This is a genomic window from Marinobacter salarius (genome assembly GCF_032922745.1).
Lineage (GTDB): Bacteria > Pseudomonadota > Gammaproteobacteria > Pseudomonadales > Oleiphilaceae > Marinobacter.
Map to the genome: position 1 here is coordinate 4,475,236 of NZ_CP136693.1, position 57,671 is coordinate 4,532,906.

The window sequence follows — 57,671 nt, forward strand, 5'->3', positions numbered from 1 at the left end:
CCTCGATGCCATCGACCGCAAAGGCAGCTTTGCCGGCGCCGCCAACGAACTCTTCCGCGTCCCTTCGGCAATCAGCTACACCGTCCAGAAGCTCGAAGAAGACCTCAACGTCGCCATCTTCGACCGCACCGGCCACCGAGCAGCCCTTACCCCAGCCGGGCGCTATCTGCTGGAAGAGGGCCGCACCCTGCTGGAAGCTGCTGAAAACCTGGCCCACACCACCCGCCAGGTGGCCCAGGGCTGGGAAACCCGACTGCGAATCGGATTCAACTCCCTGCTACCGGCCGAGTGCCTGTTTCCCACCGTAAAAGAGTTTTACGAACTCGGCGTGCCGGTGGAAGTGCAATTGGTAGAAGAAGTCTTCGCCGGCTCCTGGGATGCGCTGCAAAGCCGACGAATTGATCTGGTTGTGGGCGCCGATCAGGTGAGTAAACCTGCAGGCTCTTTCACCACAAAACCGTTGGGAAACATGACGTTCGTCTACGCAGTAGCACCGGACCACCCTCTGACAAGGGCCTCTCAGCCATTAAAGGAGGAGGATATTGCTCGCTTCCCCGCTGCAGTAGCTGCAGATACTTCCCGCTCCTTGCCCCCTGGCCACGCCGGCATATTCCGCCGTCAGCGAACCGTGACCGTTGCCAATATCGACCAGAAGATCGCCGTGCAAAAAACCGGCCTTGCGGTCGGATGGCTTCCGGAAGCACGCATACGCGACCAGCTAGCAGATGGCAGCCTGAAAGCACTCAGGGTTCATGAGCCCAGACAGGCCATCCAGCTTCATCTGGCCCGCCACGCCGAGGATCAGGGCAAGGCACTGATGTGGTTCTGGGAAAAGCTCGGAGACTCACCAGACATTGCCGCCTGGCTACAACCCTGAATGACCGCCAAAAATAGTCCTGACTTCACAACACAGGCCTCCCGGGCAAAACAGCCAACAGAATAGCGGCACAGTCGTTTATACTGCCCCCACGCAAGAACCTGTGAACGGAGCTCAAACCATGCGGCAGCTGTCGGAGCTGGATGCCTCATTCCTGTACCTGGAGTCCGAAACCGCCCCCATGCACATTGGCGGCATCTATCTTTTTGATGCCCGGGAGCGCGACACCCCCCTGGCCTTCAGCACCTTTGTCGCTTATCTGCGAAGCCGGCTTCATGTGGTCCCCCTCTTCCGCCAGCGCCTGAAGGAAATACCCCTGCGGCTGGGGCGTCCCTATTGGATTGACGATCCAGACTTCAGTATCGAGCGGCACCTGGCTTATGTGAACCTCGGCAACCACGGCAAAGTCGATAGCCTGATGGGACTGGCCTCGCGAATTCTCGAAGAACCGCTCAAACGGGATCGCCCACTGTGGCACATCACTTTTGTCGACGGATTCCAACTAGACGACGATGCAGACAGCAAAAGTTTCGCGCTCATCGTAAAACTGCATCATGCCGCCATTGATGCGTTCAGTGGCGAGGAAATCATTGGCAAACTTCTGGAATACTCACCAAAAGCGAGAGCGATAGAAACACCGCGCCCCTGGTACCCGCAGCCGGAACCGTCGGAAGAAAGGGTTATTCTCCAGACCGGCGCAAACCTGCTGCGCAAACCCTTGCAAGTGACGTCCCTCGCCATAAGTGCCGCCGAAGCCACTGCTCGCGGGCTCATACAAAAACAGATGCGAAAGCTGCCGCTGCCGTTCCCCCTGTTTTCCGCGCCTCACAGTCCGTTTAACCGCCAGATTACCGCCAACCGCAAGATCGTTTCGGCCAGCCTGGATCTGTCCCGGCTCAAGGCCATCAAGGCGGCACTCGGTGATGTAACCCTGAACGACGTCGTCCTCGGCCTGTGCGCTGAAACACTAAGCCGCTACTTGGCCAGAAGTGACGCCACAACGGAACGCTCGCTGGTAGCGATGACACCGATTTCCGTGCGCTCAAGCAGCCTTCGTAAGGCCACCGGCAACCAGATGTCCGCCATGTTACTGGATCTGGCCACCACCGAGCCCAATCCGGCCGAACGCATTCGGCGGATACACTGGAATGCGGTGGAATCCGAGCCCTACCGTGAAGCCATTGCAGCAGACAGGCTGACAGAACTCCTACCCTCCACCATGCTGGCACTCTCCGCGAGACTGTATTCCGAACTGCAGATTGCGCAACGGTATCAGCCGGTATTCAACCTTCCGATCACCAATGTACCCGGGCCGCAAGTGCCGCTGTACTTACAAGGTTCACGGTTGGTGAGGCAGTTCAACTCCGCCCCCCTGTTCGACAGTATGGGATTGGTGATTGTCGCAGTGAGCTATCAGGGCAGTCTGACGATCAATTTCACCCTGTGCCCCGACGTAGTGGCTGACGGCGACTCACTGCCGGAACTGCTTGAAAGCAGCCTGAAATCGATCGAGTCGGCGGCCGAGACTCTGCCGCCGTATGAAGAAGACGCGCGCGAGCACCCTGACAGTCATCCTACTCTGACTGACGAGGCACTGAACATCATGGAAGGTGTTCTACGGAGAACGTTCAGGCGATTTCGCAACTGAACGGCAGTGACGAGCGGCAGACAGAGTCGCCGCCCATCAGGATTGCATATTACTCGAAGGCCCAACGCAGGAACGCCCGCCTTTCTTCCTCATTGGCCTGACCCCAAAGCGACTTGAGCTCACCCAGAGTACTCACGGAGTCGGCGCTCGCGCCTCCGACACTTTCTTCTTCGCCACCAGAGCCGACGGGGGCCCTTGCAGCAGTTCGGGTGCCGGCAGGCTGGCCATCCCAGGCGCTGGCGGTGGCTACAACATTACCGGACCCATCAACCACATCAGCAGTGAAATTGTTGGCGAACGCCTCGGCATCGCTCTTGTTGGCGGGAGGCTCGAAACTGAAACGGTAGGTATCACCCGCTTGCGCATTGATCATCACGGCCTGGGGCGCTGTTTCAACGACGTGCACTTTGGATTCGCCATTACGCACCACGCCACTCTTGGCCCAGATCGTCTTATAGGTAAACACAACCTGATTTTCGCCCGGTAAAAGCTCGTAATTCAGGGCCAGGTCATCCATTAGAAAATTACCGAGTTTGCGCCCATTCACCTGCTGCACCCGAATTTCGCCCGGGGATTCAAGAACGGCGGCCTGCGAGGAATCCACAGCGTCACCCTCCCAGGTTTGGACGTTGCTCATGGTAGAGCTGCATCCCGCGAGCAAAGCCATGGCAACAAGGCCCATTGCACCGAATTGTACTTTCTTGAAAAAGACTAAAACGTGATAGATACTCATGCTATATCCTTGTGCTGTTCGCCAGCGTCCACTGGCGGATAATCACTTGTGGTTGAAAGGCATTTTGAAGAGTGGCCGAGCCAAGGGCAAGACATGCAGCCTGTTTACAGTAACCCGATGACACTCCGGTTACGAGGAAGGCATCAAGTCTACCCAAAAAATGTAAAAAAATGTTGAATTCGACAGGAATTGATTTAATTTTAAACAGTCAGAGAATTGAAATAGCGCCCACCCGGTGTCACAAATGCACCGAAGGGCTCAGGAGACAACATGGATACCCAACGTCGGTCCGGAGAAAACGGCCCCGCACCGTTCCGAAGCAGTCGGTTCTTCTGCGTCGGGAGCAAGTGGTATTTCACTACCCGGGAGGGCTTCGACAGCGGTCCCTTTGCCTCCCGACAACGCGCAGAAACCGGCCTCAGACGTTTCCTGCATGTTGTGCGACTTCTTCCGGAAGAGCAACAGGTCCACTGATCTGGACGGTCCTCCAGTCTCAGAACGATGTTCAGACAATGATCGGCATCAACCACCGGTCGATGGCGAGCAGGCACAGTAATGCCATGAACCCCGCCACGACATCGTCCACCATGATACCCAGCCCGCCCGGCAAATACTCATCCAACCAACTGATGGGCCAGGGCTTGAGCACGTCGAAAAGCCGGAACAATGTGAAGGCCATCAGAACGCCGTAAATGTTGTCCGGGAAAAGCCCCAGCGCAATCCACATGCCCACAAATTCGTCCCAGACGATGCCCCCATGGTCATGAACCTTGAGATCTTCTGCCGTCTTGCCACACAGCCAGATCCCAACCACGAAGGCCAGCAGGACAATCGCCCAGTAAGCGACGGGCGGCAACCAGGCAAAACAGAACCAGAGGGGAATCGCCGCGAGACTGCCCCAGGTACCAGGCGCCCTGGCAGCGGTACCACTGCCAAATCCAAACGCCAACAGGTGGACCGGATTACGAAGAAACCCTGGCGGCAGTAGTGCTTCAGTGAATTCCGGTTCCTGGAGGTTATTGTCGCTGCTCATGAATCAGTTCCTGAAATGATCGTATCCTCCCGCTGAGAGGTTCTCGATATGATCCCCCCAGTCAATGGTCACACCCTCCCCGGCAACGACTTCGCCAATAACGGTCAACTCACGCCGGACATCCTCGGGGAGGATAGCCCAAACCTGTGGAGGCAGCGTAACGCATAACTCGTAATCGTCTCCGGCATTCAATGCCAGGCCAGCAGCAGACTGGCCCACAAGGCGCTTCAGGTGTTGCGACAGTGGCAGCCGACTCGCATCGATACTGGCCGCAACTCCAGAGGCCTCAAGGATATGCCCCAGGTCTGCCACCAGGCCGTCAGATACATCCACGGCTGCAGTGGCGTACCCCCGAAGAGCCCTGCCAAGCACCAGCCTGGGCTCTGGAAAGTGGTATCTTCGCAGGACCGCCTGCACGTCCGGCCCGGGATCATCATTCTCAAGGTGATCCAATGCCGCTCCTGCCTCTCCCAGCATTCCGGAAACACAAATGTAATCCCCCACCTGGGCTCCAGACCTCAGGATGCCCCCACCTTTCGGTACCGTACCGTGAACCTGCATGCTCAGGGTCAATGGGCCACGCGTGGTGTCGCCGCCAGCCAGCGACAGCCCAAAGCGTCTCGCCGCACTTGCCAGTCCGTGCGCATAGGCGCTCAGCCAGTCTGGATCAGCATCGGGAAGGGTCAACGCGAGGGTAAAACACACCGGATCGGCCCCCATGGCGGCGAGATCACTCGCAGCCACGGCAAGGCTTCGCCAGCCCAGCTTTTCAGGATCGTAGTGGTGGGGAAAATGCACGCCCTCGACCAGGGCGTCCACCGAAAAGACCAGGTCCAGGCCTGGCTCAACACGCTGAATGGCGCAGTCGTCACCGGGGCCCAGCAGAACCGAGGAGGCATTTCCGACCTCGGCGATGGGAAAGAAATAACGGCGGATCAGCTCGAATTCACCCATCGCTCAGCGGGGACGGGTCTCGGCCAGTCTCAGGCGTTGACTGAGCTTGTCCAGAAGGCTGTTGACGAACTTATGGCCTTCGGTACCACCAAACCTCTTGGCCATCTCGATGCCTTCGTTGATCACTACTTTGTATGGAACGTCCAGTCGATGTTTGAGCTCGTATGCACCCAGGCGCACGATCGCCAGTTCGATGGCATCCACCTCATGGATCGGGCGATCGAGGAATGGCTCCAACAGACGGTCTAACTCAGCCTGCTCCCGGTGAACCCCCCGGAGGAGATCGCGGAAATAGGCCGCATCTACCTTCGACATGTCGTTGTCGACGATGAATTCGGATTCGATATCGGTGATCGAGCTCTTGCTGAAGTGTCGCTGGTAAAGGCCTTGCATCGCAAGAGCCCGGGCTCTGCGTTTATCGCCTGCCTTAGGTTGGCCCGCAGGGGCCGGTTGCGCGGCACTGTCTTCCGATGCGCTCATTATTCACCCAGCTTTTTGAAGAGGCTGACCATTTCCAGGGCCGTAATCGCCGCTTCGGCGCCTTTGTTACCGGCTTTGGTACCGGCCCGCTCGATTGCCTGCTCGATGGAATCGACCGTTAACACGCCGAACGTCACCGGCACATCCGTTTCGAGACTAACCGCACCCAGACCGCTGGAGGCTTCGCCTGCCACATAGTCGAAATGTGGTGTACCACCCCGAATAACCGCACCCAGCGCAACAATCGCATCGTGGTTGCCGGTTTCCGCCACACGCTTGACCGCAAGTGGCATCTCATAGGCGCCGGGAACCCGTACGATCGTGATATCGGAATCGGCGATACCGTGACGACGCAGGGTATCAACCGCACCCTCCACCAGGCTCTCAACCACAAAACCGTTGAAACGACCGACAACCAGTGCGTATTTACCGCTGCAGTGAGTGAAATCGCCTTCTATTACTTTAATGTCTGCCATGCATGGCTCCTTCATTGGCAACCCCGTCGTTACGATACGGGGCTGCCGGGGTTCATTATTCGGGTGTGTAGGGCACGTATTCCACGACTTCCAGCTCGAATCCGGAAATGGCAGAAAACTTGATGGGCGGACTCAGAAGGCGCATTTTGCCGACACCGAGATCCCTCAGAATCTGCGAGCCGGTACCAACAGTAAAATAAACACCGGAGCTGCCCTTACCCGCGGACTTTTTATCCTGCTCGAAAAATTCGTGGATACGATCCTCAAGATTGTAGCTGTCTTCGGCGCTATTGAGCAGGACAACGACGCCGCGACCTTCACTCGCCACCTTCTCCAGAGCATGATGCAATGGCCAGCTACGGGAATCGGCGCGGCGGGCACCGAGCAGGTCACGCAGAGTATCGGTGATGTGCACACGCACCAGCACCGGGTCCTCGGCCGCAATATCCCCCATCACCATGGCCAGATGGGTGGAACCCTGGATATTGTCGCGATAGGTGCGCAAGTTGAATACACCGTACTCGGTATCCAGGTCGTACTGCTCAACGCACTCAATGGTGCGCTCGTTCAATGTCCGATAGTGGATCAGATCCGCAATCGTGCCGATCTTCAGGTCGTGAGTGTCGGCAAATTTTTCCAGATCTTCACGGCGGGCCATGGACCCATCGTCGTTCATGATTTCGCAGATCACGCCGGCAGGCTCGCAGCCGGCGAGGGCTGCCAGATCACAGGATGCTTCGGTATGGCCGGCTCGGCTGAGCACCCCGCCCGGGTCCGACATCAGCGGAAAAATATGGCCTGGCTGAACCAGGTCAGACGCTTTTGCATCGCGGGCAACAGCGGCCTGGACCGTTCGCGCACGGTCGGCGGCAGAGATACCCGTCGTTACGCCTTCAGTCGCTTCAATGGAAAGGGTGAACTTGGTGCCAAAACCCGATGCATTCTGCTGCACCATCAACGGCAGGCCAAGCTGTTCGCAACGATGGCGCGTCATCGGCATGCAAATCAGCCCACGACCGAAGCGGGCCATGAAGTTGATAGCCTCTGGCGTACAGTGCTCTGCGGCCATCACCAGGTCACCTTCGTTTTCCCGGTCCTCATCGTCCATCAGGATAACCATCTTGCCCTGACGGATATCGTCGATAATGTCTTTAATGCTATTCAGTGCCATACCGTATTTGCATCCTGTTGGTCTGTCCGTCCGAGTGTCGGTGCCGGCAGCCATGAATTTAGTAACCGTTACCCCGGCGCGAGGATCAATCGCTGGTCCTCGCCCAGCTGACGGCGATCCAGCACTTTCCATTGCACCTTATCCGCCATGGATTCCAGTGGCAGATTGGCCGTGGGCCGGCCAGTGCTGCCCAGGAACACCGGTGCCTGGTAGAGCCATAGCTCATCTACCAGACGCTCATTGATAAACGTGCCTGCCAGCGTTGGGCCAGCTTCCACCAACAATTCGTTGATGCCCAACTCCCCCAGTGAGTCGAGCAACTCGCGAACATCAATTCCATTGTCTTTCCAGGCCACACCCGTCAGGCCCACGCCCAACGCGGCAAGGTCCTGTGCCGGCGCGGTTGCCAGTGTTGGGGAGGCGCAATACACCTGGACATTGCCACCCTGAAGGATCGTAGCGCCCGGCGGAGTACGCGCGTCCCGGTCCGCGATCACGCGCAGGGGCTGGCGGGACGGTTCCGTGGCATCGCCAATGTCACCCAACTCAGTCCGACGAACCGTCAGTGAGGGGTTGTCAGCCAGCACCGTGCCCACCCCTGTCAGAATGGCATCGCTGATGGCCCTGAGCCGCTGAACATCGCGGCGGGACTCCGAGCCGGTAATCCACTGACTTTCGCCGGAGGCCATGGCTGTCCTGCCGTCAAGGCTCGCAGCCATTTTTAGCCGGACATAGGGCCTGCCAACGTTCATTCGCTTCATGAAGCCGGGATTCAATCGCACGGCCTCTTCCGCTAGCAGGCCTTCCGTTACGCGAATGCCTGCCTCTCGGAGCATATCCAGGCCGCGACCGGATACCGATGGATTGGGATCCTTGGTCGCCGCAAACACGTGGGCAATGCCCGCTTCTATCAGCGCTTTGGCACAGGGAGGAGTACGGCCAAAATGACTGCAGGGCTCCAGCGTGACATAGGCCGTTGCGCCACGGGCATCTGGCCCAGCCAGACTGAGTGCTCGCGCTTCTGCGTGGGCCTCGCCCGCTCGCTCATGCCAGCCTTCGCCCAGAATTTTGCTCCCTCGGGCGATGACGCACCCCACCCGCGGGTTGGGATGCGTGGAATAGCGACCACGCCAGGCAAGCTGCACCGCCCGCGCCATAAACGCCGTGTCCTGAGCGTCGATCATGCCTGCCCTTCGGAAGAATGATTATCCGCCAGGGCCTTGGCTACATCCACCGGGTCTTCGCCCGAGGTCGCTGAAAGCCGCTCAATCTCTTCCTTGAACTCGTTGACGTCCTGAAAACTGCGGTACACCGACGCGAAGCGCACATAGGCCACTTTGTCCAATTGACGCAACTCGGTCATCACTTCTTCACCCAGTTGCATGGACTTGACCTCCCGCTCGCCGGTAGCCCGTAGCCGGAACCGGATGCGATTCAGCGCCGCCTCGATTTCCTCGATGCTCACCGGACGCTTTTCCAGGGCTTTCATCAGGCCGTCCCGGAGCTTGTCCTCATCGAAAGGCTGACGGGTGCCGTCCTGCTTGACCACCCGAGGCATCACAAGCTCAGCCGATTCGAACGTTGTAAAACGCTCACGGCAGGACAGACACTCCCTGCGGCGACGCACCTGATCACCCTCGGCCACCAGCCGGGAGTCGATTACCTTGGTATCCGCTTCACCACAGAAAGGACAATGCATACTCAGAAGCTCCTGCAAACCATCGGGCCAGGCAACAAGGCCTGCCCGAGGGCGCAATCAGGCAATTTAGCCGGCGTAAACCGGGAACCGCGAACACAGGCCGTCAACCTGCTCACGAACCCGGCCATTGACGGATTCATCTTCCAGGTTATCCAGGATATCGCACATCCAGCCAGCAAGATCGCGGCACTCAGACTCCCCGAAACCTCGCGTGGTCACCGCAGGCGTACCGATGCGTAGGCCAGAAGTCACGAACGGCGAGCGAGGATCGTTGGGTACTGCGTTCTTGTTCACGGTGATGTGCGCTCGGCCCAAGGCTGCGTCTGCGTCCTTACCGGTGATGTCCTGTTTGATCAGGCTGACCAGGAAAAGATGATTCTCTGTACCACCGGAAATCACATCAAACCCTCGCGACACAAACACCTCGGCCATGGCCTTGGCATTCTTGATCACCAGTTTCTGGTACGCCTTGAACTCGTCGCTCATGGCTTCCTTGAAGCAAACTGCTTTGGCAGCAATAACATGCATCAAGGGGCCGCCCTGGCCACCCGGGAATACAGCGGAGTTAAGCTTCTTCTGCAAATCGGCGTCATCACAGGCCAGGATCAAACCACCACGGGGGCCACGCAGAGTCTTATGGGTAGTCGTCGCAACCACGTGGGCATGAGGTACCGGGTCAGGATAAACACCAGCAGCCACCAGACCTGCCACGTGGGCCATGTCCACAAACAGATAGGCGCCAACCTTATCGGCAATCGCACGGAATCGCGCAAAGTCCAGCTCCTGGGAGTAGGCTGAGAAACCGGCGATGATCATCTTGGGTTTGTGCTCAACGGCAAGGCTCTCCACCTCATCGTAATCGATCAGCCCCGTATCCGGGTTCAAGCCATACTGGACGGCGTTGTAGATCTTGCCGGAGAAGTTGACGCTGGCACCATGGGTCAGGTGCCCACCATGGGCCAGGCTCATGCCCAGAACCGTGTCGCCCGGCTTGAGCAGCGCCATGAATACGGCAGAGTTGGCCTGTGAGCCGGAATGCGGCTGCACATTGGCGTAGGCAGCACCAAACAGTTCTTTGGCCCGGCTGATGGCCAGGTCCTCGGCGATGTCGACAAACTCACAGCCGCCGTAATAACGCTTACCGGGATAGCCTTCCGCATACTTGTTCGTCAGCGCACTACCCTGGGCTTCCATCACCCGAGGGCTGGTATAGTTCTCAGACGCGATCAGCTCGATATGAGCCTCCTGGCGTTTTTCTTCCGCCTGAATGGCGTTCCAGAGCTCGTCGTCAAAACCGGCGATCTTCATATCACGATTAAACATGGATGCGCTGCCCCTATGTGCTTAGCTGCCCGAAAAAATGGGCCGCTATTCTATCTTACAAATGGGTAAAAAATCACCCTTTATGCCGTCCGCAGATACCGACACGCCGCTGCCTGCGCTTTTTGCTCAATTGCTATCCCCGGTTGGTTTCGATACCTTACTCGGTCAATATTCATTGGTTGCGGCTACTAGCTATTGGAGTTACGGCCATCGGGCAGGGCGATCCGGGATACGCTGTGAATACGTCCCTGTACGCTCGACAAAATCATGCCTGATTTTGACGATCCCGGATCGCCCTGACCGACGGCCTTAGTCAGACACCATCAGTAATTCCGACACTTACACTCGCAAGAAGGATTCCGACACATGGCGCAATACGTATACACCATGAACCGCGTGGGCAAGGTGGTTCCGCCCAAGCGTGAAATCCTCAAAGACATTTCCCTGAGCTTTTTCCCAGGCGCGAAAATCGGCGTACTGGGCCTGAACGGCGCCGGTAAATCTACGTTGCTACGTATTATGGCCGGTATCGACCAGGATTACATTGGTGAGGCCCGTCCCCAGCCCGGCATCAACGTCGGTTATCTGCCCCAGGAACCGGAACTGGACGACGCCAAGACCGTCAAGGAAATCGTCGATGAGGCGGTCTCCGGCGTCCATGAGGCACTGGCGGAGCTGGATCAGGTCTATGCCGCCTATGCCGAGCCAGACGCCGACTTTGATGCCCTCGCCAAGAAACAGGGCGAACTGGAAGCCTTTATACAGGCTTCCGACGGCCACGACATTGAGCGCAAGATGGAAGTGGCAGCTGATGCCCTTCGCCTGCCGGCCTGGGACGCCATGGTGAAAAACCTCTCCGGCGGTGAGCGCCGCCGTGTGGCACTGTGCCGCCTGCTGCTGTCCAGCCCGGACATGTTGCTGCTGGACGAGCCCACCAACCACCTGGACGCTGAATCCGTGGCGTGGCTCGAGCGCTTCCTTCACGACTACACCGGCACAGTGGTTGCCATCACCCACGACCGCTACTTCCTGGACAACGTGGCCGGCTGGATTCTGGAACTGGACCGCGGCCAGGGCATTCCGTTTGAAGGCAACTACAGCCAATGGCTGGAAAACAAGGAAAAGCGCCTGGAAGTTGAAGCCAAACAGGAAGCGTCTCGCCAGAAGACCATCAAGCACGAGCTTGAATGGGTGCGCAGTAACGCCAAGGGACGCCAATCCAAGAGCAAGGCTCGCTTGGCCCGCTTTGAGGAAATGAGCTCCCAGGAATTCCAGAAACGCAACGAAACCAATGAATTGTATATTCCGCCAGGTCCCCGCCTGGGCGACAAGGTGATTGAGATCGACGGCATCAGTAAGTCCTTCGATGACCGCCTGCTCTACGAAGACGTATCGCTCAGCGTGCCTCCCGGCGCGATCGTTGGCATCATCGGTGGCAACGGCGCGGGCAAATCCACGCTGTTCCGGATGATCGGCGACTACGACAAGCCGGATTCCGGCACCATCACCGTCGGTGAAACCGTGAAACTGGCCTACGTGGACCAGATGCGGGACCTGAACGGCGACAATACCGTCTGGGAAGAGCTCAGCGACGGCAACGATATTATCAAGATCGGTAACTATGAGACCCCGTCACGAGCCTATGTCGGCCGCTTCAACTTCAAGGGCTCCGACCAGCAGAAGCGTGTGGCTGATCTGTCGGGCGGCGAACGCAACCGTCTTCACCTGGCCAAACTGCTCAAGGAAGGCGGCAACGTGCTGCTGCTGGACGAACCGACCAACGATCTGGACGTGGAAACCCTGCGTGCCCTGGAGGAAGCCCTGCTCAACTTCCCAGGCTCCGCCTTGGTGATCTCGCACGACCGCTGGTTCCTGGACCGCGTGGCCACTCACATCCTGGCGTTCGAGGACGACGGTGAAGTGGTCTACTTCGAAGGCAACTTCAGCGAATACGATGAGGATCACAAGAAGCGGAAGGGCGATTCTGCCATGGTGCCTCAGCGTATGAAGTATAAGAAGCTGGCCTGATGGCAAAAGCAAAAACCGCCTATGTCTGCACCGAATGCGGTGCAGACTATTCAAAGTGGCAGGGGCAATGCACCGCCTGCCAGGCCTGGAACACCATCAGTGAGGTTCGTGGCGTCAGTGGCGGCAACGCCAAGGGTGCCCGAGGGAGTCGCTTTGAGGGCTTTGCAGGCAGCCTGTCGGAGGTGAAAAGCCTGGATGACGTCAGCCTTGCCGAACAGCCCCGCATCAGCTCCGGCATGCAGGAGTTTGACCGCGTGTTGGGCGGCGGGCTTGTGGAAGGTTCCGCCATCCTGATGGGGGGCCATCCTGGCGCCGGTAAGAGTACCCTCTTGCTTCAGGCGGTCTGCCACCTGGCGTCCAGTGTTCCGGCCCTGTACGTCACGGGCGAGGAATCACTGCAACAGGTCGCCATGCGCGCCAAACGACTCGGGCTTCCCACCAAAGACCTGAAAATGCTCTCGGAAACGAGTGTCGAGCGGGTCATGCAGGTAGCAGAAGCGGAAAAGCCCCGCATTCTGGTGGTGGACAGTATCCAGGTGATGCATGTCGCCGAGTCGGAATCGGCTCCGGGCAGTGTCTCCCAGGTTCGCGAGAGCGCAGCTTACCTGACCCGCTTTGCCAAGCAGACTGGCACCATTCTGTTCCTGGTGGGCCACGTTACCAAGGATGGCAGCCTGGCTGGGCCGAAAGTACTGGAGCATATGATCGACTGCTCCATCCTGCTGGAAGGCTCCAGCGATAGCCGTTACCGCACCCTGAGGGGCATCAAGAACCGCTTTGGCGCGGTTAACGAACTGGGCGTGTTTGCGATGCTGGAACAGGGCCTGAAGGAAGTGAAGAACCCCAGTGCCATCTTCCTGAACCGCGGCGAGGAAGCGGCTCCCGGCAGCGTGGTGATGGTGGTGTGGGAAGGCACACGGCCGATGCTGGTGGAGATTCAAGCGCTGGTGGATATGGCGCAGGGGGGATACCCGAGACGCGTTGCGGTGGGCCTGGATCAGAATCGGCTGGCGATGCTGTTGGCGGTGCTGCATCGCCATGGTGGCATGCATGTGTCGGATCAGGATGTGTTTGTAAATGTGGTGGGCGGCGTGAAGGTCAATGAGACCAGTGCGGACTTGGCATTACTGGCGGCGATCGTGTCGTCCTTCCGTGACCGTGCCCTGCCCCAGGATCTGGTGATCTTCGGTGAGGTCGGCCTTTCTGGTGAGATTCGGCCGGTGCCCAGTGGTCAGGAACGCATTTACGAGGCTGCCAAGCATGGGTTTACCCGCGCTTTGGTGCCTAAGTCTAATGCGCCTCGTAAGGCTATTGAGGGGATGAAGGTTATTCCCGTGACCAAGCTTAGTGATGCGTTGTCGGCTTTGGAGGAGCTCTAGAGTTTGTGCCCTAGCCTGTCTGTTTGGTGCTTGGACGGGATTGGTAACACCTTTCCAAAAAACGCTACAAGCACATCCCTGTGCGCTTGGGCTCCGCCATCCATGGCTCCGCACATTTTTGGAAAGGTGTTACCAATCCCGTCACCAAATTTCGCAGTTATTTCTTTAACCGTAGGTCGGATTAGCAAAGCCGTAATCCGACAACCACCCCAGTAATTTCAATCAATCAGATGTGCAAACTCCCTCTCCAATAACGCTTGGTCCCCCAGATTCAGTTCCACCAGGCGTTTTAGGTGGGTCGCACTTTCAAGATCGATATATTGGCATTTGAACCCCAACCGCTCTTCCTCAATGTGCCGTAACTCCACCGCCATCACGATCCCGGTTTCGTGATCGTCGAGATGGATGATCACTTCGCAAGGCTGCTTCAGCGGAACGCTCCACCCTTCTGGCCGCTTCACCAACACGCCCTTCAGTGAAATATCCAGCACCTCACTCACCCACACGTCATCCTGCCAGTGGAGTTCGCACTCGGCATCGAAGGAGATTCTGTGGAAACGGCGTTTTTCCGGGGCTTTGGTTGGCAAGAGTTACTCCTGTTTACCAGTCCTGTCTGATACGACTATAGACCGCACAGGGGCATCTATCTAGCGTTAGCACCCAACGGGCCCAACAACCGCCCGAAACCCCAAGATATCAATCCTACTGGTGATACTCCGGACTCAGCTCAGTCACCTCGCGAATAAACGCACCGGCATGTTCCGGGTCTACATCCGGGGTAATGCCGTGCCCGAGGTTGAAAATGTGCCCCGGGCCGGTACCGTAGCGAGACAGGATATCGGCCACTTCCTGGCGAATCCGCTCCGGCGGCGCGTACAACATGGCCGGGTCCATGTTGCCCTGCAGGGCAACCCGATCACCGATCCGGGCGCGGGCGTTGCCGATGTCCGTTGTCCAGTCCAGACCAACCGCATCAGCGCCGGATTCCGCTATCGACTCCAGCCACTGGCCGCCATTCTTTGTGAACAGGATAACGGGTACGCGACGCCCGTCGTTCTCTCGAATCAGGCCGGCGACGATTTTTTTCATGTAGTTGAGGGAAAACTCCTGATACGCCCAACTACTCAGCACGCCGCCCCAGGTATCGAAGATCTGGACCGCCTGGGCGCCGGCTCGAATCTGTCCGTTCAGGTAATCAATCACCGAGTCCGCCAAATGCTCCAGCAACTGATGCATCACCTCCGGCTGGCCGTACATCAGCTTCTTGGCCTCGCGGAAGTCCTTGGAGGAGCCACCTTCAATCATGTACGTGGCAAGCGTCCAGGGGCTGCCGGAGAAGCCGATCAGCGGAACGCTGCCACTAAGCGCGCCACGGATGGTGGACACGGCATTCATCACGTAATCCAGGTCTGTTTCCGCATTGATTTTGGGCAACGCGGCTACGTCAGCAGCGGAGCGAATGGTGTTGCGAAATTTCGGGCCCTCGCCGGTTTCGAAGTACAGGCCAAGCCCCAGTGCATCAGGAATGGTGAGGATGTCTGAAAACAGGATGGCAGCATCCAGCGGGAATCGCTCCAGCGGCTGTAACGTCACTTCACAGGCCAGCGGTGTGTTTTTGCACAGACTGAGAAAGTCTCCGGCTTTGGCCCGAGTCGCTCGGTATTCCGGCAGGTATCGACCTGCCTGGCGCATCATCCACACTGGCGTGCGATCAACGGGCTGACGCATCAGCGCACGCAGGAAACGGTCATTTTTTAGCTCGGTCATAGCATTCCCAGTCTGCTGTCTGTCAAAGTTTAGGAGGGCAATGATACCCGGTTTGTGGCAATAAAAAAGGGCGGCCCGCCGTCTGCAAGCCGCCCTTCCAACCCGGATGAAACCGGGGGCTGTCAGATATCCAGGTAATCCATGATACCTTCCGCCGCCTGGCGGCCCTCCCAGATAGCCGTTACGACCAGATCCGACCCACGGACCATATCGCCACCGGCGAATATCTTGGGATTGCTGGTCTGGAAGCCGAACTCCACTTCCTCCGGGGCGCTAACACGACCGGAATCGTCGGTGTTTACCTTCTGCTCGTCAAACCAGTCGGCCGGGCTCGGGCGGAATCCGAAGGCCACCAGAACTGCATCGGCCGGAATCACTTCCTCACTGCCAGCGACCACTTCCGGACGACGGCGGCCGTTTTCGTCGGGTTCGCCGAGTCGAGTCTGAACCACCTTGACCCCCTCAACCCGGTCTTCGCCAATAATGGCGATCGGTTGACGGTTGAACATGAACTTAACGCCCTCTTCCTTGGCGTTGGACACTTCCCGACGTGAACCCGGCATGTTCTGTTCGTCACGGCGATAGGCACAGGTAACACTCGCTGCCTGTTGACGAATCGAGGTGCGGTTACAGTCCATGGCGGTATCGCCGCCACCGAGTACGACCACTCGCTTGCCTTTCATGTCGATGAAATCGTCGGCGTCTTTCTCGAACCCAAGACGACGATTCACGTTTGAGACCAGGAACGGCAGTGCATCATGAACGCCTGGCAGATCCTCGCCCGGGAAACCGCCTTTCATGTAGGTGTAGGTGCCCATGCCCATGAAGACAGCGTCGTACTCCTCGAGAATGTCGGCCATCATCACATCCTTGCCCACCTCTGTGGACAGGCGGAAATCCACGCCCATTTCCTCGAACACCTTGCGGCGACGGGTCATGACCGACTTCTCAAGCTTGAACTCGGGAATCCCGAAGGTCAGCAGGCCGCCAATTTCCGGGTATATATCAAACACCACCGGTTTTACACCGTTGCGCACCAGAACGTCGGCACAGCCAAGGCCAGCCGGGCCGGCACCGATCACGGCCACTTTTTTGTCGGTCCATTTGACGGCAGACATATCCGGCTTCCAGCCCAGAGCAAAGGCCGTATCGGTAATGTACTTTTCCACCGACCCGATGGTTACCGCACCATAGCCATCGTTCAGGGTACAGGCCCCTTCACACAGCCGATCCTGGGGGCAAACGCGACCACAGACTTCCGGCAGGGAGTTGGTCTGGTGACAGAGCTCAACTGCCCTCATGATGTTGCCTTCCGACACAAGCTTCAGCCAGTTCGGGATGTAGTTGTGTACCGGGCACTTCCACTCACAATACGGATTGCCGCACTCCAGGCAACGATGCGACTGCGACGCGGCATTATCCTGGGTGAATTGGTGATAGATTTCACCAAACTCTTTTTTGCGCTTCTTTGCCGGTACTTTTTTCGGGTCGACACGCCCTACTTCGACAAACTGGAAGTCGTTACTCAGTCGTTCTTTCATTGTGACGCTCTCATCAGACTCAATTTCGACGCGGGCGCTGCCTCTCAAGCAACGCCCTCAACCTGTTTCAACCGCTTTTACTCGGGGCGTGCCCGGGTACTGGCCAGCAGGCTACGAAGATTCGCCGCCTTGGGTTTGACCAGCCAGAAGCGGCCAATGTAGTCATCGAAATTGTCAAGAATATGCTCTGCCCACTCGCTCGCGGTTTCAGAAATGTGCTCGCGGACCACACCGCGCAGGTGATTACGGTAGGACTCCATTTCCTCGCTGGATATCCGCTGAATCTCGACCAGTTCATGGTTGTACTTGTCCACAAAGGTGTTGTTCAAGTCCAGCACATAGGCAAAACCGCCCGTCATGCCGGCACCAAAGTTATGACCAGTGCTGCCAAGAACCGTGATCAGGCCGCCTGTCATGTATTCACAGCAGTGATCGCCCACGCCTTCTACCACTGCATGGGCGCCGGAGTTACGAACACCAAAGCGCTCACCGGCGGTGCCAGCGGCAAACAGTTTGCCACCGGTTGCACCGTAGAGGCAGGTGTTACCGACAATCGAGGTATCCTGGGTTTTGAAGTCACTGCCGGATGGCGGCCGGATCACCAGCTTGCCGCCGGTCATGCCTTTGCCGACATAGTCGTTGGCATCGCCTTCCAGAATCAGGTTAAGGCCGCCCACGTTCCATACACCGAAGCTCTGGCCGGCGGTGCCTGTCAGATCCAGAGTGATGGGCGCCGAGACCATGCCCTGGTTGCCATGCAACTGGGCGATCTCACCCGACAGGCGAGCGCCAATCGACCGGTCACAGTTGGTGACCTTATAAGACCAGGTACCACCAGCCTTGCCAGCTATCGCATCCGCAGTGTCCTTCACCATCTGCTCGGCAAGCTTGCCTTCGTCAAACGGATGATTGCGCTCAACCTGACAGGTGTTGGGCTTGTCCGCCGGGATATGGTCGTTCGATAACAGACGCGTCAGATCCAGCTTCTTCTGGCGTGGGGTGTCGCCGGGCAGACGCTCCAGCAGATCAACACGCCCTACCAGCTCCTCCAGGTTGCGGACGCCCAGCTTGGCCATCCACTCCCGGGTCTCGGTCGCAACGAACCGGAAGAAGTTCATCGCCATTTCAACCGTGCCCTTGAAGTGTTCCTCCCGCAGGTGCTCGTTCTGGGTCGCGACGCCGGTGGCACAGTTGTTCAGATGACAGATACGCAGGTACTTACAACCCAGGGCAACCATTGGTGTGGTGCCGAACCCGAAGCTTTCGGCGCCCAGAATAGCGCCCTTGACCACATCCAGGCCGGTCTTGATACCGCCATCGGTCTGCAGGCGGATTTTGCCCCGCAGGTCGTTGGCGCGCAGCGCCTGCTGGGTTTCACTCAGGCCCAGTTCCCAGGGCGAACCGGCGTAACGGATCGAGGTCAACGGGCTAGCCGCTGTACCACCGTCGTAGCCGGAAACCGTAATCAGGTCCGCGTAGGCTTTCGCCACACCGGCAGCGATGGTGCCTACCCCAGGCTCCGATACCAGTTTCACGGAAACCAGCGCACTTGGATTGACTTGCTTGAGATCGAAGATCAACTGCGCGAGATCCTCGATCGAATAGATATCGTGGTGCGGTGGCGGCGAGATCAGCGTCACGCCGGGCACTGAATAGCGCAGGCGGGCAATCAGGTCATTGACCTTTCCACCGGGTAGCTGACCTCCCTCACCGGGCTTGGCACCCTGGGCCACCTTGATCTGCATGACATCGGCACTGCGCAGGTATTCTGCGGTGACGCCGAAGCGGCCAGAAGCCACCTGCTTGATCTTGGAACGTTTCTCCGTGCCATAACGGGCTGGATCTTCGCCCCCCTCTCCGGAGTTTGATCGGCCACCCAGAGTGTTCATGGCCACTGCCAGGGCTTCGTGTGCCTCAGGGGACAACGCACCCAGGGACATGGCCGCCGAGTCGAAGCGCGGGAAGATATTCTCCACCGGCTCTACCTCGGACAGATCAATCGCCTTGATGTCCTTGCGGAACCCCAGAAGATCCCTAAGCGTGGACACCGGGCGCTCGTTAACCAGCCCGGCATACTCCATGTACTCCCCGTAATCACCACTGGTCACGGCTTCCTGGAGCTTACCCACCACATCCGGGTTGAATGCGTGGTACTCCTGGCCGTGGACATACTTCAACAGGCCGCCCTGGCTGATAGGCTTGCGATGCTTCCAGGCCACACCCGCCAGCTGTTCCTGATCCTGCTGGAAATCAAAGAAACCGGCGCCCTGGATACGGCTGGGAACACCTTTGAAACACAGATCCACTACGTCGTCCGCCAATCCGATCGCCTCAAACAACTGCGCGCCCCGGTAGGAGGTGATGGTGGAAATCCCCATCTTGGAAAGGATCTTCAGCAGGCCCTTGTTGACGCCCTTGCGATAGTTATTCTTCGCATCAATGGGGTCCATCATCAGTTCGCCAGTGCGAATCAGGTCGTTAAGCACCTGGTACGCCAGGTACGGATAGACCGCCGTAGCACCAAAACCAAACAACACAGCAAACTGGTGCGGATCGCGGGCCCAACCGGTTTCAACCAGGATGTTGGAGTCACACCGGAGGCCTTTCTTGACCAGGTGATGGTGAACGGCGCCGGTTGCCATCATGGCGTTGACCGGCAGCTCACCTTCTTTCAGATCCTTGTCGGTCAGGATCAGGATGACCTTGCCACTGCGGACTGCCTGCTCAGCCTCGTCGCACACTTTACGCACAGCCTGCTCAAGCCCCAACTCCGGGCTGTAGCTCATGTTGATTCGAGCAACTTCGAATCCGGGCCGATCATTGTTGGCAATTTTCAGGTACTTGGCCGGCGAAAGCACCGGTGTTGTAAGGATGATCCGGTTGGCGTGCTCGGGCGTTTCCTCGAACACGTTACGTTCCGCGCCAATGCACGTTTCCAGGGACATCACGATGGACTCCCGGAGCGGATCGATGGCCGGATTGGTCACCTGGGCAAATTTCTGACGGAAGTAGTCAGCCACATGCCGGACACGGCTCGAAAGCACGGCCATGGGCGTATCGTCCCCCATCGACCCTACTGCTTCCTGACTGTTTTCAGCCAATGGGCGCAGCACCTGATCACGCTCCTCGTAGGAAATCATGAACATCTTCTGGTGTATGTGGAGCTCGTCGGACTGCATCAGTTTGAAGTCAGGTGTGTCCTGATTCAGCGTGGTTTCAACCCGCAGGGAGTTCTCCCGCAGCCAGCGCTTGTAGGGCTGGGCCGACTTCAGGCGATTATCCACGTCTTTCGTATGCAGGACTTCGCCGGACTCGGTATCAATAGCAAGCATTTGCCCCGGACCCACACGTCCCTTGGCCACCACGTCTTCGGGCTTATAGTCATAGGTGCCGATCTCGGACGCCAGGGTAATGAAGTCGTCTTTGGTGATTACCCAGCGAGCCGGGCGAAGTCCGTTCCGATCCAGCATACAGACGGCATAGCGACCGTCGGAGAGAACCAGGCCAGCTGGCCCATCCCACGGCTCCATATGCATGGAGTTGTACTCATAGAATGCCCGCAACTCGGAATCCATGGTATCCACATTCTGCCAGGCAGGCGGGATCATCATTCTCACGGCACGGAACAGGTCAACACCACCGGCCAGCAGCACTTCCAGCATATTGTCCATGCTGGAAGAATCTGAGCCCGTCAGGTTAACCAGCGGCTGCAGCGTCTGTAGGTCCGGCAGTTCCGGTGCGCTGAATTTGGCGGCACGGGCAATTGCCCAGTTACGGTTGCCGTCAACGGTATTGATCTCCCCATTGTGGGCGAGATAGCGGAAAGGCTGCGCCAGCGGCCAACGCGGCATGGTGTTGGTGGAAAAGCGCTGGTGGAAGACACAGATAGCGGTCTGCAGATCCGGATCACCCAGGTCCTTGTAGAAGTTCGCCAGGTCCGCAGGCATCATCAGGCCCTTGTAGGCCAAGGTGCGGTGAGACAGGCTACAGATATAGAATTCGGAGTCATCGGCCATGTCCCGCTCAGCGTGGCGACGGCCAACAAACAGCGCGATGGCGAATTCCTGCTCGGTTTTACCGGCGGGAACCACAAACACCTGCTCAATCCAGGGCAAACAGTCGAGCGCCATCGGCCCAAGGCAACTGTCGTCCGTAGGCACCTTCCGCCAACCCATGATTTCCAGGCCCTGCTCTGCCAGGCGCTTTTCCACGGCAGCACGGCCGGCAGCCGCCTTGTTCTCATCCGGATTAAGGAATACCTGGCCCACAGCGAACAGCTCTTCAGGCTCTCTGCCAAATTCCGCTTTGGCGGCCTTGCGCAAAAAGGCATCCGGGCTCTGGATCAGGAGGCCACAACCATCGCCGGTCTTTCCGTCTGCAGCGATACCACCACGGTGGGTCATGCAGGTCAGTGACTCGATGGCAGTTTGCAACAACTTGTGGCTGGCCTCGCCCTTCATATGGGCGATCAGACCGAAGCCGCAGTTGTCCCTGAATTCGTCGGGATGATACAAACCTGTCATCATAAGCGTTCTCTCGCGTAGAAATGCTTTTCAATCAAAGGGTTATTGGTAAACAGACAATAAACTCACCCTTCGACACTGAAAATGGGGGCTGGCTATTTTACACGCGTAGAAATACGTACTCAAACCAAAGCGTTTTTATTTTAGGGGGCAAGCACGTTCAATACGCGTACTGCGCTAGACAGCACACACCATGAAACAAAGGCTCAGGTTATTGTTTTTATAGAATAAAATACGAAAATAAGGCAGGCACCGACAATCAAAAATCGCGTGATTGCCTGATCCAGGGAGACTGGTCCCGCAGGGCCTGAGGGAGACGCTCAACGGCTTTTCGGGCCTCATCACGCGAGGAAAACTCGCCGTAGAAGCCAACAAACCAGTCCTGCCCCTGCCTCTGGGTATAGGTGTAGAGTATACCGGAAACGGACGCGTACCGATCCATCAGATTCAGCACCGTTTGTTCCTGGTTCCCGGCAATCAATTGAACTGTCCAGCCTTCACGCGCCCTTACGCTCTCAAGATCCATAAATGCAGATGGACGGGAGGGAGAGAAACCGGGCTCTGGCTCTGGCTCTGGCTCTGGCTCTGGCTCTGGCTCTGGCACAGGCTGATCAGGCTCGTCCGTCAGAGGCAACTCTGGCTCGGCGGCCGGCTCTGGCAATCCTTCGCCGGTATCAATCGGCTCAATATCCGGATTGTCAGGGCCAATGGTGATGCTCTTGCGTAAGACTTCAGGCTCAGGTTCTGACTGCTCCCGTGCGACAGAATCATCATATTGCTGCGATACTAGCCACCAGGAACCAGCAAGCATAACCAAAGCCAGCGCAGGCCAACGCAGGTTAATCGGCACCGAAAACGTCCGTTTGGCGCCATTTTCAGTCGACACCATATCCAGCCATACAGCTGGTGTCACTCGCTTGAGACGGGAAAAGCTCCCCTGGCTCAAACTGTGCAACTGTGACAACTTCCCTGGCGACAGCAAGTCCTTGGCACTGCCACCAGCGCGGTGAACTCGGGGCTCCAGGTACGCAGCGACTTCGTCTTTTGTCAGTGGGCGAAGGTGAATCTGATGCACCCCGGCACCGTCCCCTGACAACCCAAGCATCTCGATCAATCGCCCGCTGCCACTGAACACGGGAACCGCCGCCGCAGAGCGGTCTGCAGCCTCAAAGGCAGAAAACAACAATCTCAGCAGCTCGGCGGGTGCACGGTCCGCATCATCGATCAGCAGGACCATACGCTGCCCCTTCCGAGCCCTACTTTCAGACCATCGGAAAAAGCCGTAAATGGCGTCACGCGCACCTTCGCCGGGGTTCAACCCTTTATGTGCAATACCGAGCAGCGCCCGTGACAGCGCCTGCGTACTCGTCAGTGCGGCGGCCGACACTCGATGAAAATCGAGACGGGAGGATTCGCTCCTCACCAGTTCCGCGAGCAACCGGCTTTTGCCCGCCCCAGCATCACCAGTGAGAAGCAAAGCGAGGTCACCAAAGCCACAGAGGTGGCGAAGCGTTTCCAGGGCGTGGTGGCGGGAGGCATCCGGAAAGAAGGGTGTTTCCATATCCAACGGATCGGCCCTTAACCCATAACGCTCCTGGAGCCGCGGAAACAGGCCGCCACCGTCATGACTGTTGAGCCCTTCGTCATTCACCGTCATTCCCTGCTTTATCCCAGATCAATACCTGTTCAGACTTCTCTACAAAAGCCCCGAAGCGTGGCATCCAGTTCTCGCCTATCCACCGCATCCGTCACCACAGCATCCCCGAGCCTGCGAAGGAGGACCAAGCGTAACGAACCATCCACATTCTTCTTGTCGACTGCCATCAATCGCAGAAAATCATCGGGAGACATCCCCGTGGGTGCAAACGCCGGAAGCTTGGCTCTCTCGATAATGCGCACAACCCTGGCACGATCCTCTTCGGTTATCATGCCCTGGCGCAAGGAAAGATCCGCAGCCATCATCATGCCAGTACCAACAGCCTCGCCGTGCAGCCAGTTGCCGTATCCAGCGAAGGTCTCAATGGCATGACCAAACGTGTGCCCAAGGTTGAGTATTGCCCGTAAACCACCTTCTCTTTCATCTTTTGCTACAACGTCCGCCTTGCAGGCGCATGAGCGATAGATAGCTTCCACCAAGGCTGTTGTTTTCAGATCAATGAGCGACGTAATTTCTTTCTCAAGCCAGGCCAGAAAATCGGTGTCCCGAATCAGGCCATACTTGATAACTTCCGCAAGGCCAGCAGACACCTCCCTTGGAGAAAGGCTCCTCAGACTGTCGGTATCGATCAGTACAACTTCCGGTTGGTGGAACGCACCGATCATATTCTTGCCCAACGGGTGATTGATACCGGTCTTTCCTCCGACCGAGGAGTCCACCTGCGACAACAATGTCGTCGGGATCTGGATAAAAGAGACACCACGCTGGTAGGAAGCGGCGGCAAACCCGGTCATATCCCCAACCACGCCACCCCCCAAAGCAACCAGCGTGGTTTTGCGGGAGTGACGCTTCTCCAGCAAACCGTCGAAGATACGGTTTAGCGTCTGCCAATCCTTGTATTTTTCACCGTCTGGAAGCACAACCGTATCTACCTGCTTTCCAGGGAAACAGGCTCGGGCTGACTCAAGATACAAGGGCGCAACCGTTTCGTTGGTGACGATCATGACTTGTGAACCAGAGACAAAGGGACTCAGATCATAGCTACCCAGCAGCCCCTGACCGATAACGATTGGGTAACTTCGATCGCCCAGCTCAACCGTCAACTCCCGCAGTGAGTCACGCATGATTTCTGCCTTCCTTACGTATTTGCCTTTTGTGGCGAGGTGTCCTCGGATTAATCCGGTTCACCAATTGCCGTACGACCAGTCTGGGGCTCTTGCGGTCAGTAAACATGACGACATCGGCCAAGAGCGAATAGATAGGGTCCCGCACGGCAAACAGATTTCTAAGGACCGCCTCGGGGTCGTCATTCTGCAACAGGGGACGATTGCGATCCCGCCTCGTTCTTTCAACTTGCTGCTCAATCGAGGTTTTCAGGTACACCACGACGGAATCGCGTTTAAGATGCGCGTGATTCTCTTCTTTCATCACCGCGCCACCGCCCGTCGCCAACACTGTCTGTGGATATTCCGACAGTTCAGCCAACATGGCCGTTTCACGATGCCGAAAGCCGTCTTCCCCTTCTACGTCGAAGATCCAGGGAATATTGGCGCCGCACCGCTCTTCAATAATCCGATCGGAATCGAGAAAGCGATAGCCCAGCTCTTTGGCCAGCATGCGACCAATTGTGCTTTTTCCCGCACCCATTGGGCCGACCAGGACAACTCGTTTTGGCAAGGACATAACTTCCGCTCATCTACATTCCGGCGCGTGAGAATATCACAGGGTAACGTTTTCCATAAGTTTCAGGAAATGAACCGACAAAAAAACCGCCGTGCGGAACACGGCGGTTTTTTTGTCGGATGCAACCCGATTACTGAATCAGGTCGCTCTTGATGATCTTCGGTGTGATGAAGATCAACAGTTCGCTACGCTCATCGATATGCTCGGTGCGCTTGAAGAGTCGGCCAAGATAAGGAATATCACCCAAGAAAGGCGTCTTGGTCGTGGTGGTCGCTACTTCTGATTGGAAAATACCCCCCAAGACCACAGTTTCGCCATTTCCAACCAACACCTGCGTCGTTACCTCATTAGTGTTGATAGCCGGAATACCGGCGGTTACTTCGCCACGAGAGTCCTGATTAACCACCAGATCCATAATGATTTTGTCATCCGGGGTAATCTGAGGGGTTACTTCAAGCGACAGTGCCGCTTCCTTGAACGATACGGAAGTCGCGCCGCTGGAAGCAGCCTCTTGGTAAGGAATCTCCTCACCAGACTTGATTTTTGCAGTCTGGCGATCAGCAGTCACCACACGAGGTTGGGAGACAACTTCTGCCTGCCCGTCACTTTCCAGGGCGGAAAGCTCTAGATCCACAAGGAAGTCGTCACTACCCCAACCAATAGCGAAAGAGGATGCGCCTTGCCCTGAGACACCAAGATCAACTGCCAGAGCACCAGGGAAAGTAATGGTATTGTTATTGCCATTGGCCGCATCACGAGCCTCGCCAACAGCCCCCTGAGAGCCACCGACAGAGATAACACTACCATCGCCCCTGACATCATAGGCGGCACCGCCCCAACGAACGCCGAGGTTTTCAGCAACGTTGGTTTGCGCCCTTACAATTCGGGCCTCAATGGAAACCTGACGAACCGGAACGTCCCACGTCGAAACCAGACGACGAATTTCGTCGAGCTTTTCCGAGGTTTCACGAACACTGATGGTATTGGTACGCGCATCCGAAGATACGAATCCCCGGGAAGAGATCAATTCTTCATCCGCCTCGATCAGCGCAACAACGTCTGCAGCTTTGGCATAATTCACCTGAATGATATCCAGACGAACCGGCGCAAGCTCAGCGATCTGCTTGGACGTCTCCAGCTCAAGCTTCTCACGGGCGGCAATTTCGTCAGCCGGCGCAACCAGCAGTACGTTACCAATCTGGCGCTTGTCCAATCCCTTTGTCTTAAGGATCAGGTCCAGAGCCTGGTCCCAGGGCACATTCTGCAAACGCAGCGTGATGCTGCCACTGACCGTATCGCTGGCAACAAGGTTCAGACCAGTAAAGTCGGCAATCAACTGCAATACCGAACGAACTTCGATGTCCTGGAAGTTGAGAGAGAGCTTGTCGCCGGTGTACGGGAACTTCTCCTCTCGACGAGACTCAGCTTCCTCTTCTGTCAGCCTTTCCACGCTAACGGTAAACTGCGAACCGGACTGGTAGGCAATGTAGTCGTAGTTGCCTTCCGGACGAATTTCCACAACCGCATTACCATCTTCCATGTAGGTATCAACCCGGGTTACCGGTGTCGCGAAATCGGTAACATCAAGGCGGCGACGAAGATTATCCGGCACACTGGTACCGTCCATCGTCAAGCGAATCTTGCCCCCGAGCTCGGACAGATCCACGGATGCATTGGCACTACCCAGATCCACGATCACGCGTCCTTCGCCATTCTGCCCACGCCTAAAATCGACTCCCGCCAGGTCGTTGCCTGCCGATGAGACCGACTGTCCGCCCGATGCGGTAGTCATCGGTGTAGAGGAAGAAGTCGAGCCTGACGCTGCGACACCACTACCCTGACTGCCGATTGTGACGACCAGGCTGTTCTGGGTACGCACCGTCTCATAGGGAGCCAGCTCTGCCAGGTTGAAGATCAGGCGAGTGCGATCCTTGGTTTCGACAACCGTCATGCTCTGGGCGTTACCGCCCCCGAGCGAGATGTTGCGACTGTCGAGGCCGCTGTTCGTGTCCCGCAGGTCCACTGCGATCCTCGCAGGTCGCTCGATCGTATACCCGGTCGGTTCTGGTGGCTGGCCGTCAAACGACAGCGTCACCTCGACCCGATCCCCGGACAGCGACGAAAACGACACGTCTTCCAGCGTGACCGCATTGGCCAGGCCGGATAACAACCCAAAAGCAATCACGCCGACGTATACATTGAGTTTTCTGAACATCGCTAGCCTCGACCCCAAACTTTTTTGTTCATGCATGTTTCTTTCAATAATCATAATGCCGCTCCTTAGCCCTCATTCTCATCCAGCGACAGCGAGCGTGGACGCTCGACCCATCCGCCCCGGCCATTGGGAACGATTTCAATTAGCTCGATCCGGGTTTCATTGACACCAATAATCCGGCCATAATTCTGCCCCATGTAGTTTCCAGTGCGCACTCTGTGGATGCCGCCCGTGTCATCCTTTATAAGGGCAAACAGATTTCCGGATGCGTCACTCAAAGTACCGACCATGGAGAGCCCCTTCAGATCAAAGTTCTCAAGAACCTCTCTCGGCCGATCAAGGTCCGGCTCGATATCGCTTTCGGGTTCCTGATCAACCATGGTGAGCTGCACATCAATAGGCGGCTCGAAAGGTGCTCTACGATCCGCTGCCGAATAACTGAACGCCTCGTAAGCCTTGAACTCCGGTAAGGGTTCAACATGCCCCCGAGGTTTGGCCCGGGTATCTGCCATAAACTTATCGAGATCGGAAAAGCCACTTCCCTGAGAACACGCCGTCAGAAAAGATACCAGACAAATACCCATCCAGGCTTTTGCCGCATGCTGTCGCGCCATGCTCATTCTCCAGCCCGGTAGCGGTAGGTACGTGCAAGAACCTGCATATTCAGCTGCTCTCCATCACCGCCTGTTGGTGTTATCGTTAGGTCATGCAACGTCACAATCCGCGGCAGGCTCGCCACACTGCTGACGAACGTCGCCAATTCGTGATACGAACCCGATACCCGGATGTTGATCGGAAGCTCCGCGTAGAAATCACGCCGCTGCTCCCCCTGCAACTTGACTTCCTGGAGCGAAAGGCCGCTACCCAACGCCGTATTGGTAATATCCTCCAGCAGGCCAGGCACTTCGGTTTCACTCGGGAGTTGACGCACAAGCGCGCCGAAGGTCTCTTCCATTTCCTCCATTTGCGCCTTGAATACTTCGAGGTTAGCCACCTGATAAGCCTTGTCTTCGTAGCGCTTCCGAAGCTCCTGCTCGGTCTTTTCGACACGGTCAAGCTGGGCATACTGATCTTTGACAAAGAACCAGTAACCACCACCCAGTATCAGGCCAAAAATGATAAGCGCTACGATTGCCTTGATCGGGGCGGGCCAAATACCGGCATTGTTGACGTCCAGATCATTGATATCAAATTCATTGAGGTTCTTGAGTGAGTCCGCGAGGCTCATTATTTGTCCTCCCCTTCGGGCTCTGGTGTTTGTTGCTGCACCGACAGGTTGAACTGGCTGTAACCAGCACGACGGTTATCGGCGGCAGACACGTTTGACAGGTTAGGGTTAGTGAACCAGTCGGACTCTTCAAAACGTCTCATAAGGGCGGAAATTCGGCTATTGGACTCCGACATACCAACGATACCCACAGTGTCTCCGGTCTTTTTGAGGCTCGTGTAAAAAAGTCCATCTGGCAGGGTGCGGACCAGTTCGTCAAAAACCCGCACGATAACCGGGCGCTTGCCCTGGAGATCCTGAATGACCTGCATGCGCGACAGCAGCTCGTCCCGCTTGCGCTTCAAATCCTCGATCTCTTTAATCTGCTTATCCAGCTGCTTGGTTGCGGTTTCGATATAGGCGTTTCTGGATTCCTGGTAGGCGATACGGTTGTCCATATCGGTTTTCCAGAGAAAAGTCAGGCCGACAGCTATAAAAGCCGCGCCCAGAATCATCACCACAAACTGCTTCTGCTTCTCCGCCCGGAGTTCTTCGCGCCAGGGTCTGAGGTTAATCTTTGCCATCAGTCAAAGCTCCTCATTGCCAGCCCGCAGGCGATCATGAGCGAAGGTGCATCATTGCTCAGCGAAGACGCATTCACTCTTGACCCCACCGCCATGTCCGCGAAAGGATTTGCGACCAGCGTTGGTGTGCCTGTTTTTTCCTCGACCATCTCTGTCAGCCCCTGAATAAATGCCGTGCCACCTGCCAGGACCACGTAGTCAACCGCATTGTACTGGCTTGCGCCGAAGAAGAACTGCAGCGCCCTTGCGACCTGCTGAACTACCGCTTCGCGGAAAGGCGTCAGAACTTCGGAATCGTAGTCGTCCGGAAGACCGCCCTGTTTCTTGGCCAGGCCGGCTTCTTCAAGGGATAAACCATAACGACGCTGAATTTCTTCGGTGAGTTGCTTCCCCCCGAAAATCTGCTCGCGAGTGTAAACCGTCTTGCCTTCCGCCAACACGCTCAGTGTGGTCATGGTGGCGCCGATATCGACGATCGCCACAACGAGTTCTTCACCCTGGGAATCAAGCTGAGACTCAATGAGTGCGTATGCGCGCTCAAGTGCATAGGCCTCGACGTCCACGATCTTGGTGGTCAAAGACCCAATCTCTAGAGCGTCTTCCCGAATATCGACGTTTTCTTTCCGGCACGCCGCAAGAAGTACATCGACCTGGTCCGGGTTGGTCTCAGACGGCCCCTGAACCTCGAAGTCGATCGCCACTTCATCCAGCGGATAGGGGATATACTGATCGGCCTCAAGCGTTATCTGATCTTCCATCTCAAACTCGTTGAGACCACTGTCCATCTGGATCAGCTTGGTAATAACGGCGGAACCAGAGACCGCCACAGCCACCTGCTTGACGCTCGTACGTGATTTGGATGCGACACGCTTGAGCACCTCGCCCACCGCCTCGACATCCGTGATGTTTTTCTCTACCACAGCATTGGCCGGTAGTGGCTCAACTGCGTAGCTCTCGACCTTATAGCGGTCGCCCTGCTTCGATAGTTCCAGTAGTTTGACCGAGCTGGAACTGATATCCACGCCCAGCACCGAACTGGATTTCTTTCCTAACAATCCGAACACGCGCTCACCCTATACCTGGTTACATGCACCGGGTTATGAAAACTCCCGACGGAGTTCTTTCATATGTGTTTTTTATTTAAGAGAATTTCTTTAGTTTTCCGTCTACAATGCTCGTTCTTCTTTAATTGAGAAGCATTGCACCCGGGAAGCGGCTAGCCCTTCCTAAAGCAATTTCTCAAATGATAGACCTATATCCAACAGTTGTCAGAAAAAAATGTCTCATTTGTTGCGTACATCTCGCCTGTTTGCATGGCTATTTCTCACTGGACTCAGTCTCGCCACAATCGTGGCGTCAGGATTTTATCTTTATCTCCGCCCTGGTTTGCCTCCTGTGGAGCAACTCCTGGACATCAAGTTGCAGACCCCCTTGAGGGTCTACAGCGCAGACGACAAATTAATAGCAGAATTCGGTGAAAAGAGAAGGGCACCGGTCACAATAGAACAGATCCCTACAATTCAGTTACATGCCTTTATGGCAGCCGAAGACGCCCGTTTTTACGAACACTTTGGGGTCGACTTTAAAGGCCTGATGCGGGCTGCCATCGAACTGATCTCCACCGGCGAGATCCAGTCCGGGGGCAGTACCATCACAATGCAGGTTGCAAAAAATTACTTTTTGTCACGCGATCGGACGTTTATTCGCAAGTTCAACGAGATACTTCTGGCTCTTCAGATCGAGCGTGAACTGGACAAAAACCGCATCATGGAGCTCTACCTCAACAAGATTTACCTGGGCAATCGCGCCTATGGTATTGCTGCCGCCGCCCAGGTGTATTACGACAAACCCGTGACCGAGCTTTCTCTGGCAGAAATGGCCATGCTTGCCGGGCTGCCCAAGGCTCCCTCCGCCTACAACCCTCTGGCAAACCCCGAACGAGCACAGATTCGTCGTAACTGGATACTGGGACGCATGCGCGACCTCCAATACATCACCAGTGACGCCTATGAGCTGGCAGCCAACGCCCCCCTGACCGCAAGCTTTAACGCCCCGTCCACTGAGGTTGATGCCGACCACGTTGCGGAAATGGCCCGAGCTGAACTGGTCAGGCGATTCGGCGATGCCGCCTACACCGACGGCTATGAAGTCAAACTGACCGTTGAAAGCGAGAAGCAACAGGAAGCGACGAGAGCCCTAAGAGCAGGATTGGAAGCATACGACCGGCGCCACGGTTTCCGCGGCCCCATTGGACAAGTGGATGAAGAGCAACTGGAACCGGACAACCTCACAAATCTGATGGCAAATTATCCCCGCGTGGCCGAACTCGTGCCGGCAGTTGTAACCCGAGTAAGAGACAAAGACAGTGAAGTTGATCTTTACGCCCGTCAGCTTGGCGAGTCCGTCATGGCATTCTCCACAATGACTTGGGCCAAACGATACAAAACCGAAAACCTGACAGGGTCCGAACCAGAAAAGCCGTCCGACGTAGTCGCTGCGGGTGACATCGTTTACGTAAAGCCCATGGTAGTGATGACCCCTGAGCAGCCAGGTGAATCCGACACCCAGAAGCAAAACGATGAACAGAAAGCCCTGGATATCGCCGAAGTCCGGCGCGTTGCCCTCTCGCAGGTACCTGCAGTACAGGGCGCACTGATCTCCCTTGACGCACAAACCGGCGCCATTGAAGCACTCGCTGGCGGATACAGTTTCAGCCAGAACAAATACAATCGCGCCACCCAGGCGAGGAGGCAGCCGGGCTCAACCTTCAAGCCATTCCTGTATCTGAGCGCACTTGAAAGCGGCATGACACCCGCAACCATCTACAACGACGCACCTATTGTGTTTGACGACTCCGAATTAGAGACCACATGGCGCCCACAGAATTCATCAGGACAGTTTTACGGCCCTACTCGCCTGCGAGAAGCCCTGTATCGGTCCCGCAACCTGGTGTCAGTACGCTTGCTTCGGGACCTGGGCATCCAGAACACCATAGACTACCTTGAGCAGCTTCAGATCCCCACGGAGGACATGCAAAAAGATCTGTCACTCTCGCTGGGCAGCGGACTTCTGACACCGATGGACCTGGCCCGAGGGTTCGCGGTGATCGCCAACGGCGGCTACGACGTCGAGCCCTACCTCATTAGCCAGATCTCGGATATCAACAACGAAACAATCTTCGAAGCGCCAGACGTCACACTCTGCGATGAAAACTGCACAGAGAAACAGGAGAACAACTCCGACGACGAGAAAGAAGTTCGCATTGCCAGGCGTCTGGCCGATGAACGCTCGGTATACATCCTGCATTCCATGATGCGGGATGTAATCAGACGAGGCACCGGCCGACGCGCTCAGGCCCTGGGACGGGATGATATCAGCGGCAAAACCGGCACCACCAATGAACAGAGGGACACCTGGTTCGGCGGCTTCAACCATGACGTAGCCACCACAGTATGGGTTGGCTTTGATCAACCACAACCTCTTGGCCGCCGAGAGTTCGGCGCCAGCACTGCCCTGCCCGTCTGGCTTGATTACATGAAAGTGGCACTAGAGGGCGAACCGCCGTCATTGATGGCAAGACCCAATGGCATCGTTAACATCCGCATCGACCCGGAAACAGGCCGGCGAGCAAGGCCGGGGCAAGAAGGTGCCATGTTCGAAATATTCCGTGAAGAGGATGCCCCGCCGCCGTTAGATCCTCAGGATGAGTCATCGGCCGGCGGCAACAATGGCAGTAGCGATGACCTGTCGAGACAGATATTCTGACACCAGGCAAGCGGGGCGAAAAAGTCTCGCGGCCACAAAAAAACCGGCGACTTAACAGTCGCCGGTTTTTTATTTCCCGAAATCAATGGGCTATATCAGATGATATCGTCCATTGATTTCAGCGGGTAATGGGCCGGGTAGCCGTTACGGGCAACGCCCGAGTCAACCGCCGCGCGAGCGACTGCCGCCGGAACAACTTCCAGCAGGCGCACGTCCATCGGCTTGGGAATGATGTACTCCCGGCCAAACTCGAAACTTGCAACGTCATAGGCTTCACAAATTTCCTGCGGAACCGGCTCTTTCGCCAACTCGCGAATCGCGTGAACAGCCGCCACTTTCATTTCTTCGTTGATTGCGGTCGCCCTCACGTCCAGAGCACCACGGAAGATGAACGGGAAGCCAAGCACGTTATTCACCTGATTCGGGTAGTCTGAGCGGCCCGTAGCCATGATCAGGTCATCACGGGTAGCCAGCGCCACTTCAGGGCTGATCTCAGGGTCCGGGTTGGAGCAGGCAAACACAATCGGATTCGGAGCCATCAGCTTAAGCTGGTCCGCGCTCAGCAAATCCGGGCCGGAAAGCCCGAGAAATACATCCGCGCCGTCCATCGCATCATCAAGCGTGCGCTTGTCCGTGTCGTTGGCAAACATCGCCTTGTACTGGTTCAGGTCCTCGCGACCGGAATGAATCACGCCCTTGCGGTCCAGCATGTAGATGTTTTCGGACCGAACGCCACAGCTGATCAGCAGCTTCATGCAAGCGATAGCCGCTGCGCCTGCTCCGAGGCAGACCACTTTGGCCTCATCGATTTTCTTGCCCTGCAACTCCAGGGCGTTAATCATGCCTGCAGCGGTTACGATGGCCGTGCCGTGCTGATCATCATGGAAGATGGGTACACTGCACTTTTCGATCAACGCGCGCTCAATTTCGAAGCACTCGGGAGCCTTGATGTCTTCAAGGTTGATACCGCCGAAGGTGTCGGCAATACGTTCAACCGTTTCTATAAATGCCTGGGGGCTTTCGGAATTGACCTCGATATCGAACACATCAATCCCAGCAAAGCGTTTGAACAGTACGCCTTTGCCTTCCATAACCGGCTTGCTCGCCAGCGGACCCAGATTACCCAGACCAAGGATTGCAGTGCCGTCTGAAATCACGGCTACCAGATTACCCTTGGCGGTGTATTTGTATGCGTTCTCGGGGTCCTTCGCGATCTCGCGGACCGGCTCGGCAACCCCGGGGCTGTACGCCAGGGAAAGGTCGCGGGAGGTCTTGGTGGGCTTGGTGATTTCAACACTCAGCTTACCAGGCCGCGGCTTGGCGTGGTATTCAAGGGCTGCTTCTTTCAGATCTTGAGACATTGCCACTGTTCCGTTTGTCACGTTTAAGAGGTAATAAGCCACCGGGCCTTGCCCAGCGGAGCGCGACATTATGGCGCGAAGGGCTGCATCAGACAAGGCCAGATTGGCCACTTGTTAATCAGTCAATACGGCTTTTTGCGTATGCATTCACAACAGGCGCGCCCTCCAGGGCGAGCCTGCAGATACAAAAAAAGCGCCTCGCAAGGCGCTTTTTCACTATCAACATTCGGATCAGGCTTTCTTGCCACCGATGCGACCACCGAAACGCTTCTGGAAACGGTCGATACGGCCGCCGGTGTCCATCACTTTCTGCTTACCGGTGTAGAAAGGGTGACACTGGGAGCATACATCCAGAGTCAGGTCCTGAGTAAACGTAGAGCGGGTCTTGAGAACATTACCGCAGGAACAGGTAGCGGTAATTTCGGCATACTTGGGGTGAATACCTTCTTTCATGGCGAACCTCTATCGGTCATGCCGCTACCAGATCACGGGATTGTCCGCGTTGCTAAACAATCCGGGTGTCGGGCACCGCATGTTTGAATCAATTGACAAGACGGGGCACAATCATGCCCTGCCGGAAACAGACCGCGAATCTTACTTGCAAATGCGGTATCAGGCAAGCCCCGGACCGTCTTATCATCCCGCCCGACACGGGACACGCCGGATTGCAGCCCTTTTAAAGGATAGGCAGATACCGTGACACCTTTATCGCCATGGAGCCAGATGTGCCCCGAACTGCGCGTATAGCATTGAATCGCCCTCTCCGGCGGCTGTTCGACTACCTGGTACCAGACCACCTGACATTACAAAAGGGCCAACGAGTCACCGTCCCCTTCGGCAGGCAATCGGCCACCGGTCTGGTGGTCGAGACTGACGCCCGACCGCCAGAGAGCATCACTCTCAAGCCGGTCCGATCAGCCAGCGAGGCATGGCCTGCACTGCCCCCGGAAACCTTCCGCCTACTCAGCTGGGCGTCGGATTACTATCAGCACCCGCTCGGTGAATGCCTTTTTACCGCACTGCCGCCCGCGCTGCGTCGCGGCAGGCCTGCCGTGGAGCATGCCGAACCTTATTGGCAAGCCTGCGGCGATCCTGCGCTGCTGCCCGGTAATGCAACGCGACAGAGAGAACTGCTGGCCTGGCTGAAGCGCCAGCCCGGGGGCGCGGGCAGCAAACAGATTGTGCGCGCTGGTTTCACACAGTCGCAAATCCGGAGCCTTCAGGAAAAAGAGCTGATCGCCGAGACCACGCCACCCTCACCAAGTGGTGCATCGGAGGAAACCCGGAATCGTATCCCCGTGCTGTCTCCGGCCCAACAAGAAGCTGCTGACCAACTTCCATCGTCTGATGACGGCTTCACGACGGCACTCCTGTTCGGTATCACAGGCAGCGGCAAAACCGAGCTTTATCTCCACTACCTCAAGACTCACCTGGACGACAAGCACCAGGCGCTCGTTCTGGTACCTGAGATCAACCTGACGCCGCAGACCGTAGCCCGCTTCCAACACTATTTCGGGTCACGCATCGCGGTATGGCACTCGGCACTAAAAGACAGCGAACGGCTTTCAACCTGGCTGAGAATCCGCAATGGCGAGCCAGTCATTCTGATCGGTACCCGCTCGGCTGTATTGCTCCCCTTCACCGACCTGAAAACCATCATCGTGGATGAGGAACACGACAGTTCCTATAAACAGGGGGAAGGATTCCGCTATTCCGGCAGGGACACCGCAGTCTATCGTGCACACCTCAATGATTGCCCCGTCATTCTTGGCTCCGCAACCCCCTCTATGGAGTCCTACCACAACGCCCTTACCGGCAAATACACTCTGGTTCGACTTGAGGAGCGTGCAGGCAATGCCAAACTACCGACGATCAAGTTACTGGACATTCGTAGCCGACCTCTGGAGGGTGGCCTCTCACGACCTGCGATGCGCGCTATCGAGAAATGCCTGAACGCCGGACAGCAGGCTTTGGTGTTTGTGAATCGCAGGGGGTTTGCTCCAGTCATGATGTGTTTCGACTGCGGCCACATGGTTGAATGCCCCCGCTGCGACACCCGCCTTACCTATCATCGCCGCGACCGTGCCATGCGCTGCCACCATTGCGACTTCCAGACCGCTGCGACAGACCACTGCCCAAAATGCAGCAGCGAGTCATTCAAGCCAGTCGGCCAAGGCACTGAAAGAAGCGAAGATGTATTGGCAACACAGTTTCCGGACGCCCCCGTCGTGCGGGTAGATCGGGACAGCACTCAACGCAAAGGCAGCATTCAAGGTATTCTCGACACAGTGAACAGCGGCAACCCCTGCATACTGGTGGGCACACAGATGCTGGCCAAGGGACACGACTTCCCAAACGTTACGCTCGTCGTTGTTGTTAATGCTGATGGCGGGCTATTCAGCGTGGACTTTCGCGCCCCCGAACAGTTGATCCAGACCCTACTGCAAGTGAGCGGGCGAGCCGGACGTGGTGAAAAATCAGGGGAAGTACTGGTGCAGACCTGCCATAGCGACCACCCACTGCTGCGATCATTAGCCGCGGGCTACTATCTCCCTGTTGCTGACCAATTGCTTGCCGAACGAGAAACCAGCCAACTCCCGCCCTATCGGGCAATGGCCATACTTCGAGCCGAGTCAAACATCATGGCATCGAGCCTCAAACTACTTGATGGCATGAAATCAAAGGCATCAGACTGCGGCATTGAGTCTTGGGGGCCATTGCCTGCACTGATCGCGCGCAGGGCTGATCGTCACCGGGCCCAACTGATTTTGGTTTCAAGCAACCGAATTCGGCTTAACCGTCAACTGGCAGCGCTTTGCCAGGAACTCGACCTGATGAAACTTCCCGCCGACATTAAATGGGCAATCGACGTTGATCCGCTAGAAACCGGGTGACCCACCAGAACTGTGACAAAGAGGGCCTTTTTGCAATATTTTACAACCTGCCAATGGCCCGAGCATTTCTTGGCCATCGAAGCCTGCTAGTATTCATGTATTACACTGGGCAGAGTCAGCATGGGCACGGCGAACAAAACGTCGACGCGCAATAAAAACGACACAAAGAAATTGGAGCTTCAAATGTCAGGGATGGTACTCAGTACACGCTTACCGCTTTTTGCGGCCTGCCTTTTGATCACAGCCTGTGGTGGCGGCGAGAGCTCCCAGCCACTCGCTGACGGAAGCGATCCCACGGCACTGACTGAGGGAGGCCCCTGGTCTACCCCACTGGTTGATGGCACCAACGGTTCTTCGGACAGCCTGGGAAGCGCCAATGATGGCGGCGACACCGGTCTCAGACCTGGCGTCTATTTAACCGACATTGATTCTAACAATGGCGGTTCCGATGAAGCTATTACCTGGATAAGCGGCTCTGGTCGTTTTGTGACGGCCATCAACTCGGTTAATTCCGTGTTTGGTAATGTTGAAGCAGACTCTGAAGGCGCCCAATTCAGCGGAAGTGCAGCCAACCTGTTCTACACTGACCAGTGGAATCGGGCCGAGGGCAGCCTCAACGGCATCGTGGAAGACCCGCAAAGCCTCAGCTACAGCATCAGCGGGGAATACAATGGCAGCGCAGCCCTGATGAGGCTGGTCGATCTGAGCAATGAGTCAATCTCGCTGGACATCCTGTCTGACTCCTACCTCTCCCTTGATCAAACTACGAGTTTCACGATAGGAAGCCAAGGCGGCCTTACCGGATCGGATTCAACAGGCTGTGTTTTTGATGGGCAGATTTCAATCCAGTCCTCAAGCGTCAACGTCTTTGACGTCACGTTTGAAGCCACCAACTGTGGGGCCATACCCACCTCATCGCCGTCCGAACGCAATGGCCGCTATAACGGCTTGGGCTCCTACGACAGCATCAACCTCCGTATAAGCTTCATGAGCGCCAATAATACGGTGATCCTTCCTTTCCAAGGAGACTGAAGCAGCACCAACACACCCTGCAGCATCGGGAGCACTGCGCGCCTGGGGGGAACGCAACTGGCCTCGAACAGCGTAATTTGAGTCGCCCGCACCTTTCCGCGATAATAGCGTCCTTCGACATCTCCGGCGGGACGCTTCCGCCGTTCTTCCATTCTCTTGCAACCCGAGTCATCCGACAGCATGAAAGAGACCGTATCCGAACTTCTCCAGTCTGCGCTGGCGACCCTGCAATCTGAAGGCACTTTGCCCGCAGATCAGACCTTTACAGCACAGGTAGGCAACACCAAGGACAAATCCCATGGTGATTACGCCTGCAATATTGCCCTGGTGGCATCGAAGGCTGCCGGTTGCCCGCCACGAAAGCTGGCAGAAGCATTGGTCGAACGGCTACCGAACAGCAACGCTGTCGAGAAGGTTGAAATTGCGGGCCCCGGATTTATCAACTTTTTCATGAGTACTGCCAGCGCCTTTGAAGTGGTCAACACCATACTCGACGACGCCGGGCAATACGGCCGCAACAACAACGGCGAAGGCAAGAAGGTCCAGGTGGAATTTGTCTCTGCCAACCCAACCGGCCCCTTGCACGTGGGTCATGGCCGTGGTGCGGCGATTGGTGACTGCCTGAGCCGCCTGCTGGAAGCCAATGGTTACCAAGTCACCCGCGAGTTTTACTACAATGATGCGGGCGCGCAGATCAACAATCTGGCGCTTTCAGTGCAATCACGGGTGAAAGGACTAACACCGGAAGACGAAAACTGGCCTGCCGATGGCTACCGCGGTGACTACATCACCGATGTGGCCAACGCCTATCTCGCCGGCGAAACCGTTATCGCGGACGACCGGGAAGTCACCGGTAAAGCCGATCCGGACGATCAACAAGCCATCCAGGAATTTGCCGTTGCCTACCTGCGTCGTGAGCAGGACCTGGATCTGAAAGCCTTTGGCGTGGAATTCGACGTGTACTTCCTTGAGTCATCGCTGTATGAAGATGGCAAGGTAGAGGAAGCTGTCGAACGCCTGCAGGAAAATGGCTATACCTACGAACACGACGGCGCTATGTGGCTGAAAACCACCGAATTCGGTGACGATAAAGACCGCGTGATGCGCAAGAAAGATGGCGGCTACACCTATTTCCTGCCAGACGTGGCCTACCATCTGGACAAGTGGCAACGGGGCTTCACCACGGTTATCAATGAGCAGGGTGCCGACCACCACTCTACCGTCACGCGGGTTCGTGCCGGTCTGCAAGCGCTGAACGCTAACATCCCAAAGGAGTGGCCGGACTATGTGCTTCACCAGATGGTGATGGTGACCAGGTCTGGACAGGAAGTGAAGATTTCCAAGCGCGCGGGCAGCTACGTGACGGTCCGTGACCTGATCGACGAAGTGGGCCGCGACGCCACCCGCTTCTTCCTTGCGGCCCGCAGAGTCGACTCCCAGTTGACCTTCGATATCGATCTGGCCCGCTCCCAGACCAATGAAAACCCGGTCTATTACATTCAGTATGCCCATGCACGCATCTGCAGCGTGCTCAGAAAGCTGAAAGAAGAAGGGGTTGAACGCGGCCTGAACGAATGCGTGGGAGATCTGTCCTTGCTGACACTCGACGAGGAAAAGGATCTCGCTAACCAGCTGGCCAAGTACCCCGAGCTGATAGAAAGCTCAGCCAAACTGAGAGAACCACATCACCTGACGCACTATCTCAGGGATCTTGCCGGGCAGTTCCACACCTACTACAACGCCCACAAAGTTCTGATCGAGGATACCGCTGTCCGGGACGCTCGCGTTTCCCTGTATCTTGCGGTTCGGCAGGTGATCGCCAATGGTCTTGATCTGCTTGGCGTGAGCGCTCCCGACGAAATGTAGCAAGTCAGGCTTCATGATCTGAATATTCAGGCACGCAACAGGAACTAACCCGGCCATGTCCCGAGACTATGCCCGCAAATCCAGACCGGCCAGCAAGCCGGCAACATCAACAAAATCCGCAAGGCCTGCGCGTAAGCAGAAGCAGCCCCCAAAACGCCCTGCTGCCGCCAAGTCACAGCGGGGCGGCTTGTCATTGAAGTGGATTCTGTCACTGGCAGCTGTGGGTGGTTTTATCGGCTTTATTGCCTATCTCAACGCACTTCCTACATCCGAGCCTCGCCAGGGTGAAAAAACCACAACAGCCGAAACGCCTGCGGTAAAGGAAAAGCCTCCGGAAACCGCCGCAAAAGAAAAACCCGGCTTTCGCTTTTACGACATGCTTCCTGACTCGGAGGTGGTTCCTCCCGAGGTTGAGGAGTATACCCCAGGGCCAGGACAGCAAACGTTTGATTACCTGGTGCAGACGGGGTCTTTCCGACAACAGCAAGATGCGGAGAGGCAGCGGGCCGAAATCGCATTCCAGGGCCTCCGTGCCCAGGTCAAACGCATTGACCTCGACAGCGGAAGCACCTGGTACCGCGTCAATGTAGGCCCCTTCACCTCTCGCAGCCAGATGAATGCGGTTATCGACAAACTGGTCGACCTCAACATTCAGCCTCTGGTCAGGAAGATTCCCAAGGAGGGCTGAGATGCCCTCCTGACTCTCTTTCCTCCCGCCCTTGAAAACCTCCCCCTCGCCTCCATAACTGCTGGATACCGTTTTCTATCAGGCAAATGGAGCCAGAATGACTACCATACTCTCTGTCAGGCGTGACGATGAAGTTGCCATGGGTGGCGACGGCCAGGTCTCCCTCGGCAATACCGTAATGAAGGGCAATGCCCGCAAGGTTCGCCGGCTCTATAATGACAAGGTGCTGGCCGGTTTTGCGGGTGGTACCGCCGACGCATTCACCCTGTTCGAGCGCTTTGAAGCCCAGCTTGAGAAACACCAGGGCAACCTTACGCGCGCTGCTGTCGAGCTGGCCAAAGACTGGCGAACCGACCGGGCCCTTCGCCGCCTGGAAGCCTTGCTGGCCGTCGCGGATAAAACCGCATCGCTTATCATCACTGGCAACGGCGATGTTATCGAACCAGAACAGGGGTTGATCGCGATCGGCTCCGGCGGTCCGTTTGCACAGGCTTCCGCAAGAGCCCTGCTGGAAAACACCGACCTGAAAGCCAACGAGATTGTGGAGAAGGGCCTGGATATCGCGGCCGACATCTGCATCTACACCAACCACAATCGCACCCTCGAAGTACTCTCAGCCAACGATTGATCCGGAGCTAGCATGTCTGCAATGACCCCCCGTGAGATTGTCCACGAGCTCAACAAACACATCGTGGGCCAGGAAGAGGCCAAACGTTCCGTGGCCATCGCCCTGCGCAATCGCTGGCGCAGGATGCAGCTGGACAGTGGTCTGCGCGAGGAGATCACACCAAAAAACATCCTCATGATCGGCCCCACCGGTGTTGGCAAAACCGAAATCGCACGCCGTCTCGCCAAATTGGCGGACGCTCCATTTCTGAAAGTGGAAGCGACCAAGTTTACCGAAGTGGGCTACGTGGGCCGGGACGTCGAGTCCATTATCCGTGATCTGGCGGACATGGCCATCAAGATGCTGCGCGAGAAGGAAATGAAACGCCACGAGCATCGCGCTATGGATGCCGCCGAGGAACGTATTCTGGACGCCCTGATTCCGCCGCCCCGGGACTTCAAGGAAGACAGCCAGAAAACCGAAGACTCTTCCACCCGCCAGCTGTTCCGCAAGAAACTGCGTGAGGGCGAGCTGGACGACAAGGAAATCGAAATCGACCTGAGTAACAGCGGCGCCGGCGTTGAAATCATGGCACCTCCCGGCATGGAGGAGATGACCAGCCAGCTACAGAATATGTTCTCGAGCATGTCCTCTGATAAGCGCAAGACCCGCAAGATGAAGGTCGCTGACGCCATGAAGCACGTTCGCGACGAGGAAGCCGCCAAGCTGGTCAATGAAGAGGAAATCAAGCAGAAAGCCATCCAGACCGTCGAGCAGAATGGCATCGTCTTCATCGACGAAATCGACAAGGTGGCCAAGCGCTCCGAGAACACTTCATCGGACGTATCACGGGAAGGTGTACAACGGGATCTGCTGCCCCTGATCGAAGGCAGCACCGTCAGCACCAAGTATGGTTCCGTGCGAACGGACCACATCCTGTTTATCGCGTCCGGCGCGTTTCACCTGTCGAAGCCGTCTGACCTGATCCCGGAATTACAGGGCAGACTGCCGATCCGCGTTGAGCTGCAGGCACTGACCCCGGATGATTTCAAGCGCATCCTCACGGAGCCGGACGCCTCCCTGGTACAGCAGTACGAAGCCCTGATGGACACAGAGGGTGTCAAATTGACCTTCACAGAGGACGCCATCGCCCGTATTGCAGAGGTCGCCTATAAGGTCAACGAGACCACGGAAAATATCGGTGCAAGACGCCTACATACGGTGCTGGAACGACTGTTGGAGAGTCTGTCTTACGAGGCAGGCGATCAGGTTACCGACAGCTTCGAGGTGACGGCGACGTTTGTGGATGAAAAACTGGGTGAGTTGGCTGAGGATGAAGATCTGAGCCGCTATATCCTGTGACCTGCAAGGGCTGGAAGGCCCGAATGTACCCTATCGGGGCGCGCGTTCTTCGCGCCCCCTCTTATCTCCTTCCACAGCACCGAATCACGCCCTCTACTGAGCTTTGCTGAACAGCTCCGACACATTATCAAAGCCGGTTGCCAGCTTTCCTTTCTGGGCTCGTTTCTTACGGCCTTTCGCCACATAGAGTGGAAGCATCTCGCCGTACAGACTGGTACTGATCGTACGCTGCTCATCTTCCAGGCGATCCCGACGCAAACGAATACCGTACTTCGCAAGTTTCGGCTCCAGCTCATCCGCGCGGTTCAGCAGGTCACGCCGCGTCATCTGGTAGGCATGCTCACACACCATTCGGCGGGATTGGAAACTGAACACATTGGAGAAGAACAGCTTGGCATCGTCACGGGTGGGCTCAAAAAGCAGGATATCTTTATCCGGGTAATCCCGGGTGTACTGCGCGATGCCCGACTGCATCCGCGAGTAAACCATGGTACGGAACATCTGTGACAGCAAGTTGGGCATACCGGACCGGGTCAGCTCCCCCGGCCCCATGGTGCCGGCCCGCACGGCTGAACTCGCATCGATAGGAACCTGTGGATTGACCGCAAAGACCAGATCCGCACCGTCCTCAAACGCCACGGACGCATGCAGCCCCTTTCTCAGGGTGCCATCCACGTAGTAGCGACCATCAATGGTGACCGGAACATAGATGCCCGGAGACGATGTACTCGCCTGAATCGCCTTTGATATGGGTACATGATCAAAACCAGGGGCACCGAAACAAACCGCCTCGGTGCTTTCCACATCCGCCGCAACGATGTACAGACTGCGCTTGAGCTGACGGAAATCGTTGGTGCGGCCAAGCATGGTAAAGGCCCGCTGCAAATATTCATGCAAGCCTTCATTGTCAAAAAGACCCGCAGGCGCAGCCTGCGCAAGGATCGTCAGCGCTTCCAGCAAGCTCTGGTCATAAGGGTTATTCACGAACCGTCGCACAGCCGTCGTCACCAAGCCCGGAACCGCCAGCAAGCGACTGCCCAGTTCCCGGAACGCCGGGCGATAAAACACTTCCGTATGGAATGGGTGTACTTCCGCTTCATTGCGCACAAAAATCCGGCACAACTGGGCCGTGGTCATCTGGTTGGCCAGATTGGCCGCAACAAAAGAGCCCGCGTTCACTCCCACGTACACATCAATATTATTGAAATCAAGACCATCCAGCGCCTCATCCAGTGCGCGCAACGCCCCGATTTCGTATATACCACCCAGCGGGCCACCGCCGCCAAGGGCAAGGCCGATGCGAGGTTCGGGCTTAATCGCTGTTGTGGTTGCGGTCATTCAATATCCCCATGCGGGTGCGGTTGGCCATTGCAACTAACACTAGCAGCCAGTTTTAGAGTACACACCCTATATAGGACCAATTGGCCATACGCCTTCACGAAAGCGCCCTTTCGGCATGGGCAATGGCACCAGTCTTGCCGGGCCGCAGGTAGCGACCAAATCCGGCATTGCGCAACGCCAAGTCCACACAGCTTTTAATTACGTGGGGAGAATCCAGCAGCAGAACATCCTCCAGCAATTGCGCAGACCACTCACGGCTTACGCTACGGATAACGGACTTGACCTTCGGCAGGCTGGCCGCATTCATGGACAGGGAATCGTAGCCCATCGCCATCAACAGCAGCGCGCCGCCAGGGTCACCCGCCAACTCGCCGCAGATACCGACAGGCTTGCCGACCGCATGGGCGTCCTGGGCCACGCGTACCAGCGCCTGTAACACGGCGGGATGATAGGAATGGTACAGCTGCGCGACCCTGGGGTTGTTGCGATCCACCGCTAGCAGGTACTGGGTCAGGTCGTTTGAGCCCACAGATAGGAAATCCACGCGATCCGCCAGTTCGCGAATCTGATACACCGCCGCCGGAATCTCCACCATTACCCCGACCTTGGGCATATGGATATTGTAACCCTCCTCCCTGACCTCATGATAAACCCGATAAATCAGGTGGAGGGACTCTTCCACTTCTGAAATATTGCTGATCATCGGCAGCATGATCTGCAGATTGTTCAGGCCCTCACTCGCCTTGAGCATCGCCCGCACCTGAACCAGGAATATCTCCGGGTGATCCAGGGTTACCCGGATACCGCGCCAGCCCAGAAACGGGTTCTCTTCCTGGATCGGGAAGTACGTCAGCGCCTTATCGCCGCCGATGTCCAGCGTACGCATGGTGACAGGATTCGGCGCAAAGGCTTCCAGTTGCTCGCGGTAATATTCGCGTTGTTCCTGTTCCGACGGGAATCGGTCCTTGATCATGAACGGCACCTCGGTTCGGTACAGACCGATACCTTCGGCACCATGGCTCAAAGAACGCACCACATCGGTCATCAGACCGGTATTCACCAACAGCGACACCCGGTGGTTATCGGTGGTTTCGCAAGGCAGATCCCGCAGGGCTTCCAGCCCTTTGATCAACTCGTCTTCCTCGTCACAGATTTCCTGGTAGAAGTTCCTCAGGTCCGTGGAGGGTGACGCAAAAATCTGCCCTTCAAAGCCATCAACAATCAGGTCCTTGCCATCCAGTTGGTTGACGGGAATATCTACCAGACCCATGACCGTGGGCACACCCATGGCACGAGCCAGGATGGCAACGTGGGAGTTGCTGGAGCCCTTGACCGACACCAAACCGACCAGTTGCCCCTTGGGCACTTCCCCGAGCATGGCCGGTGTCAGTTCTTCACTGACCAGGACCGTGTTCTCAGGATAGACCGTGTCCTTCTGCTCACCTTCCTGCAAGTGGGACAACAAACGGCGGCCGAGATCCCTGATGTCTACAGCCCGCTCCTGCAGGTAGTGGTCGTCCATCATTTCAAAGTGACGAACGTACTGTTGAACCACCTGTTTCAGTGCGCCCTGGGCCCAGAAACCTTCTTTGATCCGGTTGCCTACCTCACCTGGCATTGCGTCATCGCCCAGCATACGCAAATAGACATCGAACAGAGCCTGTTCTTCCGGCCGAAGCTGGGAAGCAAGCCGGGCCGCTACCCGCTCAATGTCTTCCCGAACTGCTGTTACCGCGCCTTCAAACAGCGACAGTTCCAGCTCAACATCATCGGTGGGTTTCTCAGGTACAACATCCAGGTCGGCGGCTGGGTACACCACCACGCCCTTGCCAATGGCAACGCCCGGCGCACCAGGCACACCACTGAAACTGACATCAGTCGCTTCTTCACCGGTCAGGGAAAGACCGCTGATGGCGCCCGTTGCCTCGCTGTGGGCGATAACACCGGCCAATTGAGCCGAAACGGTAACCAGGAAGGCTTCTTCACCCTCGTCAAAGCAGCGCGAACTTTCCCGTTGCTGAACAACAAGAACACCAAGAACCCGGCGATGGTGAATGATGGGAACACCCAGGAACGAGCGGAAACGCTCTTCGCCAGTCTCAGGAAAGTAACGATAGCGGGGGTGGGATGGAGCATCTTCAAGGTTGATAGGCTCCTCCCGGGAGCCAACCAGACCAATCAGGCCCTCGGAATAAGCCAGGCTGACCTGCCCTACTGCTTGCTGGTACAAGCCTTCCGTGGCCATTAATATGTAGCGATTTGTGGCTGGGTCAAGCAGGTAAACCGAGCAAACCTCGGTATCCATGGCTTTCTGCACCCGCGAAACAATGACATCCAGCGCCTCCTGCAAATCGCGGGCACTGTTTACCTCTTGTACAAGACTTCGCAGTATGCTCAGCATGGCGGGTTCAATCCGTCATTTCTGTGTGTCCTTCGCGCGTCGGGAAGGCTCGCTCTGGCGCCACTGTTCCATGTCGTAAAACAGCCGCGGCGCGAGCTCTCGCAGCGCACGTCGATAGACCTCGCGTTTGAACGAGACGACCTGCCCAAGCGGGTACCAGTAGCTAACCCACTGCCAGCCGTCGAATTCCGGCGAGTCCGTGCCGTCTACGCGCACCTGCGCGTCCGGCGAAAGCATCCTCAGCAGGAACCATTTCTGTTTTTGTCCCACGCAGACCGGGTGCGAATTGTGGCGCACCATCCTGCGAGGGAGGCGGTATCTCAGCCAGCCACGGGTACAGCTGATGATTTCCACATCGCCTGTACCGAGACCAATTTCCTCCGCCAGTTCCCTGTAAAGGGCCTCTTCCGGTGATTCGTCGTGCTTGATACCACCTTGAGGGAACTGCCAGGAGTCCTGCCCTATTCGCCTTGCCCAGAGGACTTCCCCCCTGTGATTGGCCAGAATGATTCCGACGTTGGGTCTGAAACCGTCCGAATCGATCACGGCACAGTCCTCTTAAAAGTCGGTTGGCCGGATTAAAAATTCACCGGCCGGATTTATCCAAGTTGCTCTCATTCTTACAGAATCCCAAGGCTTCGGCAAACGAAGCCGACGGCGGCGCGTCATGCTAGACTGTTGCGCCTGTGACAGTCGTCGTTTTTGCCGGAGGTATCCAAGTTGACGCTCGCGATTTTTGATCTCGATAACACCCTGCTCGCCGGAGACAGCGACCATGCCTGGGGGGAATTCCTGGTAGAAGAGTCGATTGTGGATGCGGAGGAATACCGGCTGGCAAACGACCGCTTCTATGAGGAGTATCTGAATGGCGAGCTGGACATCATGCGCTACCTGAGCTTTGCCCTTCAGCCTCTTGCACAGCATGACACGGAACAGCTGCTGGCCTGGCGCGAACAGTTTATGGCGAAGAAAATCCAGCCTATGATGCTCGAAAAAGCCAAGGCATTGCTGGATAGCCATCGGGCCGATGGCCATACCTTGATGATCATCACTGCAACCAACCGGTTCGTTACCGAGCCAGTGGCTAAGCTGCTGGACATTGATCACCTGATTGCCACTGAGCCAGAGATGGTCAATGGGCGCTATACGGGGGAGGTTGCAGGTATTCCCAGCTTCCAGGACGGGAAGGTAGCCCGCCTGAATGACTGGCTGGAATCAACTGGAGAAAGTCTCGAGGGCGCCTGGTTCTATAGCGACTCCCACAACGATGCCCCCTTACTGCGCAAAGTCGCAAATCCGGTAGCGGTAGACCCGGATCCGACGCTTGAAAACATTGCGAAAGAAAATGGCTGGAAGATTATGAGCCTTAGAGGCTGACTGGCCTCCCCCAAGCTCAAAGAAACCCAGTCAACGACCGAACAAAACAGCTTTTAATATAATCCGTCTCCGGAATCCCCGGTACTACCGGATGATCCGGCGCTTGATGGCCTTGCTCCAATAATTGAACAAACCGGTCAATCTTGCGGCCGCTGCTGCGGATAATATCCGTCAGCTTCTCTTGGGACAGATGCATAGAGCAGGAAGCCGACACCAGTAGTCCATCCCGATCAAGCAGCCGAAGTCCCAACTGGTTCAGGCGCGCATAAGCCTCTTCCCCAGCCTTCTGGTCACGCCGCCGGGGGATCAGTGCCGGTGGGTCGAGGACAACGATGTCGAACTTTTCCTTCTCATCGCACAGCGCTTTCAGGGCGTCGAAGGCATCACCCTCTATCGTCTCGATGTTATCAAGGCCATTGATCTTCGCATTGTGATGAACAGAGTCGATGGCACCAGAGGAACTGTCCACACAGGTCACCTGCGTAGCCCCGGCACAGGCTGCCTGAATACCCCAGCCACCCACATAGCTGAACACGTCCAGGACCCGCTTGCCCGGCGCATAGGCCTGCAACCGCTGCCGGTTCATGCGGTGATCATAAAACCACCCCGTTTTCTGCCCGCCTTCCATGGGCACCTCGAATCGCACGCCATTCTCCTCAACCGGCAGGAGATCAATCTCCGGGCCATGAGCCTGCTCAACGTAGGTATCCAGCCCTTCCACCTTCCGCATCTTGCCGTCGTTCTTGAGGATAATCGCCCGAGGATGTGCCAGCCGCTGCACCGCCCGAACAATCGACTCCTTCATCTGTTCCATGCCGGCCGTGGAAATCTGAACCACTACAACATCATCAAACCGATCAATCACCAGCCCGGACAGCCCGTCACTGTCACCAAACACCCAGCGATAAAACGGCTTATCAAACAACCGCTCCCGCAACGCCAGCGCCGTCTCAACCCGTTCGGTGAGCCGTTGCGGCGTCATGCCATGGGCGGCATTCCGGCTGATCAAACGACCGCAAATCAGCGCATGCGGATTCACGAACACCGTACCCATGGGTTTATCGTTGGCCGCACGCAACTCAGCCTGGGCACCGGCTTCAAACTCGGTCAGAGGGGAACGATGGGTATCCACTTCATTGCTGTAGACCCACAGATGGCCGGCTCTCAAACGGCGCTCGGCGCCTTTACGTAAATATAAGACCGGGAAATTCATAACAACCACCTGTCAGAGTTGGGAAAAAGCGCAAATTATACATTAAGTGTCGGCACGGGCAGCCGAACTATGGGAGGGAGTGGGCAGGGCTGCCCAAAGCTGTGCGGAGCCATGGATGGCGGAGCTCAAGCGTACAGGGACGTATTTACAGCGTGTTTTGGGCAGCCCTGACCGCTCGCTCTTCCACCATCCGCACAAAATTATTCCTCGGCAGCCACATGCTCCGCGTAGGCCACAGAATCCATCAGGCCATCCATCTCACCGGCATCCGCCAACCGCACCCGGAACAACCAGCCATCGCCATAAGGATCCTCATTCACCTTCTCAGGCTCATCCTCCAGGCTCTCATTAACCTCAATCACCTCACCGGTCACCGGACTGAACACATCCGACGCCGACTTCACCGACTCGGCAACACCCGCCTCTTCAGCACCAGTTACCGTCGAACCCACATCCGGAACACCGATAAAAACGATATCCCCCAGTTGATCCTGGGCAAAATCCGTGATTCCGACGGTTGCGGTGCCGTCGTCGGCCACACGCACCCACTGGTGCGTTTCAATGTATTTCAGATCTGCGGGTGTTTCGCTCATGGTCACATGTCCCCGATGAATAATTTCGCGCATTTTAACCGAAGAACGACGCCCCCGCGAACATCTCAACCAAAGTTGCGACGGATTCCAGCTTCAATCCAGCCCCCAGGTCGTTTCCCGCGCCATCGTCATGAACGACTGAAGATAGGCCACATCCACATCCCGCTCACGGAGGCCCAGGAAAATCTGCTTATCAATACCCTCCCGCCCCAGCCGTACCGGGCTGATCGGCATCTGATGGGCGTACTCTTCCACCAGCCAACGGGGCAGTGCCGATACCCCCCGCCCTGCCGCGACCATTTGCAGCATGATGTCCGTGGTTTCAATGGTCTTATGCCGGGCCGGGCTGCTGTGGGCCGGCACCAGAAACCGGGTATAGATGTCCAGCCGCTCGGCATCCACCGGATAGGTAATCAGAGTCTCACTTTCAAGATCAGATGGCTCCGCCCAAGGCCTGGAGGCCAGCGGGTGATCGCTCGGCACTACGAGAACCTGCTCGTAATCAAAGACCGGCTCGTAAACGAGCCCCTTGCGGTGCAATGGGTCCGGCGTCACCAACACATCGATGTCGTAGCCAAACAAAGCACCGATACCACCAAACTGGAAGCGCTGCTTCACATCCACATCCACGCCTGGCCATTGCTCAAGATACGGCCCAACCACCTTGAGCAGCCACTGGTAACAGGGATGACATTCCATACCGATTCGCAGGCTGCCCCGCTGCCCTCGGGCAATCTGACCCACCAATTCCTCGGCATGCTCAAACTGCGGCAACAAACGATTCGCGAGTGACAGTAAATACAACCCGGATTGAGTTGGCCGCAGTTTACGGCCTTCACGCACCCACACGGGCGTTCCCAGCTGCTGCTCCAGCTTCTTCATGGCATGACTGAGGGCAGACTGGGTGAGGCACAGCGCGTCCGCCGCCGCCGTCAATGAGCCGCTCCGATCCACTTCACGGACGATCTCCAGATGATTGCGCTCTATCATTGGCCGACCTTAGTTGAAAAAAATTCATGGATTCATGAGATTTTACCATTATTTTTCATGTCAGATCAGCACTAGCCTTGAAGGCCTGAATGACGACAGGAGATTCATCATGGTAACCACCCATAACCTGGGCTTTCCCAGAATTGGCCAACGTCGCGAACTCAAATTTGCCCTTGAGGGTTATTGGAAAGGCGAGTTAAGCGAAGACAACCTACAGCAAACCGCGGCAGGGCTCCGCGCCAGCAACTGGCAGAGGCAGCGCCCGCTCACGCTGGCGCCGGTCGGCGACTTCTCGCTCTACGACCAGGTACTGGACATGAGCGCCACAATCGGTAACCTGCCACAGCGCGCCGGCACAGCCGATGACAACGAACTCAACCGCTACTTCCGCATTGCCCGTGGCCGGTCCCCGGCTGATAACGATTGCTGTGGCGTCCATGCCGGTGAAATGACCAAGTGGTTCGACACCAACTACCACTATATTGTCCCGGAATTCGACGCGGACACACGGTTCAGCCTGAATTCCACGCGTTTACTGGAACAACTGGCCGAAGCCAGGGCCGTAGGCGTCAATGCCAAGCCAGTTATCATCGGCCCTGTCACCTACCTCTGGCTTGGCAAATCCAAGGACGATACAGACCGGCTCAGCCTGCTGGATGACTTACTGCCGGTCTATGCGGAGCTGTTACAGCTTCTTGCCGACAATGGCGCAGAGTGGGTGCAGATTGACGAGCCAATCCTGGTCACAGAATTGGAAGGCGACTGGCGGCACGCCCTGAACCTGGCTTACCACAACCTCAAGGCAAGCCCGGTAAAACTGTTGCTGACCACCTATTTCGGCCAACTGCGGGAAAACCTGCAACTGGCCTGTGAACTACCGGTTGCCGGCCTGCACCTGGATGCGACAAAAGCCCGCGACGAAGTGTCCCGCGTGACTGACTGGCTGCCGGGGCACAAGGTTCTCTCACTGGGCGTGATCGACGGTCGCAATATCTGGAAAACCGACCTGGAAGCCACCCTCGACTGGCTGGAACCGGTTTATCAGAAGCTGCGTGAACGACTCTGGATTGCGCCATCCTGCTCACTTCTACATGTGCCGGTAGACCTGGACAACGAAACCACCATGGACCCGGAGATACGCTCCTGGCTGGCCTTTGCGCGGCAAAAGCTGGAAGAACTGCAGCTGTTGGCCACGGCACTTACCGATGGCCAGGATGCGGTGGCCCGGGAACTGAAGAGCAATGCAGACGCCATACTCAGCCGCAGGAACTCAACCCGCGTGACGGACCCACAGGTTCGCAAGGCGGTCGCGGCGATCACGCCTGAGCTGGGTCAACGCAAGAGCAGCTACCAGCAGCGCTCGGCGATCCAGGCAAGCCACCTGAAGCTGCCGCGCTACCCCACAACCACTATCGGCTCGTTCCCCCAGACCAAGGATATCCGCCAAACACGGCTCAAATTTCGTAAGGGTGAGCTCGCACCCGAGGAATATCACGAGCGAATCCGCGCAGAAATCCGCCACTGCGTTGAGGAACAGGAACAGTTGGGGCTGGACGTGCTGGTCCACGGCGAGGCGGAACGTAACGACATGGTGGAGTACTTCGGCGAGCAACTGGAAGGCTACGTGTTCAGCCGCTTCGGCTGGGTACAGTCCTACGGTTCCCGCTGCGTGAAACCACCCATCCTGTTCGGCGATATCTCCCGGCCCAAAGCCATGACCGTGGAATGGATCCGTTACGCCCAGTCGCTGACAGACAAGCCCCTGAAAGGGATGCTCACCGGCCCGGTCACCATCCTCAACTGGTCTTTCGTGCGCGACGACCAGCCCCGGAAAGACACCTGTCTGCAACTGGCACTGGCGATCCGCGAGGAAGTACTGGACCTGGAACAGGCTGGAGTGAACATCATTCAGATTGACGAAGCCGCCCTTCGCGAAGGCCTGCCCCTGCGCCAGAGCGACTGGGAGACCTACCTGGACTGGGCCATCGAAGCCTTCCGGATTACCGCCAATGGCGTGCAAAACGAAACCCAGATACACACCCATATGTGCTATTCGGAATTCAACGACATCATCGAAGCCATCGCCCGCATGGATGCCGATGTCATCACCATCGAAACCTCCCGATCTGACATGGAGCTGCTGGATGCCTTCAAGGGATTCCAGTATCCCAATGATATTGGTCCGGGTGTCTACGATATTCACTCGCCCAACGTGCCGGGGACTGAGCAGATCGTGTCGCTGATGAACAAGGCCGCGGAAAGAATCCCCGCCGAGCGACTCTGGATCAACCCGGACTGCGGGTTGAAAACCCGGTCGTGGGATGAGGTGATTCCGGCGTTGAGGGGAATGGTGGCTGCAGCTCGGGAGTTGCGGGAGGCGTGAGCTTGGGGGGAGAGACATGGATGGTCTCTCCCCACTTCAATTTCAGGACGCCAATTTTGGCAGAAAGGAGGTATCTACCCAATACTGCCCGGGGTTTGTCGGGTTGATATAAACAGGGATCGAATCACCAAGGATATGGCTTGAGGGATTGAACCACAGGTTACCGCTCCTGAATACGTGGATATCTGAAGTAACCGGGTTCTGCCACTGACACACAATCTGATATGGGCTCTTACCATTCATAACGAGCCTCTCGTTTCTTTCCACCCCCTGATAGCGGGATTGAACCAGCTGTCCCGTTTTGCGCAGTTTTGCCGCACTCCCGTTCCTGATGGCAGGCACCACAAACATACCAGCGCCAACCAAAAAGAACGCTGCTCCAATCCCGCCGACAATAAGGGCCACGCCCCAAAGCGAGAAGAAATCATCGATACGTGCCGACTCCGGTTCACCCGGCGCAAAAAGTACACGTACTTCCTCTCCACGACTGTAACTCGCAGGGTTGCTGCCGCTTGAGGACTGAAATTCCACCGGTCTGCCCGACTCATACTCAAATCGGACAATGGGATAATAGGCGTTGGAATCACTGGACCGTGAGCGAATCAGGTCAGATACAACCCCGGGCTTGGCTGTTGCGGTTTCAAGAAAGGTTGAAGTGCTCTGGAATGCGAAAAAGGCGCCGGCCAGCATGCCGAGGCCTACGAGCGTAAAGATAAGACGCAGGGTTTTAAAAGTTTTCATCTCAGTTCCTTTGATCGTTTCGTCCATAGCCGAAAACGACCTGTTTTCGGCTATGGGAATTATACGCGGATGGGCTCCTATTGAAATGGTGAAGTTTGATCCCTACCTGTCTCCGACACAGTTCGCGTTAAAGGTGCCGGCTTCGACAGAAATTATGCCTACCGGACTGCAGCGATGTTTGTTTGATATACCACTCATGCGAGACCAAGATGAATTAGATCAATACCCTTTGCAGTCAACCGCCCCTGACTCCTTGCTCGATATCTCTCCGCTACTGAGCATCGGCGCATATGATCTTCCAGTTTGTCAGAACGGACGAAAGCAACGTGTTTGTTACCTGCCAGTCGAAGCTTGGCCCTTGTCAGCCAGACAGGTAGAATACCCGCGTACATGGAATGTCACTCAATGGACTGGAATGACTATGACCACCCGCCGTACCCAGCAATCCTTTTTGCTTGCGTTATCATTGACGGCCCTGACTGGCTGCGATGCCATCAACGACTGGCACGCCATTGAGATGGTCCAGCGCAACATGGACAACATGGTGTTCGTTGAAGGAGGTGAATTCCTGATGGGCAACCCAGGCGGATGGGCCATGGGGGCCGATACCGTTCCCGCTCATGATGTAGTGCTTGATGACTTTCATATCCAAAAGTACGAAGTCACCCAAGGGGATTTTGAGACTTTTGTGGAAGCCTCTGGTCATGTGATAAAAGCCCGCAGTTATGAAGACGATAGGCAACGATATCCCGAGCGGTTCTCCGAGGAGCTACCCGCCGTGGTTTCCTGGTTGGATGCCAAGGCCTTCTGCCAGTGGCTCGGGAAGCAATCCGACCGCAACGTGGACTTGCCTACAGAGGCACAATGGGAATACGCCGCCCGCTCTGGAGGCAAGTCATTTCGCCACGCCACTGATAACGGAGAACTAGAGCCGGGGCGGAACATTAGCGAAGCCAATGACCCAGCCCTGGCCCTTTACGGCAATGACCAGGACATCCCCGAACCTCCCGGTCTTTACCCTCCCAACCCTCTAGGGCTGTATGACATGTCAGCCAATGTGAGTGAATGGGTCAACGACTACTACCAACCGGACTACTACCAGCACTCGGAACGGGTCAACCCAAAAGGACCAGAAACGGGTGAGCGCAGTTCTTTTTTTGACGCGCCACTAAGGGTTATGCGCGGAGGGGACTTCGAGGTTCCCCTCGTCGGTAGTTCTACTGTTATTCGATTGCGGGGCACTCAATCACTCGCGCCTTTGGATGGCGGATTCCGCTGTGCAGCGAACTGAATGCCTCTCAATGGACTGGACGCCCGCCGTGCCCAGCAATCCCTCGTGCTTGCGTTATCATTGACGGCCCTGACTGGCTGCGATGCCATCAACGACTGGCACGCCATTGAGATGGTCCAGCGCAACATGGACAACATGGTGTTCGTTGAAGGAGGTGAATTCCTGATGGGCAACCCAGGCGGATGGGCCATGGGGGCCGATACCGTTCCCGCTCATGATGTAGTGCTTGATGACTTTCATATCCAAAAGTACGAAGTCACCCAAGGGGATTTTGAGACTTTTGTGGAAGCCTCAGGACACGAAATTAAAGCGCGCTTTTAGGAAGACAAACGCAGTGAGTCCCCTGAAAGCTTTGCAAGCGAGCTCCCCGCACCTGTCTCCTAGCACGATGCTAAAGCATTCTGTCTATGGCTAGGGGAACAGACTGGTCACAAAGTGGATCTGCCCACTGAGGCCCAGTGGGAATATGCAGTACGCTCGGCAGGTAAACCGCTTCGCCATGCAACCGACAACGGAACACTGGAGCCGGGAAGGAATATCAGCGAAGCCAATGACCCCGCTCTGGCCCGTTACGGCAACGATCTGGATATCCCCGAACCGCCCGGCCGTTATCCCCTAACCCGCTCGGGCTCTAAGACATGTCCGGCAATGTAGCAGAGTGGGTCAACGACTATTACGCCCCAGATTACTACCAGAAATCGGAGAAAGTTAATCCCACGGGCCCAGAAACAGGTAAAGCGGTACCCGTAACCCCTAAACAAAAAGAACCCGAAAGAGTCATGCGTGGTGCTGACTACGAAGGTCCAATTATCAACAGTTCTGCCGTTTCCCGGCGAGTAGTTCCTGAATCAGCTGTACCACTGAATAGCGGGTTCCGCTGTGTAAGAAACTAGGCTTCCGACCAAACGGGAGGGAGCAGATGGTTAAGAGTATAACGTCGAAAGCCATTGTTCTGTATCCTGGGCCTTGTTGGGCGATTGATACAAAAACCGCAGTACCAAACTCACATAGTTATTCTTGAGATCAACTACGCTACCCTTAGCTCCCCCTGCCTGTCCCATACGCCGGAGTATTTCCGTAAACTCTCGGTGCGTTTTTACAGTATTCACAACAGAGAAAGCGGCGGATGCCAATTGCCTGTGGTCATCCCCATTCTGGCGAGGGACCCGAGACACATTCTTTGAAAACAAGTGAAGCAATTCCGCCTTGGCTTCAGGTGTGTAAGTGGCAATCTCACCATTTGTCGCCAGTTGACTCGCTGCATTAATGGCCGCTTGGTAACTTTCCCTGGCTTCATCCCAATATTTCCTAAGATCGAGAATTGGCTTGGCTACGATATCGACCAAATCTTCGCCGCTGATCGCTTGAACACGTAACATTAGGGAGATCAGTGAAAACGCCTCGCTCTCTACCCATTCCAGGAACCGGAAATCGGACTGCTCCAAGGACCAGCGTATAAACTGCACCAGTTCCACAACCTGCAATACGCTCAGTTCAGCTGCAACGCCACCGCCACCGCCAGGCCCGAGAACTAAGTGACCTTTCAAAGTCATATAAATCTTATCCTGTGGAGATAGCCCGATCTTAAACTCGAATCCTGCTCCGAGCCCCGCAGACAATGCGAGTTCCGGCTTTACCTCCAGCAAAGACTTGAAGTCCTTATCCGCCCCATCCCGCCTTTCCTGTTCTTCTTCGGAAAGGGTTTCACCCTGGCCTGGGGCCTGATCTCCCTGAACCTCCGCATATGCCGCTTTCCACTTCACACTAAAGGCCGCTTCGTTTTTCAGGGTACCGCCAACAAATGCTTCGCCGTTGGACTCTCCACTAATTCCAACATTCTGGGGAGCGGAAGCCACCTTCACACTGGCTCCCAGAGAAGCACAGGCGCCTGCGAAGCCCTGAATAACATATTCCGCATCAGTCCGAATAAGGCCACAATGCAGCGAAACCAATTCGCCTTTCCTGTCCTGGTAGGACAGTCTGAAAGGCATGCCACCCTCGTTAGGAAACTTTGCTGCCAGGGAGGCCTTGCCTTCAAGCAAGCTGTAAGCACCCTCCATCTTGCCACCCACATGGGCTTCCTGCTTAACCGGATTGTAGGATGCCGACAATCCGGCTTGGGCGGCAAAGCGGAACATCTGTGCTTCCGTCGCCGCCGAGAATCGACCATCGCTTGTGGATATATCTTCCTTGAACAACTCAATATTGAGTTGATTGAAAAAGTTGTCTTCCTTACTCTTCCATTCTGCGAGTTTGAGCTTCAGCTCACGGCTTGTCTGCAAGGCACTCAAGGCTTGTTTGCCTGCTCCCTTGAACTGGTTGGCAGACATCGCTTCTCTCACGTCTGCCATTCTCATCGGCCGCCATCCCCGGCGAAGTTGCTCCAGCGCCTCCCGGTGTATATAACGGTAACCGGATTCACCGGAGCGCTTAATCTCTGCCACATTCCAGGCTCGGGTATTACCAACATTCGGGCTGGCAAATACCTCATTGTTGGACGGCGGGCTACCCTCCACCAAACGGCTTAGGGCTTGCTCCTGTTCCAACAACAATTGTTCTTTTTCGTCCTGAAGTTCCCGATACTGCTCTACTTCTTCCGTATCCACCAGGCTCCACATCGTTGGGGTCGGACTGCTCGTAGAAAAGTACTCAGCAAGAGAGCGCCACCAAGAGGGGGTTGGTGTGTTCTCGATTTGATTCAGTCGCTCCCTGCGCCTTGCTAACGCTGCGATATCCCTCTCAGCGATGAACTCCGGCCAACGTGTCTGCTCTTTGAGAACCCTGGTTT

The 57,671-nt window shown here is 56.5% G+C and carries 47 protein-coding genes and 1 pseudogene (2 of these 48 only partly in view); 17 read left to right on the top strand and 31 right to left on the bottom strand.

The features are described 5' to 3' along the window. Together R1T46_RS20815 and R1T46_RS20820 are read left to right on the top strand one after the other, a co-directional pair. Positions 1 to 877: the 3' portion of a LysR substrate-binding domain-containing protein gene (locus R1T46_RS20815; RefSeq protein ID WP_317306904.1), read on the top strand. It extends 35 nt beyond the left edge of the window; the window shows 877 of its 912 coding nt (coding positions 36-912); its start codon lies beyond the left edge, outside the window; its stop codon occupies positions 875 to 877. A gap of 121 nt (positions 878 to 998) precedes the next feature. Further along, positions 999 to 2,525, top strand: coding sequence for a wax ester/triacylglycerol synthase family O-acyltransferase (locus tag R1T46_RS20820; RefSeq protein ID WP_317306905.1), 1,527 nt, complete (start codon positions 999 to 1,001; stop codon positions 2,523 to 2,525). A gap of 49 nt (positions 2,526 to 2,574) precedes the next feature. On the opposite strand, the gene R1T46_RS20825 is transcribed toward R1T46_RS20820, so the two are convergent. Next, positions 2,575 to 3,258, bottom strand: a complete 684-nt coding sequence (locus R1T46_RS20825; protein ID WP_317306906.1) for a DUF2057 family protein — start codon at positions 3,256 to 3,258, stop codon at positions 2,575 to 2,577. Between the two features lie 270 nt (positions 3,259 to 3,528). On the opposite strand from R1T46_RS20825, the gene R1T46_RS20830 reads away from it, so the two are divergent. Then, complete coding sequence (locus tag R1T46_RS20830; RefSeq protein WP_027830997.1) at positions 3,529 to 3,732, top strand: DUF6316 family protein; 204 nt, start codon at positions 3,529 to 3,531, stop codon at positions 3,730 to 3,732. A gap of 31 nt (positions 3,733 to 3,763) precedes the next feature. Here the strand turns inward: R1T46_RS20830 and R1T46_RS20835 are convergent, their stop codons facing one another. The 8 genes from R1T46_RS20835 to glyA form a co-directional block, all read right to left on the bottom strand. Next, positions 3,764 to 4,291 (bottom strand): phosphatidylglycerophosphatase A, encoded by a 528-nt coding sequence (locus R1T46_RS20835; protein ID WP_286750032.1) that lies wholly within the window; start codon positions 4,289 to 4,291, stop codon positions 3,764 to 3,766. 3 nt (positions 4,292 to 4,294) lie between these two features. Next, a complete protein-coding gene (gene thiL, locus R1T46_RS20840; RefSeq protein WP_317306907.1) occupies positions 4,295 to 5,245 on the bottom strand; it encodes a thiamine-phosphate kinase in 951 nt (316 codons plus the stop codon). 3 nt (positions 5,246 to 5,248) lie between these two features. Continuing rightward, positions 5,249 to 5,725 carry a transcription antitermination factor NusB gene (gene nusB / locus R1T46_RS20845; protein WP_317306908.1) on the bottom strand — a complete coding sequence of 159 codons (477 nt, stop codon included), beginning with the start codon at positions 5,723 to 5,725 and terminating at the stop codon, positions 5,249 to 5,251. After that, positions 5,725 to 6,201, bottom strand: a complete 477-nt coding sequence (gene ribE, locus R1T46_RS20850; protein ID WP_007155554.1) for a 6,7-dimethyl-8-ribityllumazine synthase — start codon at positions 6,199 to 6,201, stop codon at positions 5,725 to 5,727. The genes nusB and ribE overlap by 1 nt, the downstream gene beginning before the upstream one ends. A 55-nt stretch (positions 6,202 to 6,256) precedes the next feature. Then, positions 6,257 to 7,372, bottom strand: coding sequence for a bifunctional 3,4-dihydroxy-2-butanone-4-phosphate synthase/GTP cyclohydrolase II (ribBA, locus tag R1T46_RS20855; protein ID WP_317306909.1), 1,116 nt, complete (start codon positions 7,370 to 7,372; stop codon positions 6,257 to 6,259). Positions 7,373 to 7,440: 68 nt separating this feature from the next. Beyond that, entirely contained in the window at positions 7,441 to 8,556 is a 1,116-nt protein-coding gene (gene ribD / locus R1T46_RS20860; RefSeq protein WP_317306910.1) for a bifunctional diaminohydroxyphosphoribosylaminopyrimidine deaminase/5-amino-6-(5-phosphoribosylamino)uracil reductase RibD, read from the bottom strand. After that, positions 8,553 to 9,071: a transcriptional regulator NrdR gene (nrdR, locus tag R1T46_RS20865; RefSeq protein ID WP_317306911.1), complete on the bottom strand. Its 519-nt coding sequence runs from the start codon at positions 9,069 to 9,071 to the stop codon at positions 8,553 to 8,555. Before nrdR ends, ribD begins: the two co-directional genes overlap by 4 nt. 66 nt (positions 9,072 to 9,137) lie before the next feature. After that, positions 9,138 to 10,394, bottom strand: coding sequence for a serine hydroxymethyltransferase (glyA, locus tag R1T46_RS20870; RefSeq protein WP_317306912.1), 1,257 nt, complete (start codon positions 10,392 to 10,394; stop codon positions 9,138 to 9,140). 366 nt (positions 10,395 to 10,760) lie between these two features. Here glyA and ettA point away from each other — a divergent pair, with 366 nt between their 5' ends. Further along, positions 10,761 to 12,422 carry an energy-dependent translational throttle protein EttA gene (gene ettA / locus R1T46_RS20875; protein ID WP_269400208.1) on the top strand — a complete coding sequence of 554 codons (1,662 nt, stop codon included), beginning with the start codon at positions 10,761 to 10,763 and terminating at the stop codon, positions 12,420 to 12,422. Beyond that, on the top strand, positions 12,422 to 13,801 hold the full coding sequence (gene radA / locus R1T46_RS20880) for a DNA repair protein RadA (RefSeq protein ID WP_317306913.1): 1,380 nt from the start codon (positions 12,422 to 12,424) through the stop codon (positions 13,799 to 13,801). The genes ettA and radA overlap by 1 nt, the downstream gene beginning before the upstream one ends. A gap of 218 nt (positions 13,802 to 14,019) precedes the next feature. Here the strand turns inward: radA and R1T46_RS20885 are convergent, their stop codons facing one another. The 12 genes from R1T46_RS20885 to R1T46_RS20940 all read right to left on the bottom strand — a co-directional run bounded on the left by R1T46_RS20885 (position 14,020) and on the right by R1T46_RS20940 (position 30,042). Further along, on the bottom strand, positions 14,020 to 14,388 hold the full coding sequence (locus tag R1T46_RS20885) for a PilZ domain-containing protein (protein ID WP_317306914.1): 369 nt from the start codon (positions 14,386 to 14,388) through the stop codon (positions 14,020 to 14,022). A gap of 115 nt (positions 14,389 to 14,503) precedes the next feature. Beyond that, positions 14,504 to 15,568 carry a uroporphyrinogen decarboxylase gene (gene hemE / locus R1T46_RS20890; protein ID WP_317306915.1) on the bottom strand — a complete coding sequence of 355 codons (1,065 nt, stop codon included), beginning with the start codon at positions 15,566 to 15,568 and terminating at the stop codon, positions 14,504 to 14,506. Positions 15,569 to 15,690: 122 nt separating this feature from the next. Further along, a complete protein-coding gene (locus R1T46_RS20895) occupies positions 15,691 to 17,109 on the bottom strand; it encodes an FAD-dependent oxidoreductase (RefSeq protein WP_317306916.1) in 1,419 nt (472 codons plus the stop codon). A 77-nt stretch (positions 17,110 to 17,186) separates the two neighbouring features. Beyond that, a complete protein-coding gene (gene gltB, locus R1T46_RS20900; protein ID WP_317306917.1) occupies positions 17,187 to 21,635 on the bottom strand; it encodes a glutamate synthase large subunit in 4,449 nt (1,482 codons plus the stop codon). 256 nt (positions 21,636 to 21,891) lie between these two features. Next, positions 21,892 to 23,289: an AAA family ATPase gene (locus tag R1T46_RS20905; protein ID WP_317306918.1), complete on the bottom strand. Its 1,398-nt coding sequence runs from the start codon at positions 23,287 to 23,289 to the stop codon at positions 21,892 to 21,894. Between the two features lie 29 nt (positions 23,290 to 23,318). Then, positions 23,319 to 24,413: a 3-dehydroquinate synthase gene (aroB, locus tag R1T46_RS20910; protein ID WP_278366461.1), complete on the bottom strand. Its 1,095-nt coding sequence runs from the start codon at positions 24,411 to 24,413 to the stop codon at positions 23,319 to 23,321. Further along, positions 24,406 to 24,972, bottom strand: coding sequence for a shikimate kinase AroK (gene aroK, locus R1T46_RS20915; protein ID WP_036203590.1), 567 nt, complete (start codon positions 24,970 to 24,972; stop codon positions 24,406 to 24,408). Before aroK ends, aroB begins: the two co-directional genes overlap by 8 nt. A gap of 130 nt (positions 24,973 to 25,102) precedes the next feature. Then, the gene (gene pilQ, locus R1T46_RS20920; RefSeq protein WP_317308347.1) at positions 25,103 to 27,187 is read right to left on the bottom strand and encodes a type IV pilus secretin PilQ; all 2,085 of its coding nucleotides are present in this window, start codon (positions 27,185 to 27,187) and stop codon (positions 25,103 to 25,105) included. Positions 27,188 to 27,252: 65 nt separating this feature from the next. Beyond that, positions 27,253 to 27,801 carry a pilus assembly protein PilP gene (locus tag R1T46_RS20925; protein ID WP_317306919.1) on the bottom strand — a complete coding sequence of 183 codons (549 nt, stop codon included), beginning with the start codon at positions 27,799 to 27,801 and terminating at the stop codon, positions 27,253 to 27,255. 2 nt (positions 27,802 to 27,803) lie between these two features. After that, the gene (locus R1T46_RS20930; protein WP_007154614.1) at positions 27,804 to 28,415 is read right to left on the bottom strand and encodes a type 4a pilus biogenesis protein PilO; all 612 of its coding nucleotides are present in this window, start codon (positions 28,413 to 28,415) and stop codon (positions 27,804 to 27,806) included. Beyond that, positions 28,415 to 28,978 (bottom strand): PilN domain-containing protein, encoded by a 564-nt coding sequence (locus R1T46_RS20935; protein WP_317306920.1) that lies wholly within the window; start codon positions 28,976 to 28,978, stop codon positions 28,415 to 28,417. Before R1T46_RS20935 ends, R1T46_RS20930 begins: the two co-directional genes overlap by 1 nt. Then, the gene (locus R1T46_RS20940; protein ID WP_317306921.1) at positions 28,978 to 30,042 is read right to left on the bottom strand and encodes a pilus assembly protein PilM; all 1,065 of its coding nucleotides are present in this window, start codon (positions 30,040 to 30,042) and stop codon (positions 28,978 to 28,980) included. Before R1T46_RS20940 ends, R1T46_RS20935 begins: the two co-directional genes overlap by 1 nt. Before the next feature lie 214 nt (positions 30,043 to 30,256). On the opposite strand from R1T46_RS20940, the gene R1T46_RS20945 reads away from it, so the two are divergent. Next, positions 30,257 to 32,743, top strand: a complete 2,487-nt coding sequence (locus R1T46_RS20945; protein ID WP_317306922.1) for a penicillin-binding protein 1A — start codon at positions 30,257 to 30,259, stop codon at positions 32,741 to 32,743. Positions 32,744 to 32,838: 95 nt separating this feature from the next. On the opposite strand, the gene R1T46_RS20950 is transcribed toward R1T46_RS20945, so the two are convergent. Both R1T46_RS20950 and rpmE read right to left on the bottom strand, forming a co-directional pair. Continuing rightward, positions 32,839 to 34,104 (bottom strand): malic enzyme-like NAD(P)-binding protein, encoded by a 1,266-nt coding sequence (locus R1T46_RS20950; RefSeq protein WP_317306923.1) that lies wholly within the window; start codon positions 34,102 to 34,104, stop codon positions 32,839 to 32,841. Positions 34,105 to 34,335: 231 nt separating this feature from the next. Continuing rightward, a complete protein-coding gene (gene rpmE / locus R1T46_RS20955; protein WP_007154619.1) occupies positions 34,336 to 34,557 on the bottom strand; it encodes a 50S ribosomal protein L31 in 222 nt (73 codons plus the stop codon). Between the two features lie 260 nt (positions 34,558 to 34,817). On the opposite strand from rpmE, the gene R1T46_RS20960 reads away from it, so the two are divergent. The 6 genes from R1T46_RS20960 (at position 34,818) to hslU (ending at position 42,553) form a co-directional block, all read left to right on the top strand. Beyond that, positions 34,818 to 36,998: a primosomal protein N' gene (locus tag R1T46_RS20960; RefSeq protein WP_317306924.1), complete on the top strand. Its 2,181-nt coding sequence runs from the start codon at positions 34,818 to 34,820 to the stop codon at positions 36,996 to 36,998. Positions 36,999 to 37,181: 183 nt separating this feature from the next. Beyond that, positions 37,182 to 38,030 carry a hypothetical protein gene (locus R1T46_RS20965; protein WP_317306925.1) on the top strand — a complete coding sequence of 283 codons (849 nt, stop codon included), beginning with the start codon at positions 37,182 to 37,184 and terminating at the stop codon, positions 38,028 to 38,030. 180 nt (positions 38,031 to 38,210) lie between these two features. Then, entirely contained in the window at positions 38,211 to 39,896 is a 1,686-nt protein-coding gene (argS, locus tag R1T46_RS20970) for an arginine--tRNA ligase (RefSeq protein WP_317306926.1), read from the top strand. Positions 39,897 to 39,951: 55 nt separating this feature from the next. Beyond that, positions 39,952 to 40,584, top strand: a complete 633-nt coding sequence (locus tag R1T46_RS20975) for an SPOR domain-containing protein (protein WP_317306927.1) — start codon at positions 39,952 to 39,954, stop codon at positions 40,582 to 40,584. A gap of 97 nt (positions 40,585 to 40,681) precedes the next feature. Then, positions 40,682 to 41,212, top strand: a complete 531-nt coding sequence (gene hslV, locus R1T46_RS20980; protein ID WP_007154624.1) for an ATP-dependent protease subunit HslV — start codon at positions 40,682 to 40,684, stop codon at positions 41,210 to 41,212. 12 nt (positions 41,213 to 41,224) lie between these two features. After that, entirely contained in the window at positions 41,225 to 42,553 is a 1,329-nt protein-coding gene (gene hslU / locus R1T46_RS20985) for an ATP-dependent protease ATPase subunit HslU (RefSeq protein WP_317306928.1), read from the top strand. Between the two features lie 93 nt (positions 42,554 to 42,646). Here hslU and R1T46_RS20990 read toward each other — a convergent pair whose 3' ends face one another. From R1T46_RS20990 to R1T46_RS21000, 3 genes are all read right to left on the bottom strand, one after another. Continuing rightward, entirely contained in the window at positions 42,647 to 43,891 is a 1,245-nt protein-coding gene (locus R1T46_RS20990; RefSeq protein ID WP_317306929.1) for a patatin-like phospholipase family protein, read from the bottom strand. 97 nt (positions 43,892 to 43,988) lie between these two features. Further along, entirely contained in the window at positions 43,989 to 46,295 is a 2,307-nt protein-coding gene (gene ptsP / locus R1T46_RS20995; protein ID WP_317306930.1) for a phosphoenolpyruvate--protein phosphotransferase, read from the bottom strand. A gap of 15 nt (positions 46,296 to 46,310) precedes the next feature. Next, the gene (locus R1T46_RS21000) at positions 46,311 to 46,841 is read right to left on the bottom strand and encodes an RNA pyrophosphohydrolase (RefSeq protein WP_091643469.1); all 531 of its coding nucleotides are present in this window, start codon (positions 46,839 to 46,841) and stop codon (positions 46,311 to 46,313) included. 174 nt (positions 46,842 to 47,015) lie between these two features. Here R1T46_RS21000 and R1T46_RS21005 point away from each other — a divergent pair, with 174 nt between their 5' ends. Next, on the top strand, positions 47,016 to 47,672 hold the full coding sequence (locus tag R1T46_RS21005) for an HAD family hydrolase (protein ID WP_273624408.1): 657 nt from the start codon (positions 47,016 to 47,018) through the stop codon (positions 47,670 to 47,672). A gap of 16 nt (positions 47,673 to 47,688) precedes the next feature. On the opposite strand, the gene R1T46_RS21010 is transcribed toward R1T46_RS21005, so the two are convergent. The 3 genes from R1T46_RS21010 to R1T46_RS21020 all read right to left on the bottom strand — a co-directional run bounded on the left by R1T46_RS21010 (position 47,689) and on the right by R1T46_RS21020 (position 50,468). Continuing rightward, the gene (locus tag R1T46_RS21010) at positions 47,689 to 48,885 is read right to left on the bottom strand and encodes a class I SAM-dependent rRNA methyltransferase (RefSeq protein WP_317306931.1); all 1,197 of its coding nucleotides are present in this window, start codon (positions 48,883 to 48,885) and stop codon (positions 47,689 to 47,691) included. 200 nt (positions 48,886 to 49,085) lie between these two features. Continuing rightward, positions 49,086 to 49,478 carry a glycine cleavage system protein GcvH gene (gene gcvH, locus R1T46_RS21015; RefSeq protein ID WP_317306932.1) on the bottom strand — a complete coding sequence of 131 codons (393 nt, stop codon included), beginning with the start codon at positions 49,476 to 49,478 and terminating at the stop codon, positions 49,086 to 49,088. Positions 49,479 to 49,571: 93 nt separating this feature from the next. Then, a complete protein-coding gene (locus R1T46_RS21020) occupies positions 49,572 to 50,468 on the bottom strand; it encodes a LysR family transcriptional regulator (protein ID WP_036203537.1) in 897 nt (298 codons plus the stop codon). A 109-nt stretch (positions 50,469 to 50,577) separates the two neighbouring features. On the opposite strand from R1T46_RS21020, the gene metE reads away from it, so the two are divergent. Continuing rightward, entirely contained in the window at positions 50,578 to 52,851 is a 2,274-nt protein-coding gene (gene metE / locus R1T46_RS21025; protein ID WP_036203534.1) for a 5-methyltetrahydropteroyltriglutamate--homocysteine S-methyltransferase, read from the top strand. A 42-nt stretch (positions 52,852 to 52,893) separates the two neighbouring features. Here metE and R1T46_RS21030 read toward each other — a convergent pair whose 3' ends face one another. Then, positions 52,894 to 53,619 (bottom strand): DUF3592 domain-containing protein, encoded by a 726-nt coding sequence (locus R1T46_RS21030; RefSeq protein ID WP_081899211.1) that lies wholly within the window; start codon positions 53,617 to 53,619, stop codon positions 52,894 to 52,896. A gap of 394 nt (positions 53,620 to 54,013) precedes the next feature. Here R1T46_RS21030 and R1T46_RS21035 point away from each other — a divergent pair, with 394 nt between their 5' ends. From R1T46_RS21035 to R1T46_RS21675, 3 genes and pseudogenes are all read left to right on the top strand, one after another. Next, positions 54,014 to 54,883: a formylglycine-generating enzyme family protein gene (locus tag R1T46_RS21035; protein WP_051946566.1), complete on the top strand. Its 870-nt coding sequence runs from the start codon at positions 54,014 to 54,016 to the stop codon at positions 54,881 to 54,883. 135 nt (positions 54,884 to 55,018) lie between these two features. After that, positions 55,019 to 55,537: pseudogene (locus R1T46_RS21040) on the top strand (formylglycine-generating enzyme family protein). Then, on the top strand, positions 55,522 to 55,776 hold the full coding sequence (locus R1T46_RS21675) for an SUMF1/EgtB/PvdO family nonheme iron enzyme (RefSeq protein WP_156105456.1): 255 nt from the start codon (positions 55,522 to 55,524) through the stop codon (positions 55,774 to 55,776). The pseudogene R1T46_RS21040 and the gene R1T46_RS21675 overlap by 16 nt, the downstream one beginning before the upstream one ends. Positions 55,777 to 55,806: 30 nt before the next feature. On the opposite strand, the gene R1T46_RS21045 is transcribed toward R1T46_RS21675, so the two are convergent. Continuing rightward, a protein-coding gene (locus tag R1T46_RS21045) for a hypothetical protein (RefSeq protein ID WP_036203528.1) crosses the window boundary here: on the bottom strand, positions 55,807 to 57,671 show its 3' portion. Its footprint extends 727 nt past the window's final position; 1,865 of the gene's 2,592 nt are visible here — the last part of the coding sequence; the start codon falls outside the window, past its right edge — the gene reads right to left on this strand; the stop codon is at positions 55,807 to 55,809.

Bases quoted from the DNA above. Each gene is read 5' to 3' on its own strand.
- R1T46_RS20925 (WP_317306919.1), bottom strand. From the start codon at position 27,801: ATGGCGCGACAGCATGCGGCAAAAGCCTGGATGGGTATTTGTCTGGTA.
- R1T46_RS20975 (WP_317306927.1), top strand. From the start codon at position 39,952: ATGTCCCGAGACTATGCCCGCAAATCCAGACCGGCCAGCAAGCCGGCA.
- R1T46_RS20820 (WP_317306905.1), top strand. From the start codon at position 999: ATGCGGCAGCTGTCGGAGCTGGATGCCTCATTCCTGTACCTGGAGTCC.
- R1T46_RS20965 (WP_317306925.1), top strand. From the start codon at position 37,182: ATGTCAGGGATGGTACTCAGTACACGCTTACCGCTTTTTGCGGCCTGC.
- R1T46_RS20960 (WP_317306924.1), top strand. From the start codon at position 34,818: ATGGAGCCAGATGTGCCCCGAACTGCGCGTATAGCATTGAATCGCCCT.
- rpmE (WP_007154619.1), bottom strand. From the start codon at position 34,557: ATGAAAGAAGGTATTCACCCCAAGTATGCCGAAATTACCGCTACCTGT.
- pilQ (WP_317308347.1), bottom strand. From the start codon at position 27,187: ATGTTCAGAAAACTCAATGTATACGTCGGCGTGATTGCTTTTGGGTTG.
- metE (WP_036203534.1), top strand. From the start codon at position 50,578: ATGGTAACCACCCATAACCTGGGCTTTCCCAGAATTGGCCAACGTCGC.
- R1T46_RS20945 (WP_317306922.1), top strand. From the start codon at position 30,257: ATGTCTCATTTGTTGCGTACATCTCGCCTGTTTGCATGGCTATTTCTC.
- R1T46_RS21035 (WP_051946566.1), top strand. From the start codon at position 54,014: ATGACCACCCGCCGTACCCAGCAATCCTTTTTGCTTGCGTTATCATTG.
- ribBA (WP_317306909.1), bottom strand. From the start codon at position 7,372: ATGGCACTGAATAGCATTAAAGACATTATCGACGATATCCGTCAGGGC.
- gcvH (WP_317306932.1), bottom strand. From the start codon at position 49,478: ATGAGCGAAACACCCGCAGATCTGAAATACATTGAAACGCACCAGTGG.
- R1T46_RS21675 (WP_156105456.1), top strand. From the start codon at position 55,522: ATGTCCGGCAATGTAGCAGAGTGGGTCAACGACTATTACGCCCCAGAT.
- glyA (WP_317306912.1), bottom strand. From the start codon at position 10,394: ATGTTTAATCGTGATATGAAGATCGCCGGTTTTGACGACGAGCTCTGG.
- R1T46_RS20895 (WP_317306916.1), bottom strand. From the start codon at position 17,109: ATGAAAGAACGACTGAGTAACGACTTCCAGTTTGTCGAAGTAGGGCGT.
- R1T46_RS20950 (WP_317306923.1), bottom strand. From the start codon at position 34,104: ATGTCTCAAGATCTGAAAGAAGCAGCCCTTGAATACCACGCCAAGCCG.
- ribD (WP_317306910.1), bottom strand. From the start codon at position 8,556: ATGATCGACGCTCAGGACACGGCGTTTATGGCGCGGGCGGTGCAGCTT.
- R1T46_RS20825 (WP_317306906.1), bottom strand. From the start codon at position 3,258: ATGAGTATCTATCACGTTTTAGTCTTTTTCAAGAAAGTACAATTCGGT.
- R1T46_RS20835 (WP_286750032.1), bottom strand. From the start codon at position 4,291: ATGAGCAGCGACAATAACCTCCAGGAACCGGAATTCACTGAAGCACTA.
- R1T46_RS20935 (WP_317306920.1), bottom strand. From the start codon at position 28,978: ATGGCAAAGATTAACCTCAGACCCTGGCGCGAAGAACTCCGGGCGGAG.
- R1T46_RS20930 (WP_007154614.1), bottom strand. From the start codon at position 28,415: ATGAGCCTCGCGGACTCACTCAAGAACCTCAATGAATTTGATATCAAT.
- gltB (WP_317306917.1), bottom strand. From the start codon at position 21,635: ATGATGACAGGTTTGTATCATCCCGACGAATTCAGGGACAACTGCGGC.
- ribE (WP_007155554.1), bottom strand. From the start codon at position 6,201: ATGGCAGACATTAAAGTAATAGAAGGCGATTTCACTCACTGCAGCGGT.
- R1T46_RS21020 (WP_036203537.1), bottom strand. From the start codon at position 50,468: ATGATAGAGCGCAATCATCTGGAGATCGTCCGTGAAGTGGATCGGAGC.
- thiL (WP_317306907.1), bottom strand. From the start codon at position 5,245: ATGGGTGAATTCGAGCTGATCCGCCGTTATTTCTTTCCCATCGCCGAG.
- aroB (WP_278366461.1), bottom strand. From the start codon at position 24,413: ATGCGTGACTCACTGCGGGAGTTGACGGTTGAGCTGGGCGATCGAAGT.
- ettA (WP_269400208.1), top strand. From the start codon at position 10,761: ATGGCGCAATACGTATACACCATGAACCGCGTGGGCAAGGTGGTTCCG.
- R1T46_RS20905 (WP_317306918.1), bottom strand. From the start codon at position 23,289: ATGACGGTGAATGACGAAGGGCTCAACAGTCATGACGGTGGCGGCCTG.
- hemE (WP_317306915.1), bottom strand. From the start codon at position 15,568: ATGACCGAGCTAAAAAATGACCGTTTCCTGCGTGCGCTGATGCGTCAG.
- nusB (WP_317306908.1), bottom strand. From the start codon at position 5,725: ATGAGCGCATCGGAAGACAGTGCCGCGCAACCGGCCCCTGCGGGCCAA.
- R1T46_RS20830 (WP_027830997.1), top strand. From the start codon at position 3,529: ATGGATACCCAACGTCGGTCCGGAGAAAACGGCCCCGCACCGTTCCGA.
- R1T46_RS21030 (WP_081899211.1), bottom strand. From the start codon at position 53,619: ATGGACGAAACGATCAAAGGAACTGAGATGAAAACTTTTAAAACCCTG.
- argS (WP_317306926.1), top strand. From the start codon at position 38,211: ATGAAAGAGACCGTATCCGAACTTCTCCAGTCTGCGCTGGCGACCCTG.
- hslU (WP_317306928.1), top strand. From the start codon at position 41,225: ATGTCTGCAATGACCCCCCGTGAGATTGTCCACGAGCTCAACAAACAC.
- R1T46_RS21010 (WP_317306931.1), bottom strand. From the start codon at position 48,885: ATGAATTTCCCGGTCTTATATTTACGTAAAGGCGCCGAGCGCCGTTTG.
- radA (WP_317306913.1), top strand. From the start codon at position 12,422: ATGGCAAAAGCAAAAACCGCCTATGTCTGCACCGAATGCGGTGCAGAC.
- hslV (WP_007154624.1), top strand. From the start codon at position 40,682: ATGACTACCATACTCTCTGTCAGGCGTGACGATGAAGTTGCCATGGGT.
- ptsP (WP_317306930.1), bottom strand. From the start codon at position 46,295: ATGCTGAGCATACTGCGAAGTCTTGTACAAGAGGTAAACAGTGCCCGC.
- nrdR (WP_317306911.1), bottom strand. From the start codon at position 9,071: ATGCATTGTCCTTTCTGTGGTGAAGCGGATACCAAGGTAATCGACTCC.
- R1T46_RS20990 (WP_317306929.1), bottom strand. From the start codon at position 43,891: ATGACCGCAACCACAACAGCGATTAAGCCCGAACCTCGCATCGGCCTT.
- aroK (WP_036203590.1), bottom strand. From the start codon at position 24,972: ATGTCCTTGCCAAAACGAGTTGTCCTGGTCGGCCCAATGGGTGCGGGA.